The sequence below is a fragment of the Corynebacterium sp. CCUG 69979 genome (assembly GCF_024454095.1).
In the GTDB taxonomy this organism is placed as follows: domain Bacteria; phylum Actinomycetota; class Actinomycetes; order Mycobacteriales; family Mycobacteriaceae; genus Corynebacterium; species Corynebacterium genitalium.
The window spans coordinates 113,637-171,307 of the sequence record NZ_JAGPZA010000002.1; the positions used below are offsets into that span (position 1 = coordinate 113,637).

At 63.1% G+C, this 57,671-nt stretch carries 46 protein-coding genes, 1 tRNA gene and 5 pseudogenes (2 of these 52 cut by a window edge); 21 read left to right on the forward strand and 31 right to left on the reverse strand.

Annotated features, from left to right (window positions below; all coding sequences use genetic code 11):
- Positions 1-1,367, forward strand: partial view of a beta-galactosidase gene (locus KBX18_RS02225; protein ID WP_255994654.1) — the 3' portion only. 166 nt of this gene lie to the left of the window's left edge; the window shows 1,367 of its 1,533 coding nt (coding positions 167-1,533); its start codon lies beyond the left edge, outside the window; the stop codon is at positions 1,365-1,367.
- A gap of 465 nt (positions 1,368-1,832) precedes the next feature.
- A complete protein-coding gene (locus KBX18_RS02230; protein WP_255994655.1) occupies positions 1,833-3,191 on the forward strand; it encodes a S9 family peptidase in 1,359 nt (452 codons plus the stop codon).
- 67 nt (positions 3,192-3,258) lie between these two features.
- On the opposite strand, the gene KBX18_RS02235 is transcribed toward KBX18_RS02230, so the two are convergent.
- Positions 3,259-5,403 carry a YhgE/Pip domain-containing protein gene (locus tag KBX18_RS02235; protein ID WP_255994656.1) on the reverse strand — a complete coding sequence of 715 codons (2,145 nt, stop codon included), beginning with the start codon at positions 5,401-5,403 and terminating at the stop codon, positions 3,259-3,261.
- Positions 5,400-6,116, reverse strand: coding sequence for a hypothetical protein (locus KBX18_RS02240; RefSeq protein ID WP_255994657.1), 717 nt, complete (start codon positions 6,114-6,116; stop codon positions 5,400-5,402). Before KBX18_RS02240 ends, KBX18_RS02235 begins: the two co-directional genes overlap by 4 nt.
- A 90-nt stretch (positions 6,117-6,206) precedes the next feature.
- On the opposite strand from KBX18_RS02240, the gene KBX18_RS02245 reads away from it, so the two are divergent.
- A complete protein-coding gene (locus KBX18_RS02245; RefSeq protein ID WP_255994658.1) occupies positions 6,207-6,767 on the forward strand; it encodes a TetR/AcrR family transcriptional regulator in 561 nt (186 codons plus the stop codon).
- 9 nt (positions 6,768-6,776) lie between these two features.
- On the opposite strand, the gene KBX18_RS02250 is transcribed toward KBX18_RS02245, so the two are convergent.
- Complete coding sequence (locus KBX18_RS02250; protein ID WP_255994659.1) at positions 6,777-7,529, reverse strand: hypothetical protein; 753 nt, start codon at positions 7,527-7,529, stop codon at positions 6,777-6,779.
- A gap of 420 nt (positions 7,530-7,949) precedes the next feature.
- On the opposite strand from KBX18_RS02250, the gene KBX18_RS02255 reads away from it, so the two are divergent.
- From KBX18_RS02255 to KBX18_RS02265, 3 genes are all read left to right on the forward strand, one after another.
- Entirely contained in the window at positions 7,950-8,912 is a 963-nt protein-coding gene (locus tag KBX18_RS02255; protein ID WP_255994660.1) for a methylenetetrahydrofolate reductase, read from the forward strand.
- A 9-nt stretch (positions 8,913-8,921) separates the two neighbouring features.
- Complete coding sequence (metE, locus tag KBX18_RS02260) at positions 8,922-11,174, forward strand: 5-methyltetrahydropteroyltriglutamate--homocysteine S-methyltransferase (RefSeq protein ID WP_255994661.1); 2,253 nt, start codon at positions 8,922-8,924, stop codon at positions 11,172-11,174.
- Positions 11,175-11,654: 480 nt separating this feature from the next.
- Positions 11,655-12,560, forward strand: coding sequence for an Abi family protein (locus KBX18_RS02265; RefSeq protein ID WP_005287603.1), 906 nt, complete (start codon positions 11,655-11,657; stop codon positions 12,558-12,560).
- A 170-nt stretch (positions 12,561-12,730) separates the two neighbouring features.
- Here the strand turns inward: KBX18_RS02265 and KBX18_RS02270 are convergent, their stop codons facing one another.
- Genes KBX18_RS02270 through gabT form a run of 5 tightly spaced genes read right to left on the reverse strand, consistent with a single transcriptional unit; the run spans position 12,731 to position 19,286 of the window.
- Complete coding sequence (locus KBX18_RS02270) at positions 12,731-13,957, reverse strand: acyl-CoA dehydrogenase family protein (protein WP_005287600.1); 1,227 nt, start codon at positions 13,955-13,957, stop codon at positions 12,731-12,733.
- A 44-nt stretch (positions 13,958-14,001) separates the two neighbouring features.
- On the reverse strand, positions 14,002-15,177 hold the full coding sequence (locus KBX18_RS02275; RefSeq protein ID WP_005287596.1) for a CaiB/BaiF CoA-transferase family protein: 1,176 nt from the start codon (positions 15,175-15,177) through the stop codon (positions 14,002-14,004).
- Between the two features lie 18 nt (positions 15,178-15,195).
- On the reverse strand, positions 15,196-16,434 hold the full coding sequence (locus KBX18_RS02280; RefSeq protein WP_005287593.1) for a hypothetical protein: 1,239 nt from the start codon (positions 16,432-16,434) through the stop codon (positions 15,196-15,198).
- Positions 16,435-16,480: 46 nt separating this feature from the next.
- The gene (locus KBX18_RS02285; RefSeq protein WP_255994662.1) at positions 16,481-17,938 is read right to left on the reverse strand and encodes an NAD-dependent succinate-semialdehyde dehydrogenase; all 1,458 of its coding nucleotides are present in this window, start codon (positions 17,936-17,938) and stop codon (positions 16,481-16,483) included.
- A 37-nt stretch (positions 17,939-17,975) separates the two neighbouring features.
- Positions 17,976-19,286 carry a 4-aminobutyrate--2-oxoglutarate transaminase gene (gabT, locus tag KBX18_RS02290; RefSeq protein WP_255994663.1) on the reverse strand — a complete coding sequence of 437 codons (1,311 nt, stop codon included), beginning with the start codon at positions 19,284-19,286 and terminating at the stop codon, positions 17,976-17,978.
- 123 nt (positions 19,287-19,409) lie between these two features.
- On the opposite strand from gabT, the gene KBX18_RS02295 reads away from it, so the two are divergent.
- On the forward strand, positions 19,410-20,882 hold the full coding sequence (locus KBX18_RS02295; RefSeq protein ID WP_005287585.1) for a PucR family transcriptional regulator: 1,473 nt from the start codon (positions 19,410-19,412) through the stop codon (positions 20,880-20,882).
- A gap of 137 nt (positions 20,883-21,019) precedes the next feature.
- On the opposite strand, the gene KBX18_RS02300 is transcribed toward KBX18_RS02295, so the two are convergent.
- From KBX18_RS02300 to KBX18_RS02310, 3 genes and pseudogenes are all read right to left on the reverse strand, one after another.
- Positions 21,020-21,706 carry a methionine ABC transporter permease gene (locus KBX18_RS02300; protein WP_005287582.1) on the reverse strand — a complete coding sequence of 229 codons (687 nt, stop codon included), beginning with the start codon at positions 21,704-21,706 and terminating at the stop codon, positions 21,020-21,022.
- Positions 21,707-21,776: 70 nt separating this feature from the next.
- Positions 21,777-22,523 (reverse strand): annotated as a pseudogene (locus tag KBX18_RS02305) (methionine ABC transporter ATP-binding protein); the annotation flags it as partial.
- Between the two features lie 14 nt (positions 22,524-22,537).
- Positions 22,538-23,365 carry a MetQ/NlpA family ABC transporter substrate-binding protein gene (locus tag KBX18_RS02310; RefSeq protein ID WP_005287575.1) on the reverse strand — a complete coding sequence of 276 codons (828 nt, stop codon included), beginning with the start codon at positions 23,363-23,365 and terminating at the stop codon, positions 22,538-22,540.
- A 123-nt stretch (positions 23,366-23,488) separates the two neighbouring features.
- On the opposite strand from KBX18_RS02310, the gene KBX18_RS02315 reads away from it, so the two are divergent.
- From KBX18_RS02315 to KBX18_RS02325, 3 genes are all read left to right on the forward strand, one after another.
- Positions 23,489-24,022: a peptidylprolyl isomerase gene (locus KBX18_RS02315; RefSeq protein WP_370687215.1), complete on the forward strand. Its 534-nt coding sequence runs from the start codon at positions 23,489-23,491 to the stop codon at positions 24,020-24,022.
- Positions 24,023-24,670, forward strand: coding sequence for a rhomboid family intramembrane serine protease (locus KBX18_RS02320; protein ID WP_255994665.1), 648 nt, complete (start codon positions 24,023-24,025; stop codon positions 24,668-24,670).
- 69 nt (positions 24,671-24,739) lie between these two features.
- Positions 24,740-26,134, forward strand: a complete 1,395-nt coding sequence (locus KBX18_RS02325; RefSeq protein WP_255994666.1) for an NAD-dependent succinate-semialdehyde dehydrogenase — start codon at positions 24,740-24,742, stop codon at positions 26,132-26,134.
- Positions 26,135-26,531: 397 nt separating this feature from the next.
- Here KBX18_RS02325 and crgA read toward each other — a convergent pair whose 3' ends face one another.
- The 8 genes from crgA to KBX18_RS02365 are packed head-to-tail and all read right to left on the reverse strand — an operon-like array spanning position 26,532 to position 35,713.
- The gene (gene crgA / locus KBX18_RS02330; protein ID WP_255994667.1) at positions 26,532-26,810 is read right to left on the reverse strand and encodes a cell division protein CrgA; all 279 of its coding nucleotides are present in this window, start codon (positions 26,808-26,810) and stop codon (positions 26,532-26,534) included.
- Positions 26,811-26,850: 40 nt separating this feature from the next.
- Complete coding sequence (gene pknB / locus KBX18_RS02335) at positions 26,851-28,758, reverse strand: Stk1 family PASTA domain-containing Ser/Thr kinase (RefSeq protein ID WP_255994668.1); 1,908 nt, start codon at positions 28,756-28,758, stop codon at positions 26,851-26,853.
- Positions 28,759-28,773: 15 nt separating this feature from the next.
- On the reverse strand, positions 28,774-30,225 hold the full coding sequence (locus KBX18_RS02340) for a serine/threonine-protein kinase (protein ID WP_005287557.1): 1,452 nt from the start codon (positions 30,223-30,225) through the stop codon (positions 28,774-28,776).
- Positions 30,225-31,679: a penicillin-binding transpeptidase domain-containing protein gene (locus KBX18_RS02345; RefSeq protein WP_255994669.1), complete on the reverse strand. Its 1,455-nt coding sequence runs from the start codon at positions 31,677-31,679 to the stop codon at positions 30,225-30,227. Before KBX18_RS02345 ends, KBX18_RS02340 begins: the two co-directional genes overlap by 1 nt.
- Entirely contained in the window at positions 31,676-33,013 is a 1,338-nt protein-coding gene (locus tag KBX18_RS02350) for an FtsW/RodA/SpoVE family cell cycle protein (protein WP_255994670.1), read from the reverse strand. Before KBX18_RS02350 ends, KBX18_RS02345 begins: the two co-directional genes overlap by 4 nt.
- Positions 33,014-34,417 carry a PP2C family serine/threonine-protein phosphatase gene (locus tag KBX18_RS02355; RefSeq protein WP_255994671.1) on the reverse strand — a complete coding sequence of 468 codons (1,404 nt, stop codon included), beginning with the start codon at positions 34,415-34,417 and terminating at the stop codon, positions 33,014-33,016.
- Positions 34,414-34,860 carry an FHA domain-containing protein gene (locus KBX18_RS02360; protein WP_005287548.1) on the reverse strand — a complete coding sequence of 149 codons (447 nt, stop codon included), beginning with the start codon at positions 34,858-34,860 and terminating at the stop codon, positions 34,414-34,416. Before KBX18_RS02360 ends, KBX18_RS02355 begins: the two co-directional genes overlap by 4 nt.
- Before the next feature lie 31 nt (positions 34,861-34,891).
- Positions 34,892-35,713 (reverse strand): DUF3662 and FHA domain-containing protein, encoded by an 822-nt coding sequence (locus KBX18_RS02365; protein WP_005287545.1) that lies wholly within the window; start codon positions 35,711-35,713, stop codon positions 34,892-34,894.
- Positions 35,714-35,901: 188 nt separating this feature from the next.
- On the opposite strand from KBX18_RS02365, the gene KBX18_RS02370 reads away from it, so the two are divergent.
- Positions 35,902-35,985, forward strand: a tRNA-Leu gene (locus KBX18_RS02370).
- Positions 35,986-36,536: 551 nt separating this feature from the next.
- Here the strand turns inward: KBX18_RS02370 and KBX18_RS02375 are convergent.
- Positions 36,537-36,947 carry a four-helix bundle copper-binding protein gene (locus KBX18_RS02375; RefSeq protein WP_255994672.1) on the reverse strand — a complete coding sequence of 137 codons (411 nt, stop codon included), beginning with the start codon at positions 36,945-36,947 and terminating at the stop codon, positions 36,537-36,539.
- Positions 36,948-37,317: 370 nt separating this feature from the next.
- Between KBX18_RS02375 and KBX18_RS02380 the strand changes: the two genes are divergently transcribed.
- Together KBX18_RS02380 and KBX18_RS02385 are read left to right on the forward strand one after the other, a co-directional pair.
- A complete protein-coding gene (locus tag KBX18_RS02380; protein WP_255994673.1) occupies positions 37,318-37,926 on the forward strand; it encodes a YdhK family protein in 609 nt (202 codons plus the stop codon).
- A gap of 397 nt (positions 37,927-38,323) precedes the next feature.
- Positions 38,324-38,788 (forward strand): annotated as a pseudogene (locus KBX18_RS02385) (IS6 family transposase); the annotation flags it as partial.
- Positions 38,789-39,061: 273 nt separating this feature from the next.
- Here the strand turns inward: KBX18_RS02385 and KBX18_RS02390 are convergent.
- The 3 genes from KBX18_RS02390 to KBX18_RS02400 all read right to left on the reverse strand — a co-directional run bounded on the left by KBX18_RS02390 (position 39,062) and on the right by KBX18_RS02400 (position 42,411).
- On the reverse strand, positions 39,062-39,328 hold the full coding sequence (locus tag KBX18_RS02390; protein ID WP_076599716.1) for a metal-sensitive transcriptional regulator: 267 nt from the start codon (positions 39,326-39,328) through the stop codon (positions 39,062-39,064).
- A gap of 366 nt (positions 39,329-39,694) precedes the next feature.
- A complete protein-coding gene (locus tag KBX18_RS02395) occupies positions 39,695-42,031 on the reverse strand; it encodes a cation-translocating P-type ATPase (RefSeq protein ID WP_255994674.1) in 2,337 nt (778 codons plus the stop codon).
- A 170-nt stretch (positions 42,032-42,201) separates the two neighbouring features.
- Positions 42,202-42,411, reverse strand: coding sequence for a heavy-metal-associated domain-containing protein (locus KBX18_RS02400; protein ID WP_255994675.1), 210 nt, complete (start codon positions 42,409-42,411; stop codon positions 42,202-42,204).
- A 186-nt stretch (positions 42,412-42,597) separates the two neighbouring features.
- On the opposite strand from KBX18_RS02400, the gene KBX18_RS02405 reads away from it, so the two are divergent.
- Positions 42,598-42,849 carry a type II toxin-antitoxin system prevent-host-death family antitoxin gene (locus KBX18_RS02405; protein WP_006840758.1) on the forward strand — a complete coding sequence of 84 codons (252 nt, stop codon included), beginning with the start codon at positions 42,598-42,600 and terminating at the stop codon, positions 42,847-42,849.
- Positions 42,850-43,395: 546 nt separating this feature from the next.
- On the opposite strand, the gene KBX18_RS02410 is transcribed toward KBX18_RS02405, so the two are convergent.
- Positions 43,396-43,710: a hypothetical protein gene (locus KBX18_RS02410; protein WP_255994676.1), complete on the reverse strand. Its 315-nt coding sequence runs from the start codon at positions 43,708-43,710 to the stop codon at positions 43,396-43,398.
- A 119-nt stretch (positions 43,711-43,829) separates the two neighbouring features.
- Between KBX18_RS02410 and KBX18_RS02415 the strand changes: the two genes are divergently transcribed.
- Positions 43,830-44,582: a M23 family metallopeptidase gene (locus KBX18_RS02415; protein WP_255994742.1), complete on the forward strand. Its 753-nt coding sequence runs from the start codon at positions 43,830-43,832 to the stop codon at positions 44,580-44,582.
- Positions 44,583-44,812: 230 nt separating this feature from the next.
- Here KBX18_RS02415 and lnt read toward each other — a convergent pair whose 3' ends face one another.
- The 5 genes and pseudogenes from lnt to KBX18_RS02440 all read right to left on the reverse strand — a co-directional run bounded on the left by lnt (position 44,813) and on the right by KBX18_RS02440 (position 49,565).
- A complete protein-coding gene (gene lnt, locus KBX18_RS02420) occupies positions 44,813-46,354 on the reverse strand; it encodes an apolipoprotein N-acyltransferase (protein ID WP_255994677.1) in 1,542 nt (513 codons plus the stop codon).
- A gap of 156 nt (positions 46,355-46,510) precedes the next feature.
- Positions 46,511-46,891, reverse strand: a pseudogene (gene ccsA, locus KBX18_RS02425) (cytochrome c biogenesis protein CcsA); the annotation flags it as partial.
- A 33-nt stretch (positions 46,892-46,924) separates the two neighbouring features.
- Positions 46,925-47,257 (reverse strand): annotated as a pseudogene (locus KBX18_RS02430) (TlpA family protein disulfide reductase); the annotation flags it as partial.
- A 149-nt stretch (positions 47,258-47,406) separates the two neighbouring features.
- Positions 47,407-48,918, reverse strand: coding sequence for a multicopper oxidase family protein (locus KBX18_RS02435; RefSeq protein ID WP_255994678.1), 1,512 nt, complete (start codon positions 48,916-48,918; stop codon positions 47,407-47,409).
- A gap of 71 nt (positions 48,919-48,989) precedes the next feature.
- On the reverse strand, positions 48,990-49,565 hold the full coding sequence (locus KBX18_RS02440; protein WP_255994679.1) for a CueP family metal-binding protein: 576 nt from the start codon (positions 49,563-49,565) through the stop codon (positions 48,990-48,992).
- Between the two features lie 404 nt (positions 49,566-49,969).
- On the opposite strand from KBX18_RS02440, the gene KBX18_RS02445 reads away from it, so the two are divergent.
- From KBX18_RS02445 to KBX18_RS02465, 5 genes are all read left to right on the forward strand, one after another.
- A complete protein-coding gene (locus KBX18_RS02445) occupies positions 49,970-50,692 on the forward strand; it encodes a response regulator transcription factor (protein ID WP_255994680.1) in 723 nt (240 codons plus the stop codon).
- Positions 50,689-51,816, forward strand: coding sequence for a cell wall metabolism sensor histidine kinase WalK (locus KBX18_RS02450; RefSeq protein WP_255994681.1), 1,128 nt, complete (start codon positions 50,689-50,691; stop codon positions 51,814-51,816). The genes KBX18_RS02445 and KBX18_RS02450 overlap by 4 nt, the downstream gene beginning before the upstream one ends.
- A gap of 109 nt (positions 51,817-51,925) precedes the next feature.
- Entirely contained in the window at positions 51,926-52,252 is a 327-nt protein-coding gene (locus KBX18_RS02455; protein ID WP_255994682.1) for a heavy-metal-associated domain-containing protein, read from the forward strand.
- 51 nt (positions 52,253-52,303) lie between these two features.
- Entirely contained in the window at positions 52,304-54,538 is a 2,235-nt protein-coding gene (locus KBX18_RS02460; protein WP_255994683.1) for a copper-translocating P-type ATPase, read from the forward strand.
- Positions 54,539-54,661: 123 nt separating this feature from the next.
- On the forward strand, positions 54,662-55,309 hold the full coding sequence (locus tag KBX18_RS02465; protein WP_005287521.1) for an MIP/aquaporin family protein: 648 nt from the start codon (positions 54,662-54,664) through the stop codon (positions 55,307-55,309).
- 14 nt (positions 55,310-55,323) lie between these two features.
- Here the strand turns inward: KBX18_RS02465 and KBX18_RS02470 are convergent, their stop codons facing one another.
- The gene (locus KBX18_RS02470) at positions 55,324-55,467 is read right to left on the reverse strand and encodes an SDR family NAD(P)-dependent oxidoreductase (RefSeq protein ID WP_005287518.1); all 144 of its coding nucleotides are present in this window, start codon (positions 55,465-55,467) and stop codon (positions 55,324-55,326) included.
- 62 nt (positions 55,468-55,529) lie between these two features.
- On the opposite strand from KBX18_RS02470, the pseudogene KBX18_RS02475 reads away from it, so the two are divergent.
- Positions 55,530-56,747 (forward strand): annotated as a pseudogene (locus tag KBX18_RS02475) (glutaminase); the annotation flags it as partial.
- Positions 56,748-57,211: 464 nt separating this feature from the next.
- Here KBX18_RS02475 and KBX18_RS02480 read toward each other — a convergent pair.
- Positions 57,212-57,671: the 3' portion of a hypothetical protein gene (locus tag KBX18_RS02480; RefSeq protein WP_005287512.1), read on the reverse strand. It continues 17 nt past the right edge of the window; 460 of the gene's 477 nt are visible here — the last part of the coding sequence; its start codon lies off the right edge, out of view — the gene reads right to left on this strand; its stop codon occupies positions 57,212-57,214.

The following is a 57,671-nucleotide window of genomic DNA, read 5'->3' on the forward strand; positions in this document are numbered from 1 at the left end:
GCGGTACGAACGGTATTGGCATTGTCACCAAGCATGTCGACGACGCGACATCAGTAAGCGAGGTCGAAGAGTCCTTCCGGACCGCCAAGGAGATGGGTGTTGAGTGGACCCGTGTTGGCGCTCCGTGGTACCACATCGAGCGCGAACGAGGTCACTACAACTGGAAGTTCCTCGACCAGACCGTTGAGATCGCTAAAAAGTACGACATCAAGGTCATGATGCAGGTCTCCACCGCACCTCAGTGGGCGACCAGCGTTGGAGACATGTCCGAGGCAGAAAAGAACTCGCTCGACCACTACAAGGACACCTACGCGCCGAAGCCCGAGTACTACAACGATTACGGGCGGTACTTCGCTGACGTGGTCAATCGCTACTCTGCCCACGGAATCGTGGACTACGAAGTGTGGAACGAGCCGTCGATGCAGGGCTTCTGGAGGGAATCCTCCGAGGACCCGAACCCGAGCCCGGAAAGCTACACCAAGCTTCTTCAGGCGACCTACCCGAAGGCGCACGCTGCTAACCCGAACGTGAACGTCATCGCTGGTGGCCAGGTTGTGCTTCCCACCTACGATGATGGCACCGTCGTCAACGGTGTGGAGTATCTCGAGCGGATGTATGACGCTGGTGCCAAGGGTAACTTCGACTCCTTGGCCCACCACCCCTACGGCATCGGTGCAGAGTACTGGGAATACAACGGCTGGGCCTACATGTTCGATGAGCCGAAGACGAAACGCTCCCCAGGCAAGTCCCTCCACTCCGTGATGTCCGCTCACGGTGACGGCCACAAGGAAATCTGGTTGACCGAGACCGGCCAGGACACCCTCAACGCCAACGAGCAGGTGCAGGCGGAGACCTACCAGGACTACATGGAGGCCTGGAACGAAACCCCCAACCTCGGGCCGATCATCTTCTACCAGCTCCACGACCGCAAGCCCTACGGATCCAATGATAAGGAAGACTACTTCGGTGTTCTCCGCGCCGATGGTTCGTGGAAGCCGGCTGCTCACACCATTAAGAACTTCACCGGCGGCGGTGACGCCACGCCGGTCGAATCCGGAGCCGTGCCGCCGGCTAACGACGACGTTGAGGTGGACTCCGGCGCACCCCTGCCGCAGACTGAAGATGACATCGAGGTGGACTCCGGCGCATCCCTCCCTGCAGAAGAATCCGAGCCCACCGAGTCCTCTGAATCGTCCGAAGCCTCCCAGCCTTCGAAGCCCGATTCCGAAGAAAAGGCCGAGGCGAACAAGGAGAAGTCCGCACAAAAGTCGGACTCCGGAGATAGCCCCTTGGCTCGCCTGTGGACATCCATCTCTGGCTTCCTGCGCAATAACGTGTGGAAGAAGTTCCTGGACTTGTTCTCCTAGTACTCCCGGTAGGACTAACCCGAAGCTCCCGGTGGGTGTGCTCTAGCGGCACGGCCTCCCGGGAGCTTTCGCTATGTTGTCCCGCTGTTGGCAGGCCGTGCGGAAAAGTTGACAAACGTTTCCCCGGTTTGGGGCACCGAAAACCTTTTGACCTGCACAAATGGCGCTAGGCAGAAATCCAGTTTGTCAACTTTTCCGCAGGAGGCGGATGCCCTTGAGTCCTCAACGCTGAGCAAACAGAAATCTCCGCGTCAAGGCCCCCCTTTGAGGCCCCGGGGGTCTCGTTTGATCACGACGAACCTGCAGTTAGCGGGGAAAACTAGTCCGCCACTCCGTCACGTTGTGCACCGCCACGCCGTGCCTATGTAACGAACACGTATCGGCTAAGTAAATAACACATGTAGAAAAGCCGAAGAACTTTGTGTACAAATTAAGAAACCTCAAGTTTCTATCAGGAGGCATGGCATGAAGAAGAACACGCGAGTCGTCGGCAGCGCGATGGCCGCTCTGGCAATGAGCATTGGGTTAGCAGTCCCGCCGGCGGCGCTGGCGCAGGAAGACCCGAGCTCTCTCTCAGAGCTGAGTTCGTTGAGCTCGGGCAGCTTTGCGGTCGACGGCTTGAGCTCGACCAGCTCTGAACTGGACGGCTCGAGCGCCGCCGACACCGGGGCGGTGATGGATGACGTCGAAGAGCCAGATCCCGTCTACCGCAGTGGTCTCCCTAACGTGACTCCGCAGGGTGAACCGGGAACCGTGCTCGCTGAGGTGCCGCTCGACCAACGCGTGGGATTAGACAGCGCATCGGAGCAGTACCGCATTGCGTACACCACCGTGAACCAGCACGACCAACCTGCAGTGAGTACTGGCGCTGTCTTCTTGCCGGAGGGTGAGAAGCCGGAGGGCGGCTGGCCCGTGCTGGCCTGGGCGCACGGGACGGTCGGCTTGGCTGATGAGTGTGCGCCGTCGATCAACCCTCTCTCCCAGGTTGAAGCAGATTACCTTAACACCTTCCTGGACGAGGGCTACGCGATTGTCGCTTCTGATTACGTGGGGCTGGATTCTCCCGGCTTCCACAGCTACCTCAACGGAAAGGTCGCATCAGAGAACGTTGTTGACTCCGTTGCTGCCGCGCACAACATGGAGATTCCGCAAGACAGTGAGCCCGTGTTCGCCGACAAATGGTCGGTGATCGGGCAGTCCCAAGGAGGCGGTGTTGCTCTCCACGTTGCCCGCCAAGCGTCGACGCTGAGTAAGGACACGGGGCTTGACTACCGAGGTGCGGTGGCAACCGGTGCGCCGGCGTACATTGAAAACCTCATGGTCACTGCTGGTCCTACCTTCCCGCGCACACCGCAGCCGGGAATCTCGGCAACCTACTCGCTGTACATTCTCGCAGCTGTCCAGGAGGCTAACCCGGACGTCGACTTCGACTCCGCGCTGACCGACGAAGGCCGTCGCATGATTGAGCAGTCCAAGAAGAGCTGCCTCTTCGAGGTTGCTGAAGCCATGGATGGGGTGAGCCTGGCGCAGGCGTTCAACAAACCGCTGCGCGAGGTACCGGGCGCGGACGCCGCGATCCGTGAATTCCTGACCACCCCGGTGAGCGGCTACGACAAGCCGGTCTTCCTGGGCCACGGTCTGTGGGACTGGGACGTGCCCACCCCGATCGGGATGGTGCTCAACTCGGAGATCTGGGCCCGCCAATTCATCGGCAACCCGCGCAACAACCGCGTTGTGGTCCGCTGGTACCCATCCGACCACGTGAACACCATGCTCATTTCTACTAGGGATTCCGTGCCCTTCCTGAACGGGGTCATGAGCTAAACCACAGGGCTTAACCCCCCCGGTTAAAACCCCCGAAACCCTAGCCCGGGCTGCTTGTCAGCCCGGGCTATACCTGTAGCTCGGGGTGGATGTCTTTGTCCATGAGGACACGCTCGCGCCAGAACCCGGCCATCGCCAGGAGGAAGGCCGCCACTCCCACGAAGGCGAGGACACCGAGGGCTTGTTCCAAACGCGGGTCGCCGGTAGAGGAACCGAAGAGGGTGTGGCGCATCAGGTCCACCGAGAAGCGCATCGGGTCCCAGGAGTGGACCCACTGGATGAAGTCCGGCTGGACTTCCGGCGGGTAGACACCGTTGGAGGCCACGAGCTGCAAAGTCATCAGCACCATGGTCAGCAGACGGCCCACGTTAGGGCCGAAAAGGGCGTTGATGGCGATGATCGAGGTGACAAACACCATCGAAATGAAGCACAGCGCGCCGAGCATCTGGCCGGGGTGCACCGGGTCGATATCCAGCAGGAAGACCTGGACGAGCCACAGGATCAGCGCCTGAATCAAGCCGATCCCCACGGCCGGGATCCAGGTGCCCATGACCACGCGCGCCGGGTTTGTACCGGAATCGATCGCACGGCGGGAGATCGGGTTGAAGATCATGAACATGATCAGGCCGCCGAACCACAGCGACAGCGACAGGAAGAACGGCGACAGTCCCTGGCCGAAGGTAGTCAGGGTGTCACCCGTCTCGTTGAGGCGGACAGGGGAGGAGGCCACGGATGAGGCGTCCTCCAGCTTGGAGCCTTCAAAGCGGGGGACTTGCTCGGCGCCTTCGGTGATTTTCAGGGCGAGTTCGCCGGAGCCGTCGTCAAGCTGAATCAGGCCTTCGTTGAGGGCTTCGACGCCGACGACGAGTTGGCGTGTGCCGTCGACAAGCATGGGCGTTTTCTCGGCTGCCGAGTCGACACCGACGACCAGCGTCTCGGTGCCATCGGTCAGTTCCCCGGTGCCCGTGACGAGCTTGCCGGAGCCGTCGTGCAACAGCTTCAACGCGGCGGAGAGGGTTTCCGCGCCATCAGCGGCCGTGTTGATGCCCTGCACGTACTCTGCAGCGGGGTCGTTGAGCTGGGAGGACAGCTCGCGGGCGCCGTCGCGAAGCTGCCGCAGCTTGCTGATCGTCTCCGGATCCAGCGCGGTATCGACCATCTGCTGCGTCTCCGGATCAACGGAAATTCCGGCCGCAGCCTGCGTCTCACGGGCCTTGTCGACCAGGTCGCGCGCTGCCGGACCGCCGACGTTTTCTAGGTCGTCGATCGCTTGGTCCAGCGCCTCATTGATCTTCCTGTTGGCCTCCTGCAGCTGTGCGAGCTGGTCGCTGACACCGGTGACTTCATCCACTCCAGCGGACACAGCGGCAGCACCGGCACCCAGCGCGTTGGTCGCCGTGCGCAGTTTGTCCATGCCGTCCGCGAGCTCGTCGGCGCCGTCCGAAGCTTCCCCGAGGCCTTCGTTGAGCTTCTTGGCGCCGTCGTCCAGCTTGTTGGCACCGTCGTCAAGCTTGTGCGCGCCATCGACGAGTTCCGGAAGCTTTTCGACGGCAGTATCAACCCCATCCTCAAGCTTGTGCACCCCGTCCTCAAGCTTCTGGGAGCCATCCTTCGCTTCACCGGCACCCTCGTGCAGTTGACCGGCACCCTCAGAGGCTTGGTCCATGCCGTCCCCGATGGTGTTGAAGCCCATGAACAATGTGTTGGTGATTTGCTCGCCGACGGTGCTACTGATCACCGCCGTCATCACACGCGCCACCTGGTTACCCAGCATGGTGGGGATGAAGCCGTTGGTGTTGTTCAGCGTGACGTTCATCTTCGCCGGGTGCGGCTCGTCAGAGTTCACGGACACTGCGGCCTCAGAGAAGTCCTCCGGGATCTCCACACCCAGGTAATAGGTGCCGTCCGCGATGCCCTGCTGTGCTTCCTCCGCGCTGACCTCGACGAAGTTCATCGGCTCGACCTTGAGCAACTCTTCTGTCACCTGGTCGCCGGCGCGCATTTCCTCCCCGTCCGGGCCCTCTGCGCCCTGATCTGAATTGACCAGCGCCACCGGGATCTTGTCCAGGTTGCCCAACGGGTCGAAGTACGACCACACGAAAATACCACCGAACAGCAGCGGTAGAACCGTAATGGCCAGCAACGCCAGCGGCGGCAAGACGCCATTGAGCAGCTTGCGGAAGTGGGTGCCCACATGAAGTCCGGAAATCATGCGCTGGCCTCCTCGGTCTGATTGGTGTGTTCGGTGTGTTCGGTCTGTTCGGTTTCAAGTTCGGGCTCGGACGGGTTGCCTGAGCGCAGATCTATGACGTGGTCCGCGTGATTGCCCGGGTCCTCGTTCACGGTGCTCACGACAACCGGTAGGTGGCGGGAGAGCGTGAGAAGGTCGTCGAGAAGCTCCCGGCGCAGCTCTGCACTGCGGATCTGATCGATGTCGTCCACGACGATCGCCACGGCGTTCTTGCGCGCGACCAGCGCGAGAAGGACGCGCAAACGGAAACGGTCCTGGACGGTCAGATCACCGACGTCGAGAGACGGGTCAAGGTCAGTCAGGCGCAACGGCTCCAGCCACGGCTTGACCAAGTCGTGGCTGAGAATGTCCTTCGGCACGAACTTGAAGAACGGTTGCGCCCAGGCGACCTGCTCGCGAATCACCTCGCGGGTGTCCACCTGGCGCTCCAAGCTGTCCAGCAGCGTGGTTCCGGCGAGCGCGACCTTCTTGAAGCGCTGGCGGGGTTTCGATGCGTCGCCAACATGCACGTCACCGCTCTTCTGGCTGAAGCGGCCGGCGAGCGTCATGCACAGCGTGGTCGCGCCGACTTCGCGCTCAGTGATCAGGAGGGTCAGGCCGTCGTAGATGTCGAACGTCAGCGGATCATCGCCTTTACGCAAAACAAGATCCCGCACGTTGAAGATGGGTTCCATTGGGTGCCCCCTCGGCTAAGTGGAGGATAGACTATCGGAAATTCATGCTGTATCATTCCGCACTGCAAGACTGTAGTCAAGGCGGGGACGATGAGATCTGACGCAAAAGCACGGCGCGAAAAAATCATTGACGCGGCATGCGACCTGCTGCGCACCCGCCCTGAATCCACCGTCACCCTCGAGGCCATCGCCGCCCGCGCCGGGGTCGGCATTGCCACTCTCTACCGCAACTTTCCCACCCGGGCGGACCTCGACGCCGCGTGCGGGCTGCGGTTGTTGACGAACGTGGGGGAGTTCATCGACGAAGCACTCACACGCTTTGCCGACGACCCCCAGGCCCACTGGGACACCTTTGTGTGGCAGCTTCTCGATTACGGTGCCGGCCCCCTCGTCGCCGCTATCGCCCATGACCGGTGGCAGCACCATCCGGAACTGTCCGCCGAACGGGCGGCCACCATGGAGGCCTTCCAAGGTGTGCTGGACAAGGCGGCGCCAGCCGGCCTGGTGCCTGCCGGGCTCACGCCGCTCGAGTTCGCCGCCGAGATGTTCGTGGTCACACGGCCTCTCGACGGCGAGATGGTGGCAGTTGACGCAGACGTGCAGCGCCGCCTTGTTGGCCGGTTGCTCACGGCCTGGAGGAACGCGGGGTAACTACCGCCGTTACTGGTTGCCGCGGGGGTTGGTGGCGTTGCGCTGATCGTCGTCAAGCGTGTCCAGCGTGGACAGCTGCTCATCGATGGAGGACAGAAGCTCCTCATCGCGCTCCGCCGGCTCCTCCGACAGCGGGCCGTGAGCCGAGTGAGCGCCAGCGGCCTCGTTCTCGACGCGGTTGCCGCTGCCGATCTTGTCGGCTGTCTCACCCTGCGCTTGGGTGCGCTGGCTCGTGGTGGTCGAGTACACGTGGGTCACAGAGCCGTCCGAATTGGTGTGCTCGTCCGTCTTCTTCACCGGACGGTGGTCCTTGCGTGGCGCCTGCTTCGGCTCCTCGCGCAGGAAGAAGTACCAGACAGCGCCACCGATCGCGGCCAGGAGAGCAAGCACGCCGGTCGCTGCGCCGATGCCCTTCGCCTGCTTCTTGCGCTTGTTCTTCTTGGCGGTCTTCTCCGCGTTCTTCAACACTCGCTTGCCCAGCTGGTCCGAGTCGAACTGGGCGCGGCGGCGGTCCAGGCGGGCGTGCGCGGCGCGGGTGATGTCACCGGCTTCGCGGCGGGCCTCGCTGAAGCGGGACTCGTCAATGATGTCGTCGATGTTGTCAATGTCCTTGAGGTCGTCTGCGTCAACACCGCGGCTCGGGTTGGCCAGAACGCGCACTGCTTCGTAGACGTTGCGCTTCTCAGCCTGGTTCAGGTCGCGGTACTGGCCGTAAAAGTGGTTGGCCACCTTCATGGCCAGACGGATATTGCGAAGGTTCATGGTGTAGGTCACCTTTCGGAGAGTTAACTTTGCCCTCCACAGTAGGTATGTCTGCGGGTTCTCGCCGTCTATAGAGTTTTAGTATCGCCTTTTGCGCGTTCTCCGGCCCTATTTCGGCCCGTTTTCGGCCTAGAAGGCGATAGTAAAATTCTATTCCGCCCGGCCCCGGGCGATCTGGACCGCTCGGTCCATTTCCGCACCGCTCAACCGCCCGGGAAGCCGAATTAAATTCACGCAGGGAACCCCCTCAACCAGCACGAACACCCCGCCCCGCCCGCTGACCTTTTGATCGCCCCGCAGCCCGGGGGTTACATTCACACACAGTTTTCCAAGTGCTGAGCCCAGCCAGTTCAACGCCCCGCTAAAGCGGAAACGTTGAACAGATAAACCTAAACCGACTAGGACGAAAGGACTCCTTCGTTGTCTGAAGGACATTTTTCGTCGAGGCTGTCGGCGTCTGCGCCCTTGGATCCCCTCGATGAAGCACCGGAACAGCCGGTTCGCACGCCTGCGCGCACGGCTTTGAGTTTCGAGCTCATCCCTCCGCGCCATGATGCTGATGAGGCCAAACTGAAGGACCTCGTTTCCGGCCTGGCGGCCTACAAACCCGACTACATTGCTGTGACGAGTTCACGGCGTTCGGGTTGGCTAGAGGGCACGGCCGACTTCATTGCGCGCCTGACCGAGTCGACGAACTTACCGACCATCGCTCACCTGGCCTGCACAGCGGGCACAGAGGAGGAACTGGCGGACTGGATCCGCCGCCTGATCGACTCTGGTGTGCGCGGCTTCCTCGCCCTGCGCGGCGACCTCCCGGAGGGGGAGACCAGCCTGCCGGAGGGCTACCTGCAGTACGCGACGCAGCTGCTCACCCTCATCCAGGAGATCGAGGAGGAGAACGCCTACCGCCTCGCCGCGGGCAAGCTCGCCCTGTCGGTGGCGTGCTATCCCTCCGGCCACGCGGAGTCGCCGACGCCGGACCTCGACTTGGACGTTCTGCTGTCGAAGCAGCGCTTGGGCGCGGACTTCGCCATCACGCAGTTGTTCTTCGCGGCCGAGGACTACCTCCAGTTCGCGGAGCAGTCGCGCATGGCTGGCGTGCGCATCCCCCTCATCCCCGGCATCATGCCTATGACCAGCCTGAAGCGGGTCGAGCGCATGGGCGTGCTGTCGGGGATTGAGGTACCGCAGACCGTGGTTGACGCGTTGTCGTCGGCCAGTACGCCGGAGGAGGAGTATGAGGCGGGTATGCAGCTCACTGTTGAGCTCACGCAGAAGCTTCTCGACGCCGGCGTTGGCGGTCTGCACATCTACACCCACAACAACCTGGCGGTGACCGAGGACCTGTTGTCTAGGCTCGGCATTGAGAAACCAACCAACTAAGGAGATACTGTGACGAATTTCCCTAAGGCAACGATCGAGGGTTACCCCCGCATCGGTGCGAACCGCGAGCTCAAGCGCGCGCTGGAGTCCTACTGGGCCGGCCGCATTGACGCTGACACGTTCCGCACCACGACGCGCGCGCTGCGCATCGACACCTACAACCACCTGCGCGACCTCGGTCTGACCGAGGACTACGCCATCCCGGCGGATGTCGCGTACTACGACCAGGTGCTCGAGACCGGCCTGACCGTCGGCCTGATCGCTGGCGGCACCGACCTGGACGAGGAGTTCGCTCTCGCCCGCGGCAACGACACCCGTGTGCCGCTGGAGATGACCAAGTGGTTCGACACCAACTACCACTACCTCGTGCCTGAGGTTGAGGCTGGCCAGGACATCACCCCGGCTCCGGAGCGCATTGTCCGCCTGGTTGAGGAAGCCCGCGAGGCTGGCCACGCTGTCCGCCCGGCACTCGTCGGCCCGATCACCCTGCTCGCGCTGGCCAAGCCGGTCGAGTGGTCGCTGCTGGACAAGCTTGTCGACGCTTACGCACAGGTCTTCGCCGCCCTCAAGGAAGCCGGCGCTGAGTGGGTCCAGGTTGCAGAGCCCGCACTGGTCGCCGACCTGTCCACCCCGGATGCTGAGCTGGCGAAGTACGCGCAGTCCGCTTGGTCCCGTCTTTTGGACGCTGAACAGCGTCCAAATGTGTACATCACCACCCCGTACGGCTCGCTGCGCGAGGGCCTGAACGCCCTGGCATCGGTGAAGCCGGAGGCTCTCCACGTCGACCTGTCCCCGTGGACCCTTGACGCTGACCCGGACTACCCGCAGCGTGTCGCTGCAGCCGTCCAGGATGGCACCACCCTCGTTGCCGGCCTCATCGACGGCCGCAACGTCTGGGCCGCCAACCTACGCGAAAAGGTCGAGGTCCTGGGCAAGCTCGGCACCGCCGACGCACCGCACGTGTCCACCTCCACCTCCCTGCAGCACGTGCCGCACACCCTGAACGCCGAGAAGAACATCCCAGTCGAGGTCGCACCGTGGCTCTCGTTTGCCGACGAGAAGATCGAAGAGATCACAGCTCTCGTTGCCGGCGAGGGCAACGCACCGGAGGCGTTCGGCCGTTCTGACCGGGCTGTCCGCACGCGTGCAGAGTCCACTCGTATTCACAACGCGGACGTCGTCAAGCGTGTTGAGGACCTGCCGACCGGCGAGGTCCAGCGCCAGCCGCTGTTCGCCGAGCGCAAGGAAGCACAGAAGGAGCTCGGCCTGCCGGCGCTGCCGACCACCACGATCGGTTCCTTCCCGCAGACCAAGGAGATCCGTGAGGCACGTGCGGCGCACCGAAACGGTGAGCTGAACGATGAGCAGTACACCGAGGCTCTGAAGCAGGAAGTCAAGCAGGTCATCGAGCTCCAAGAGCGCCTGGGCCTGGACGTCCTGGTCCACGGCGAGCCGGAGCGCAACGACATGGTGCAGTACTTCGCTGAGCTTCTCGACGGCTTCGTGGTCACCGAGAACGGCTGGGTCCAGTCCTACGGCTCCCGCTGCACCCGTCCGCCGATCGTTGTCGGCGACGTCTCCCGCCCGGAGGCCATGACCACCGAGTGGTCCGCCTTCGCGCAGTCCCTGTCCGACCACCCGGTCAAGGGCATGCTCACCGGCCCGGTGACCATCCTGGCCTGGTCCTTCAAGCGTGACGACGTGCCGCTGTCCGTCTCCGCCGACCAGATCGGCGTCGCTCTCGCCGACGAGGTCGCCGACCTGGAGAAGGCCGGCATCAACGTCATCCAGATCGACGAGCCCGCCCTGCGCGAGCTGCTGCCGCTGCGTGCCGACGACCGCCCGGCCTACCTCGACTGGGCCGTCCGCGCCTTCCGCCTCGTCGCCCTGGAGGCGCAGCCGACCACGCAGATCCACACCCACCTCTGCTACTCCGAGTTCGGCCAGATCATCGATGCCGTCGCCGGCCTGGATGCCGACGTCACCTCCATCGAGGCCGCACGCTCCAAGATGGAGCTGCTCGAGGACATCGACGAGACCTTCCATGCCGAGATCGGCCCGGGTGTCTACGACATCCACTCCCCGCGCATCCCGTCCAAGGAAGAGATGGTCGAGCTCATCAAGGCCGCCCTGGAGAACGTTCCGACCGACCGCCTCTGGGTCAACCCGGACTGCGGCCTGAAGACGCGCGGCTACGCCGAGGTCGAACCGGCCCTGGCCAACATGGTCGCCGCCCGCGACGAGGTCGTCGGAGGCCTCTAAGACTCGAAGGTCCCAGGCCCCTAAGGTCCGAGCCCCTGAGCCTCCGAGGCTTACAACCACTTTCAAACGGCTAACCCCGGGAACCGTGTACATGGTTTCCCGGGGTTTCCGTCGTTTTGGAGAAGGGGCTCCAGGCCCCGGCCGTGCGCTCCAGTGGACCCGCGTGGATCTCGATTACATCCACACCACTGACCGCCGGTAAAACCCCAGGTCAGATTTAGTGGCTGCGGTAACTAGGTAATCGAGATCCACGAGTCCACGGGCCACCACCACGGGCCCCTACGCGAACGCGCCGATGCCGGTCATCTTCTGGCCGAGGATCAGGGTGTGCATCTCGTCGGTGCTGAATATGTAACGAAACCTACGCAGTGCATTGCTCTATTTGTGCAGATTGGGTAGTATTTTAATCAATCGAGACCCCCTCCAAGCTTCTCATCGGAACAGCGCAATATGAGAGGGGGGCTTGTTATTCTTAGCACTGTGAACAGGCGGAAAGACTACCTGTCGGTCCAAGAGCAGGTCGAGAAAATCAAGGATCGAGGACTTAGCATCCCATCCGAGAAAGCCGTCGCTCGTTTCCTGGAACGGAATAACTACTACCGTTTCTCTGGCTATATGCGCTATTTCCAAAAGGACTTGGCGCATGGTGAAGATGAATTCATTGCTGGTGCTACGTGGGATGAAATCGTCGATCTGTACGAATTGGATGCACGCTTGAGGTCTCTCCTGCTCGACGGGATCCAACTCGCTGAGATTTCTACTCGAACCGCGTTCGCTCTGAGTGAGGGCGCGAAACATGGTCCGTACGAAAGCTTCCTTAGGTCCACGTCTTACAAGCTGCCTAAAGATCCTTCAGTGAAGCCGACGCACAAACTGATTGCTAGTGAGCTTCAACGATCGAAGGAGCCGTATATAAGTAAATACCGCAAAGATGCAGCTGGGAGGGGTCCTGCCTGGTTGAGAGACGTACCGGTGTGGGTGGCCGTTGAAACGTTCTCGTTGGGAACGCTTTCTAAGGCGATCACTTACAGGAATGACGCTGGTGCTGTGTATGGAGAAACTTGTTCTACCCTCGGGGTTGGTAAACCTTTTCTTGCCAGCCAGCTGCGTTCCTTCACCTTTGTGAGGAATAAGTGTGCTCACTCATCACGCTTGTGGAATTGTTTCGTTCTTGACCAGCCGAAAGTGCCAACGAGTGCGAAGAACCGGGCCGAACGAACCTTAGGTGAACCCTATGAACCAAACTCCGTGATGGCGACAATCGTTGCCCTGGATAACTTCCTTTTCCGCACTGGCATGCGTGTGGGCTTCCTCGATGAGTATCTAGAACTTGCAGCTGGAAAGCCGGCTTTTCGTCGAGGGATATCCGATCCGCAGAATTCTTAAGGGCTCTTTTGATTCCTGAAGGATGGCCCCGGCCGTGCGCTCCAGTGGACCCGCGTGGATCTCGATTACATCCACACCACTGACCGCCGGTAAAACCCCAGGTCAGATTTAGTGGCTGCGGTAACTAGGTAATCGAGATCCACGAGTCCACGGGCCACCACCACGGGCCCCTACGCGAACGCGCCGATGCCGGTCATCTTCTGGCCGAGGATGAGGGTGTGCATCTCGTCGGTGCCCTCGTAAGTGCGCACGGATTCGAGGTTGGCGGCGTGGCGGATGGGGGAGTAGTCGTGGGTCACGCCGTTGCCGCCGAGAATGGTGCGGGCCTCGCGGGCGATCTCGATGGCGGTGCGGGTGTTCTGGAGCTTGGCCACGGAGATCTGGGAGATGTCCAGGGTGCCGGCGTCTTTCTGGCGGCCGATGTGCAGAGCCAGCAGGTAGCCCTGGTTCAGCCCAACGGCCATGTCGACGAGCTTTTTCTGGGTGAGCTGGAAACCGGCGAGCGGTTTGCCGAACTGGGTGCGCTCCTTGGCGTAAGCGAGGGCGCATTCGATGGAGTCGCGGGCGGCGCCGAGCACACCCCAGCCGATGCCGTAGCGGGCCTCGTTAAGACACATGAACGGGGCTTTGAGGCCGAAGCGGCCCGAGAGGATCTTGTCTTCGCCGACAAGAGCGTCCTTCATATAGATGTGTGCCTGGGTGGAAACACGCATGGACAGTTTCTTGTCGATCTGCTGGGGGTCGAAGCCCGGGGTGTCCTTCTCCACGATGAAGCCGGCGATGGTCTCGTCGCGGCCCTCCGGAAACCCGTCGAGACCAGCGGCTTCGAGGTCGGCGGTGGACACCTTGGCCCAGATGATGGTCAGGTCGGCGTAGTGGGACAGGCCGATCCAGCGTTTCTCGCCGTTGAGCACCCAGCCTTCACCGGGCTTGTAGGTGGCGCGGGTGGTCATGGAGGCGGGGTCGGAACCGGCGGTGGGCTCTGTCAGGCCGAAGGCGCCGAGAAGCTCGCCGGCAGCCATTTTGGGCAGGTATTTCTCCTTCTGCTCCTCGGTGCCGTTGAGGTGGATCGAGGTCATAGCCAGCGAACCGAGCACGGAGAAGATGGTGCGCAGGCCGGAGTCAGCTGCTTCGACCTCGAGCATGGCCAGGCCGTAGTCCACGGCGGAGCGGCCGGGGCAGCCGTAGCCGGACAGGTGTGCGCCGATCATGCCTTTTTCAGCGAAGCGGGGGATGAGTTCGAAGGGCACGTGGGCGTCTTCGTACCACTGGCCGACGTGGGGTTTGATCTCGCTTTCGACGAAGGAACGGATATCGTCGCGCCATTCGATTTCATCGCGGGAGAGCAGGCTGTCGAAGTTGATGAGGTCGGTGGCGAGGGGAGATGCGGAGGTCATGAGGTTCCTTTCGGAAGTTGAAGAGGCTGAAGAGATGGAAGCGGTTATTTGGCAGGAGTTTGGGCGATCCACTCGAGGACGTCGCCGCGATCTTCGTCGAGGCCGGGGGCGGCCTTGGTGTAGGTGATGCCGCCGGAGCTCATGTCGAGGGGATTGGAGACGAAGGGGACGCGGTCGGTGCCGTCCTTAGTGGTGATTTCGACGACGGGCTCGAGCTCGAGGTCGTCGGCGAAGCCGATGGCTTCACGCACCGACAGGATGGGTGCGATGGGAAGGCCCTTGGCGCGGAACAGGTCGATCCATTCGTCGGCGTTCTTCGACGCGAGCAGTTCGGTGAGGATCGGGCGCAGTTCCTCGCGGTTGGCATTGCGCTGCTCGTTGGTGGCAAAGCGGGGATCGTCGGCAAGCTCGGGGGAGCCGAGGCCGTTGACAAGCGTTGCGAATTGCTTGTTGTTGCCGACGCAGATGACGAGCTCGCGGTCCTTGGCGGGGAAGGGGCCGTACGGGAAGATCGACGGGTGGTCGTTGCCCGTGCGGGTCATCTCGGCGTCGGAGGCGACGGCGGCGGATGTCATGTTGACCATGGACGACAGGGCCGCAGACAGGAGGTTGGTGCGGATCGTCTCCCCGCCGCCGCCGAATCGTTCGCGGCGCAAGAGCGATGCGAGGATGCCGACGGTGGTGTGCAGCCCGGTGAGGACGTCGATGAATGCGTAGCCTGCTTTTTGCGGCGGGCCGTCGGGCGAGCCCGTCATGGACATGAACCCGCTGGACGCTTGAATGAGCATGTCGTAGCCGGGAAGCTGCGCCCCAGCGCGCGAGCCGAAGCCCGTGATTTTCGCGTGAATGAGCTCCGGCCACCGTTTTCTCACGGTCTCTGGGTCGAGCCCGAATTTATCAAGGCTGCCGACACGGAAATTGTCGATCAGCACGTCCGCCCGGTCAATGATCGCGTACGCCGTGTCCAGGTCGTCCGGGTCCTTCAAATTGAGCTTGATGGAATTCTTGTTGCGGTTGATCGACAGGTAGTACGTGCCCACATCGCCGCGCTTCGGCGGCACCCACCCGCGGGTGTCGTCGCCATTCGGCCCCTCGACCTTGATCACGGTCGCGCCGAGGTCCGCGAGCAGCATCGTCGCATACGGCCCAGCGAGCACGCGCGAAAAATCCGCGACGACAATGCCTTTTAAGGGGCCGGCTTGTGGTTGCTGTAGCGCCATTTTCTTACGGTCTCCTTTTTAGTTTCGCTGTTCGCTTATCGACGACTCCAGGTCCTGCTCCAGCTCCCCAATGAACTCGTGGTCTTCGATATTGGATTTGCGGGCGGATTCCTCGAGCTTCTTCCTGTCCGCCGCGGGGAGAGCATCCGCGCTGCCGTGGCGGCGGAACAGGCGCCGTGCCTCGCGGCGCAGGGAAATCTCCTTGCGCAGGTCGTGGCGGTGCGTCCACCAGGCCCAGCCGATGATGACCATGATGAGGATCCCCATGTAGCCGAGGATGGGGTAGACCCAGCCGATGAGGTTGCTGAAGCCGATGAAACTGAGAACGAAGCCGACAAGCGCGGTGACGACGTAGACGGGGTAGAAGCGCTTCGGGTTATTGCGTGAAATGCGCTTGCCGAAGGCGTAGAACATGCCGATCGCGGTGTTGTAGACCATGCCGTAGATGGCCACTGTCATGACCAGGCCGAGGATGGGGTGGATGTCAGTGACCATCGCCAGGGTGGGCATTTCCTGGTCCTTTACAGTGTCCACGCTCAAGTACAGCGCGGTGACCAGCATGGCCAGCAGGAAAAGGAAGCACGCGCCGCCGGCGAGGCCGCCGAGGCCCGCTTCGCGGGGGTCGAAGAGACTGCCGCCGATCACGATCGCCATGGACACACCGACGATAACTTGCAGGCCGATGCTGTTGATCGCGGACACCCACCAATTCGGCAGTGTCGTCGGAACCTGGGTAGCCTGCTCGTGCAGGTTGGAGAAGTCCGGGTTGGCGTTGATGATCGCCCACACCGTGGCGATGCCGATCATGATGATGATCAGCGGGGTCAGCGCACCGATCGCCACCGTCACCTTCTCCACGTCCAACAGGCCGGTGAGCAGCACTAAGACCAGCATGATGGTTGCGCCGACCCATTCCGGCCACCCGAATTGCTGGTTCAGGTTGGCGCCCGCACCGGCGAACATGGAAAAACCGATGCAGAACAGGCAGACCAGGGTGGCGGCGTCGAGGATCTTGGACACGATCGGACCGGAGATCTCGTCGAACACGCTCGTGTGCTCGGTGGCGCGGTGGTAGCTGCCTAGCTGCAGCATGGCGAAGCCAGTTAGCGCCAGTGCCAGCGCCGTAATGATCGCGCCGAGCACACCCCAGTTGCCGAAGGCCACAAAATACTGCAATGTCTCACGGCCGGAAGCGAAGCTGGCGCCGACGAGCACGCCGACAAATGCCATCGCGATATTGAACACTCTCAGTCCCATGAAAGAACCTTTCTCTATGCGGGAGTTGCTGGGGGGATCCGGCCGTTTAGAAGCCGATATAGCGGATGTCCAGGTATTCCTCGATTCCCTCGGTCCCGCCTTCGCGGCCGAAACCGGATTGCTTGATGCCGCCGAACGGGGCGGCGATGTCGGTGATCATGCCGCGGTTGATTCCCACCATCCCGGCGGCGAGTTCTTTGGCGAAGCGCTTGCAGGTGTGCGTGTTCTCGGAAAACGCGTAGGCCGCGAGACCGAATTCGGTGTCGTTGGCCTTCTCGATCGCCTCGTCGAGCGTGCTGAACGTGGTCACTGTCGCGACCGGCCCGAAGATTTCCTCGCGCAAAATCCGCGCCCCGTCGGGGATGCCGCTGAGCACGGTGGGCGGGTAGAAGAAGCCCTTCCGGTCCGGGACCTCACCGCCGCGGTGGACGGTGGCACCGGCTTCGACGGTCTCGGTGACCAGGTCGTGGATGCCGTCGCGTTGGGCGGCGGTGATCATGGGGCCGAGGGTGGTGCCGTCGTCAAGCCCGTTGCCCATGACGACCTTGTCCATCTTCTTGCTGAGTCGTTCTGCGAAGTCCGCGGCGATCGATTCGTGCACGATAAAGCGGTTGGCAGCGACGCACACCTCGCCGCCGTTGCGCAGTTTCGCCTGCATGGCGCAGTTCAGCGCGAGGTCCATATCGGCATCCTCCGCGACGACGAACGGGGCGTTGCCGCCGAGCTCCATCGACGCGCGCTGCAGGTGCTGCGACGACTGTTTCACGAGGATCTTGCCCACCTTCGTCGAGCCGGTGAATGTGATCTTCCGCAGGCGTTCATCCGCCATCAGGGTGTCCGACAGCTCGCTCGACGTCGTGCTGGGGAGGACGTGGATGAGGTCGCGCGGGGCGTCGAAACGCTCCAGCACGTCCCACATGACCTGGCCGAGCAGCAGCATCGATAGCGGAGTCTCCCTGGCGGGCTTGACCAGCACTGGGCAGCCGGCCGCAAGCGCGGGCGCGATCTTGCGGGCACCCATCGCGAGCGGGAAATTCCACGGCGTGATCGCTAGGACCGGACCCACCGGCGCGCGCGAGACGACGATGTCCCCGGCACCGGACGGCGACTGGGCGTAACGGCCGGGAATTCGCACCGCTTCCTCGCCGAACCAGCGGAAATAGTCCGCCGTATTCGCCGTTTCCCCGCGCGCCTCCGCGAGAGGCTTGCCCATCTCGATCGTCATCGTGCGCGCGAAATCATCCTCGCGCGCAAGGATTTCCTCGTAGATTGCGTGCAGGATATCGGCGCGCTGGCGCGGGGTGAATGCGCTGAACTTCTCTTGCGCATCTACGGCGCGGGTCAACGCGTCGAGCCAATCATCCGCACGCGTATCCGCGACCTCTGCCACCCCTTCCTCCGTCGCCGGGTTCACCACCGTGAACGATTCGCGCTGAGCAGACGTGTCGGCGCGCGGATCCAGCGGCAGGTTATCCGGCAGCTGCTGATCGGTGGTCAGTGTCATGTCGGTCAACTCCTTGGGTGTGTGCGTGGTGCGGTGCTTAGAAGGTGTTCCTGACGGCGGCAACGAGGATTTCTAGGCCCTCGACGAGCAGAGTCTCCGGGATGACCAGCGGCGGGAGAAGGCGGATCACGTTGCCGTCTGTGCCGCAGGTGAGCGTCACAACGCCCTGCTCCTTGCATGTGTTGGCGACGGCGGTTGCGCGTTCGCCGGTGTCCAACTCGAGGGCGATCATGGCGCCGCGGCCACGGACTTCGCGCACTTTCTCTTTATCCACGAGTGGTTCGAGGTGCGCCCGGATCAGCGACTCGATCTCTTTCGCCCGGCTCCGCAGGTCGTTGTCCTCGATTTCTTCGAAGACTGCCAGCGCTGCGGCGCAGGCCAGTGGATTTCCGGCGTAGGTGCCGCCGAGCGCGCCGGGTCCGGGCGCGTCCATGATCTCCGCGCGGCCGGTCACAGCAGACAAAGGCAGGCCACCTGCGATCGCCTTGGCTGTGGTGATCAGGTCGGGTTCGATTCCTTCGTTGTCACAGGCGAACATGTCGCCTGTGCGCGCCAGGCCAGCTTGGACTTCGTCGGCGACGAAGACGACGTTGTTCTCACGGCACCAGGATACGATCGCTGGTAGGAACCCTTTCGCTGGTTCGACGAATCCGCCCTCGCCTTGGATCGGTTCAAGCACCACGCAGGAGAGGTTGTCCGCGCCGATCTGCGTTTCGAGCACGCGGATCGTTCGCTCCGCCGCCTGTTCGCCCGTCAGCCCGTCGTGCAGTGGGTACGACGCGGGCACGCGGTGGACATCCGAGGCGAACGGCCCGAAACCATCCTTGTACGGCTTATTCTTCGCTGTCATGGCCAGCGTGAAGTTCGTGCGCCCGTGGTAGGCGTTATCGAAGGCGGCCACCGCGTATTTCCCGGTGTGGGCGCGGGCGATCTTCACCGCGTTCTCCACTGCTTCCGCACCGGTGTTGAACAGCGCGGTCTTCTTCGGGAAATCGCCCGGCGTGAGCTCATTAAGCTTCTCGCAGACAGCCACGAATCCTTCGTAACCGGTGACGAGGAAGCAGGTGTGGCTGAATTTCTGCGCGGCGTCTGCGACCGCCGCAGACACCCGGGGATTGGAGACACCGACCGAGGTCACCGCGATGCCGGAGGCGAAGTCGATGAGGGAGTTACCGTCGGCGTCGATAAGCACGCCCCCGTCCCCGTCGATGATGTAGCGCGGCAGGCCCGGCGCCATTGCACGAGCGACGGCTTCTTCCCGGCGTTCATTCAAGCGCGCGTTCTCCCCGTCAGTTGGAGCGCTGGTGACGCGGCGTTCCTGGGGTAGGCGGTAGGTGAGGTCCTGCATGATCACTCCTTCAAAACCGGTAACTATTTGTTGACAAAACAGTATGGAGCGAAGAAGGTGACCCGCGTCATGTACAGTGTGGCGAAATAGAGACGTGAGTTTATACAGAACGGAGACTATGAGTTGTTTCCCTTCACATTTCTCGTCGATAGCCAACACCTCGGCTTGACCGAGATTGTCGCGCCGCCGAAGCCCTCTTTCACCGTCGTGCAAATCAACGAGCTGGAAACCCCGGGGTCTTTCATCCAGCAGGAAGCATTCGTGCTCACCGTTGGCGCTGCATTCCGTGACAACTCCGATGGCCTGCGCGGACATGTCGAGCATCTCGCGGAGCAGGGCACCGTGGCGGTCGGCTTCGGCATCAGCACCGTCTTCGGACGCATCCCAGATGCCGTCGTGGACGCCGCGCGGGAGAACAACGTGGGCCTGTTCGAAGTGTCGCGGCCCGTGCCGTTCGCCCGGATTTTGAGCGCCGTCCATGAAGAGCAGCACCGCCGCTCCACCGCCGAACAGGAAAAGCGCGCTTACCTGCACCAGCAACTGCTCCACTCCCAGGAGAAGCTCACGCAGACCGCCACCGCGGGCGACGTCAAAGCCCTCACGCGCGATGCCGCCACCACCCTCGAGGCCCGTGTGACCATCAAAGACCCCAACGGCCTTCTGATCGCCGAGCAAGTCTCGCGGGCCTTCAACGCGATGAAAAAGACCTACTCGAGCTCCTACCGCATCAGCTCGTCCGCCACCGACGGTCGGCCGTACACGGTCGATGTGACCTCCACACGCACGCTCACAGACCAAGACCGGTCTCTCATCCGCCACTACGCCGGCCTAGCAGCCACCCTTTTATCGCGCCCGGCTCACCTGCGGCGGATCCATAACCAGCTCAATTCCTTCGCGCTGCGCATCCGCCTCGGCATCACGGATGAGGGGGAGCTCTATTCCGGTGCCGTTGACACTCCAGTCGACCGGGAAGGCTTCACCCGGCCGATCGTCATCGCGGCGCAATCGCCCCGCGGGATGCAGGCGGTGGTGGAGCGGCTGGACAGGGAGACGTCGAAAAGCGATCGGCTACTACATGTCCTCGAGGTCGATGAAACGACCTTCCTGATGGTGGTGCGCCCCGATGTGACCGTGCGCGATGTGCTCGGCACCCTCGGTGAGCACCGCGGCCGCGTGCGCATCGCTGCAGGTGGACCGGTGCTGCTTGCCCGGCTGACGCTGGACCACGTGAATCAGCTCGTCTCCAGAGCGCGGACTCTGCGGCCTGGCGATGTGGCTCGCGCCAATGATTCGGGGCTTCCGTGGCTGCGCGACCCCACCGTCGCCTACGCGCTCGCGGCCAGACGCGAAGAGATTTTCGGCCGGCTGATCAGCTTTGATGCCGCCTACGGGACAGATTACGAGACCACCCTCGCCGTTTTTCTTCGTCACGGTGCGCGGCTGGGCGAGGCCGCCGAGGCTCTGGGTGTGCACCGCCATACCGTGCGGACCCGGATGGCCAAGATCGAGAAACTGTGCGAGATCGACCTACATAACCCCGCCCACTTCAGCGAGGCCTACCTGGCCATGACTGCGTTCGAGGGCGGGGCGGGGTGAGGGGGTGCTGGGATGGTGGATCTAGATTGATCAGTTGCCAGAGCAAGCGAAACTGACCTGGGGTTTTGTGGCCTGGGCTGGGGCTGTCTGGAATCTAGATCCACTAGACCCTCGACTCTTTAGCTATGACTACCTCTCTACGCCCGCGCGCGACGGGCGAGCGTGTTGCCCACAGACTGGATGGCCTGGACGATGATGATCAGGAGCACCACCGTCGTGAGCATCGCGATCGAGTCGAACTGCTGGTAGCCGTACGAGATAGCAAGGTCGCCGACGCCGCCGCCGCCGATCGTGCCGGCCATCGCCGTGGCGGAGATCAGGCCGATCGTTGCCGTGGTGACGGCGAGAATGATGGACGACTTCGCCTCTGGCAGGAGGAAGTATCTGATGGTCTGGAAGAGGCTGGCGCCCATGGAATCGGCAGCCTCGGTGATGCCGGGGTTGACCTCCAGCAGGGACTGCTCGATGAGGCGGGCGATGAACGGGGCGATGTACAAGGTCAGCGGGACGAGCGCCGCGGTGGTGCCGATGGCGGTTCCCGCGATCACGCGGGTGAACGGAGAAATAGCCACCAGCAGGATAATGAACGGCAGCGAACGGATGATGTTCACGACCACATTGAGAACGCCGTAGACAACCTTGTTGGGCTTCAAACCGCCCGGCCGGGTGATCACGAAGGCGAGCGCCAGCGGGATGCCCAACAATGCGCCGAGGAACAGAGAAATGCCGACCATGTAGAGGGTCTCGCCGAAGGAGTCGAGGTACATCTCCGGAGTGACGCGGGAGCCAGTGGTGTCGCGCCACCACGTATTGAGCTGATTCATGCTGTTACATCTCGCTATTCTTCACCAGTGCGCGGGAGAGAGCCTCACGCGCGGTGGCATCGAGTTCGGGCGGGATTACGGTGTCCACGAATTTCTGGGTCAGTTCGTGCTGCGGGTCCGCGAAGACCTGTGCCACTGGGCCGGATTCCACAAGACGGCCCTCGGAGAGCACCGCCACGTTGTCGGCCAAGCGGGCAATCACGTCGATCTGGTGGGTGATGATCAAAATCGTCACTCCGAGTTCCTCGTTGATATTGCGGAGCAGGTCGAGGATCTGGGAGGTGGTGATGGGGTCGAGGGCGGATGTGGGCTCGTCGCAAAGCAGCATTGTGGGCTCCGTGACAAGCGCGCGGGCGATGCCCACGCGCTGACGCTGACCGCCGGAGAGCTGCCGCGGCTTGTGCTGGGCGCGGTCGGTGAGGCCGACCAGCTCAAGCACCTCAGCAGTGCGGCTTTCGATCTCACTCTTCGGTGTCTTGGTCAGCTTCAACGGGGTGGCCACATTCTCCGCGACCGTTTTCGTTTCCAGGAGGTTGACGCTTTGGAAGACCATGGCGACTTTCCGGCGGAGCTCACGCAGCTCGGACGTGCTCAAGGAAGCCGGCTGCTGTCCGTTCACGGTGACGGCGCCGGAACTCGGGGTTTCCAGTCCGTTCACCATCCGGATCAGCGTGGATTTGCCGGCACCCGAGGTGCCCACGACACCGGTGACACTGCCTTCGGGGACAGTGAAACTGATGTCGTCGAGGGCGGCGAAGGAGCTATCCCGCGTCGGGAACACCCTTCCGACATGGTCGAATACAACAGCGTCAGTCATGGAAGTCAGTTCGCTTACTTCAGAGAGTCGGGCAGGAACCAGTAATCGTTCTCGTTCTGGGAGTCGAAGAACTCCTTGAACTCGTCGGAACGGTACGCCTCAGCGACAGCATTCGCCCACGGAGCGTCCTTCTTGTCCTCGGTAGTGACCGCGACGAGGATCAGCTCAGGGCGCAGTTCCTCCTGGAAGACCTGCAGGTTTGGGTCGAGCTTGGCGGAGTAGCTCATCGAGCCCGGGATGACGGCCCAGTCGAGATCCGGGAGGGAGCGCGACAGGTTCGCGGAGTCCATCGGCTTGATTTCGAGGTTGTGCGGGTTCTCATCGATGTCCGACTCTGCGAGCAACGTCTCGTCGGCGTCGTCGCGGAGGGTGATCCAGCCTGCGTCGACAAGCACGTGGAGTGCGCGGGACTTATTCGAGCCATCGAGCGGGATGCCGACCGTCTGGCCGTCAGCGACCTCGTCCAGGGACTTGTGCTTCTCCGAGTATAGGCCCGCCGGCACCGTCGGAACTTCGGTGATGGAGGTGAGGTTTGCGCCCTTTTCCTCGTTGAACACGTTCATCCACGCGGTGTGCTGCTCGACGTTGAGGTCGGCGGAGCCCTCCGCGAGAGCGGTGTCGGCCTGGGTGAGGTCGGTGAAGTTCTGGACGTCGACCGTGTAGCCCTCTTCCTCCAGGATGGGTGCGACACCGTCCTGGAAGAGCTCAGAGTACGGGCCCGGGGAGGTTGCGACGCGAATGGTCTTGTCGTCGCCCGCATCGGTGCTCTCGCTGGAGCCGCATGCGGTGAGGCCAAGAACGAGGGAGCCAGCTGCCACGGCGGCAGCGATCTTCTTGAACATTCTGGGGTCCTTTCACGTTTCTAAAAGTGCTGTAGCTGAATGCTAATACTAAACCGTACGGTATGCCTAAACAAGACAGATCTGTCTAGCTTGGTGCTGGCACGGATGTCCGCCCCGACGCGTATCCTGGTTCGCATGACACAAAAGACCCAGACCATCACCTTCCACACGAACCACGGCGACATCGTTGCTGACCTGTTTGGCAACCACGCGCCGAAGACCGTTCAGACCATCACCGGCCTGGCTGACGGTTCCCAGGATTACTCCACCAAGAACGCCTCCGGCACCACGGACGGCCCGTTCTACGACGGTGCAATCTTCCACCGCATCATCCCGGGGTTCATGATCCAGGGCGGCGACCCGACCGGCACCGGCACCGGCGGCCCGGGCTTCCAGTTCGCCGACGAGTTCCACTCGGAGCTCTCCTTCGACCGCCCGTACCTGCTGGCCATGGCTAACGCTGGCCCGGGCACTAACGGCTCCCAGTTCTTCATCACCGTTGCCCCGACCCCGCACCTGACCAACCGCCACACCATCTTCGGCGAGGTCACGGATCCGGCGTCCCAGAAGGTCGTCGACGAGATCTCCAACGTGCAGACCGGCCGCATGGACCGCCCTGTGTCCGACGTGGTCATTGAGTCCGTCACCGTCGCCTAGGTGCGTAAACTCCTTCACGGCGCCCCCGCCACAGCAGTCATTGCGTTGCTGTGCGCGGGGGTTTTCGCGGTTTCTGCGTTTGACGCGCGGTCGCTTAGCGACGTCATCTGGGCCTCCCGCCTCGGCCAGACCTTCGTCCTCTACGGACCCCTGGTCGTTGACACCCCCTTCGGATATCTTCGCGCCCTGACGTCGGGGTTCCTGCACGTCGACATCTCCCACCTGGTGGTCAACCTGCTCGTGCTCGTGTTCATCGGGCCGGTGGTCGAGCGGTTCGTCGGCACTGGCCCGTATGTAGCGGCGTACCTGGCCTGCATCCTCGGCGGGTCAGCCGCCGTGTTGTTCTTCGGCTTCGCCCAGCCGACCGCTGGCGCGTCCGGCGCGCTCTACGGCTTGATGGCGATCCTCGTGGCTATCGCCGCCCGCAACCGAGCTGACCTGCGCGCCCCACTCGTCCTCGTGGCCGGAAACCTCGTGTTCACCCTGGTCATGCCCGGTGTGAGCCTATGGGGTCACCTGGGCGGAATGGTCACTGGGGCGCTCATCGCTGCGCCTCTGACCGCGCGCGAAACACGCACCCAGTGGTGGGGTGTTGTTGCCGCCCTAGCAATCACCGCCATGGCCATCGCAGCACCTGTCTTGGCGTGAAAGGCCTGATCAAGCCGGGCGTGAAGAAAATCATGGCGAACATTCGCTAACGCTCATACAGTGGCTGACATGCCAACAAAGTTTCGCGTACAAAATCCGAAAACCAATGAAATTGTCGAGAGCTTCGACTTCATCACCGACGACGAACTAGAGCAGGCACTGGCCACTGCGAACGACACGTTCAAGGAGTGGCGCGAGAAGAGCTTCGAAGAGCGCGCCGACGTGCTGCGCAAGGTCGCATCGCTTTTCGACGAGAAGCGCGCCGAGCTGTGCAACATCATCGCAGAAGAAATGGGCAAGTCCGTCTTTGAGGGCGACGGCGAGGTCGACGATGTCGTCGACATCTTCAACTACTACGCCGACAACGGTGCACAGTTCGGTGCTGACGAGGAGATTCCGAACAACCAGGGCGGCACCTCCATCATCCGTAAGGTCCCGCTCGGGATCATCGTGGGCATCATGCCCTGGAACTTCCCCTACTACCAGGTCGCACGCTTCGCAGCGCCGGCGCTCATGGCCGGCAACGTTGTGATGGTCAAGCACGCCGAAATCTGCCCGCGCTCCGCAGCGGCCATTGAGAAGATCTTCGACGAGGCTGGTGCCCCGAAGGGCCTGTACACGAACGTGTACGCACAGCACTCCCAGATCTCCACCATGATCGAGGATGACCGCGTGCAGGGCGTGTCCCTGACGGGTTCCGAGACCGCTGGCCGTGCCATCGCATCGCAGGCAGGCCAGGCACTGAAGAAGTGCGTGCTCGAGCTCGGCGGCACCGACGCATACCTGGTGCTGGACTCCTCCGACGTGAAGGCCGCAGCTGAAACGGCGTGGCAGAAGCGCGTCGGCAACGTCGGCCAGGCATGCACGGCGAACAAGCGCATGATCGTCATGGAGGACATCTACGACGAGTTCGTGCAGGCCCTGGTGGACCTGGCATCGTCCTACACCGAAGGTGACCCGCTGAACCCGGGCGAGGGCAACGAGTACTACCCGCTGTCCTCCCGCGACGCTGCAGAGATGCTCTCCCAGCAGCTGCGTGTTGCCGTTGACGAAGGTGCGAACCTGCGTCTCGGCGGTGAGGTCACCGGCGAGGGTGCCTACATCACCCCGGCCGTGATCACCGACATTCCCGTCGGCAGCGACTCCTACTACGAGGAGTTCTTCGGCCCGGTCGCCGAGGTGTACAAGGTCTCGTCCGAAGAGGAAGCGATCGAGCTGGCCAACGACTCCCGCTACGGCCTCGGCGGCGCAGTGATGTCCGAGGATGAGGAGCGTGCGAAGAAGGTGGCGGCGAAGATCGACACCGGCATGATCCACGTGAACATCCCGCAGGCCCGTGGTGCTGAGCTGCCGTTCGGCGGTGTGAAGGCATCCGGTCTGGGCCGTGAGCTCGGGCCGCTGGGCATGGATGAGTTCGTGAACAAGCAGCGCTACTACATCGCCGGCTCCGACTCCGCAGTCTAAGGCGGGTTTCAGCACTCCGTTTAGCTCGCTAGCCCCGGTCGTCATCGCGACGGCCGGGGCTAGTTTTTTGTGCCCTGTGATGTGCTGCCGCCGAGTTATCCACAGGGTGTGGAAGATCCTGTGCATAAGCCACTTCCGTACCACTTTGCACAGCCTGTGGAAAAGGCGTTTTCGCAACCCTGACCTGCTCCTTCGATGCTTTGTCAACAGTGTTTGTGCACAGGCCTGTGTAACACGTCCTGGGGATTTCCCGGTGGGGATAGTTGGGGATAAACCCGTGCACAACACACCGGGATTTCCACACGTTTCACAACCTCAAGGTGGACCGTGTGCGGGCATGAAAAAACCAGCGCTGAGTGCAGCGCTGGGCGACAGGCCGGGGAGCGTGGCGCGGTTGTTAACGCCAACCCATGGTCATCAGCAGACCGATGATCAGGCCGGCGAAGCCGATGAGGTAGTTCCACGCACCGAGTTCGTTCATGACAGGGATCTGCGGGCCGGCGAGGTAGTTGACCACGAGCCAGAGCAGGCCGATGGCCATGAACCCGAACATCAGGATCTTGTACCACATGGGCGTGCCGCCGGTGTTGATCTTGACGGGGGTGCGGTTGGCGCCGGTGGACGTCGTCGTCACCGGGGTGGCGGCGGTGTCCTTCGTGACCTTTGCCTTGGGCATAACGTGCGTCCTTTCGTTAGTTCAGCAGTGACTTTACCAGTTACCCGACCAGGTCCTCGATTCCGCCGAGGACGGGGTTCTTCCAGTAGTCGACAGTGATGTCGGCGTCCTTGCGGATCTCCTCGCCGGAGGCGGGTCGGTGCCCGGCGATGCGGCCGTGGTCGGCAGGGTCGGGCGTGTCCACGAAGTTGCCCTGCTTCAGGGTGCCCGTCCATCCGGAGGAGCGCAGGGCGGTCTCGGCTTCATCCTTGGTCTTGCGCACCAGGCTAGGCAGCTCGAAGAGCATGCCGTTGGACACCCGCAGCTCGACAGTCGTGCCGCGGTCGACATCGGTGCCTTCCCCAGCGACGGCGATGACTTCGCCTACCGGTTTCGAAGAATCAGCATCCACCTTGGTGGACTTCAAACCCAGCGAGTTCAGCACGGACTCCGCCTGATTGATATCCATGCCCGTCAGCGAGGGCACCTGGACCTTTTCCCGGCCGCTGGAGACGGTCACGGAAACCTTGGATCCTTTAGACAGCTGGGATCCGGCCGCCGGTTGCTGGTCCATGATGCGTCCGTCGGGGACGTCGTCGGAATTTTCACGCTTCAGGTTGTCGTCAAGTTTCAGGCCGGCTTCTTCCAGCGTTTTCGCAGCTTCTTGCGGGGTGAGGCCATCCAAATCTGGAACATCGGTGATCTCACGGCCGGACGACACGGTGATCGTGACGTTCGTGCCCTTCTGCAACTGCGAGCCTTCGGTCGGGTTGGTGCTCAGCACATCGCCGCGGGGCACGTCAGGATCCGGTGCTTCGTTCACGGTGACTTGCAGGCCAAGCTCCTCGAGAATCTTGACTGCCTCTTCGCGCTTTTTGCCCACGACGTTGGGCACGGTCACCATCTCGGCGGCGGCTTGCTCTTCGCGGTCGCCCCGGACCTTGTTGAACGCGTACGCGCCACCACCCAGCAGCATCACGGTGGTGAGCAGCAGCGCGGCCACCTTCATGCCCGAGTTGTTCTTTTTCGTTTCCTTGCGGTGCTGCGCATACCTGCTTTCCGACGGCACCACCGCCTCCGTCTCATCCTGCCGCTCCGACAGGTGATTCCGGGCAGCGTTGGTCACCGCGCCGCGCTGGAGACGCTGCAGGTCTTCAGCCATCTCCATGGCGGTCTGGTAGCGGTCCGCCGGGTGCTTGGCCATGGCCGTGAGGATGACGGAGTCGACGTTGATCGCCTCAGTCTCGCTCAAGCCTGAGATGCGTGCGCTCGGCGGCTGCGGATCTTCCTGCACGTGCTGGTAAGCAACGGCGAAGGGAGTTTCACCTTCAAACGGCGGGGCACCGGTGACGGTCTCGTACATCACACACCCGAGGGCGTAGACGTCGCTGCGGCCGTCGGCGGTCTTGCCGCGCGCCTGCTCGGGGGAGAGGTACTGGGCGGTGCCGATGACGGCAGAGGTCTGGGTCATCGCCGCGGTGGAATCATCCAGGGCGCGTGCGATGCCGAAGTCCATGACCTTCACTTCGCCGGTGCTAGTCACCATGATGTTAGCGGGCTTGACGTCGCGGTGGATGATGCCGGCCTCATGGCTGGCGGCCAACGCGTGAGTGACGGGCAGTAACAACGAGGCGGCTTGCTCGGGCGCGAGTGGGCCGTCGCCGTGGACAATGTCCCGCAGGTTTCGTCCCTGGACGCGTTCCATGACGATGTACGGGATGGAGGTGTCGCCGATAAGCGTCTCGCCCGTGTCGTACACCGAGACGATATTGGGGTGGTTGAGCCGCGCGGAGTTCTGGGCCTCCCGGCGGAAACGCTCCCGGAAGTTCTCGTCGCGCGCCATGTCGAGCTTGAGCATCTTGACCGCGACCTCGCGGCCGAGCAGCGTATCCGTGGCCACGTAGACGTCGGACATACCGCCGGTGCCGATGGTGTAACCCAGTTGATAGCGGTCCCCAATGAGAGTCATGTTGATCAAGGCTCCTTATTCGAATGGGTTCGGCAGTTCCGGCAATTCCGGGGCTGGCGGGACGGGACTTTCCGGTTGCGGTGCAGGCGGCTCTTCGCGGGTGGGCTGCGGTGCGGGTTGTTCTGCGCGGCTGGTCTGCGGCGTCGACGGTTCTGGGGAATTGTAAATGGTCGACGGTTCTTCCTGGGTGCTCTGCTGTGTCTCCTCCGGTTCGGAGCTGGGGGTGGTCTGCTCCGTGGTTTCTTCGACAGTCGTCTCGATGGTCTCTGTAGTCACCGTGGTGCTCGACGTGCTCGAGGAAGTCTCTTCGCCACCGCCGCTAATGCCGTCAAAAAGCCCCGATGCGTAGGCCCAGAATGCACCGAGCCCGAGAAGCAGCACCACCAGCGCGATGAGCACACCGGTGCCGAAGCCACCGGAACGCTTCTTCGGCTCCGCATCGACAGCAGGCGTCTGGTGCTCCGACAACTCCGGGTAATCCTGCGGGTAGTCCGGCTGGTAGCTCGGAGCCGGGCCCGTTTCGGGTTGGATCGTGGTCGCCTCGGTGACGGCGGCGAGCTGCGCGGTGGACTCTTGCGGGGAGGGAGAAGAGACCGCGCGGGTGTTTTTGGTCACCGGGCGCTGGCCGTTGCGGGCGTCGGCAATGGCGTTCTGGAACTCGGAACCGTCGGCAAAGCGCGTCGCGGGGTCTTTGCGCATGGCGATGCCGATCAGTTCGCGCGCCGGCGCCGAAATCGACGTCGACAGCGGAGGTGCCTCGTTGGAGACGTGCGCCAGCGCCACGGAAACGGAGGAGTCACCGGTGAAGGGGCGGCGGCCCGAGAGGAGTTCGTACCCGACGACGCCGAGGGAGTAAATATCCGATGCGGCGGTGACCGGCAGGCCCTGCGCCTGCTCTGGGGAGACGTACTGGGCAGTGCCCACGACCATGCCGGTGCGCGTCAGCGGCACGGCGGAAGCGGCCTTGGCAATGCCGAAGTCGGTGATCTTCACCTTGCCGTTCTGAGTGATCATCAGGTTGCCCGGCTTGATGTCGCGGTGGACCAAGCCCATCCGGTGGATCACGGAGAGACCGTGGGCGGCCTGCTCGAGCACGTCGAGGGCCATTGCCTCGGTGAGTTGACCCTCGCGGACAATGAGGTCCGCCAAGGACTCGCCCCGGATGTACTCCATGACGATGAAGCACATCGGGTAGCCCTCGCGCGTGGGCACCTCACGGTAGTCGTAGGTAGCCACGACATTCTCGGAGTTGATGCCCTCAGCGGCATTCGCCTCGTTCCGGAAACGGCTCAAGAACTCTTCGTTAGCGGAGAACTCGGGTCGCAGGACCTTCACGGCGACTTCGCGGTCGCGGGTGGTGTCGTCGGCAAGCCAGACGGTGGACATGCCGCCGTGCCCGATAATCCATTGGAGCTGGTAATCGGGGCCGATGAGCTCTTGCAGCTCGGCGCGGTTATCAGTGTGCATTACTGTGCACCTCCAGTGTCATCGGTGTTCGGTGCCGCCGCCACCCCCAGGATGGCGCGGCCGATCGGGGCGGAGACCAGTCCACCAGTAGCGCTCTGGCCCATGCCGCCGCCGTCCTTGACCACGACAGCCACGGCGACATCCTTGTCCGGGTCGAAGGCGACGTACCAGGTGTGCGGTGCAAGTCCCTCGCCGTGCTCGGCGGTACCCGTCTTGGATGCGTAGCCGTTGCCGTTGTACCCGGCGGTGTTGCGCTCGGAGGAGTACATCAGACCTGTCAGTGTCTCAGCTTCGTCCGCGCTGATGGCTTCCGCCGCCTGGTGGGGGCGGGTTTCGCTCACGGTCTTCATGTTGGGCGCGACGACGCGGGAAACCACATAGGGGTCCATGCGTTTGCCGTCGTTAGCCACCGTGCCTGCCATGACTGCGGCCTGCAGCGCGGTCATGGTGACGTCGCGCTGACCGATCGCAGACATGCCCACCGCAGCCAGATCCTCCAGCTCACCGAGGGAACCAGCCGCGTTGGGCAGGCCCAGATCGTAGTTCTGGCCCACGCCGAACGCGGTGGCCATCTCGCGCATCGGTTCGTCGCCGATCTCAGTGGCCAACTCCACGAATGCCGTGTTGCATGACAGGGTGAACGCCTGGGTGAGCGACGTCTCTCCACCGCCGCCGCCACACGCCTTGCCCCCGTAGTTGGTCAGCTGCACTTCTGTGCCCGGCAGGGTGATCGCGGCTTCCGCAGTCAGCTGAGAATCAGGGGTGTAACCGGCGCGCAGACCTGCGGCCGTGGTGATGATCTTGAAGATGGATCCCGGCGGCAGCTGCTCCTGCGCAGCCTGGTTGAGAAGCGGCTGGCCCGGATCCTCGTTGACAGCCTGCCACGCGGATTCTGCGGTGTCGGGGTTCACAATCGAGTTCGGGTCGTAGGACGGGTTCGACGCCATCGCGAGCACTTCGCCTGTCGACGGCCGCAGCGCCACCACCGCACCGTTGTACCCGCGAGACTCCAGCTGGTCGTACGCCGCGGCCTGCATCTGCGGATCAATCGTGAGCTCGATCGAGTCGCCGACCCGGTTATCCCTGCTCGTGCGCAGGAAACGGCTGCCGGAGGCGCGGGATTCGCCGTTGAGTTCTTCGTTGAACCCGGCCTCGAGTCCAGCCACGCCGTAGCGGTCCGACACGTAGCCGATCACCGGGGCGAATGAGTACGGCATGTTGGGATAGCTGCGGTCGTAGAAACCCTCGCTGTTCTGGTGGGACTCGGCGAGAATCTCGCCGCCTGCGCTGATCTGGCCGCGCTCCACCATTTTGGCTTCCACGAAGTTGCGTGAATTCAAGGGGTTGCGTGCGTACCTGTCCTCAGTGAATGCTTGCACCCAGGTGAGGTTGACCAGCAGCATCACGATGAGCAGCAGCGAGCCAATCGCGCCGATTCGAATCGTTTTATTCATCGCGCCCCCTCCAGTTGACGCTCCTCAGAAGCAGCATCAGACGACTCACCAGCCGGGCGGTTCGCGTTGTTGGAGATACGCAGCAGCAGTCCCAGCAGAATGTAGTTCGCCATGATGGCGGAACCACCAGCCGACATGAACGGTGTGGTCAGACCCGTCATGGGCAGCATGTTGGACACACCGCCGGTGACCACGAAGATCTGCACGGCGAGGGTCAGTGCGAGCCCGGAGGCGACCAGCTTGCCGTAGGTGTCGCGCACGGCCAAGGCGGTGCGGAAACCACGGGTGATCAAGATGGCGAAGATGATCAACACGGCGCTCAAGCCCACCAGGCCGAGCTCCTCGCCGATAGCGGCGAGGATGTAGTCCGAGTGCGCGACCGGAACCATGTCGGGGTGACCGAAGCCCAGGCCCGTACCGGTGATGCCACCCCAGCTCAGACCGAACAGGGCCTGGGAGGGCTGGAAACCGAAGGTGTCGTAGTTAGCCAGCGGGTCAATCAAGTTGGCCACGCGGTCCTGAATCTTTTCAGACATCTGATAAACAGTGAACCCGCCGACGGCCACCAAGCCAGAACCAATGAAAAGCCAGCTTGTCCGGCCGGTGGCGAAGTACACCATGCCGAGCACGGTGGCAAAAAGCAGCAGTGCCGGACCGAAGTCGTCCGCCACAGCCATGATGAGGATGGCAATCGCCCACACCATGAGGATTGGAGCTAGGTCGCGCAGACGTGGGAAACTCACGCCCAGAAAGCGGTAGCCGGCCACGGTGAACAGGGACCGCTTTTGCGCCAAAAGCTGGCCGAAGAAGAGGATGAGCAAGATCTTGGAGAACTCGCCCGGTTGAATCGAAAACGGGCCCAATCGGAGCCAGATGCGGGCATCGGTGCCCGGGGCCGGTGGGAACGGCAGCGGCAGCGCCAGCAAGATCAGGCCGAGCAGGCCCAGCAGGTAGGAAAAGCGGGTCAGCTGACGGTGGTCGCGCACGATCAGCAGCGTGCCCACGAGCAGCACCACGCCCACAAGTGACCACATGACCTGCCGTTCCGTCAGGTGCGCATCCTTCGCGATATCGATGCGGTAGATGAACACCAGACCGATCGCGTTCAACGTCGCCGCCAGCGGCAGCATCATCTGGTCGGCGTGCGGCGCGGCATAACACATGGCCACGTGCGCAATCGCGTAGACGCCGATGAAACCGCCGACGAGCCAGAGCATGTCGACGGTGAGCGCTTTACCCTGGGAAAGCTCCAAGCCCACGAGCATGAGCAGCAGCAACGCCGCCGACATGATCAGCAGGGTCATCTCCCTGCCGCGGGAAAACAGCTGGCGCATCTACTTCACCTCCCTACAGGCCTCAGCGGGGGTTTCCGGCTCAGCATCGGCCCCCTCGTTGTCTGCGTCTTCAGCAGCTTGAGCATCTTCGGCCGCTGCCTCATCGACGCAGACAGGCAACGCGTCCTCGGCCAAGCGGTTGACTTGCTCGGTGACCTCGGCATACGAGCCGCTGCCCAGGTTGTCCACGCGTTCACGGGTGGAATCGGGCAAGTCGCTGACCGTGAACAGCTGGCAATCGTTCGGGACAGAGCCCGTGTCGACGAGCCGGATCTGGTTCTCGTCGTTAATGCACACCTTCTGCACAGGTTCATGCAGGTCGCGGCCGAAAACGCTGGTTTGGAAGCCCTGCTCGATGATGAATTCATCTGCGTCGTTCGCAGTGACGAAGTACGACGACTGCTTGGCGTTGTCGTACCACCACATGCCGCCCAGCCCCAGCAGGGCGACGAGCAACACGCCAATGACTATCGGCCACGCCGAGCGCCGCTGGTGATCCTCCTCGTCGTCTTCGGGTTCCGGGGTGTCGTGGGTGGCGCGCGTTTCGCTTGTCGACGGCTTATTCTGCGGCCGCACCAACTTCGCCGCCCTACTCGCGGACGTATCCGGATGGGTGGGATCTTCTGCCTGCACTAACGCACCGGCCATCGCAGATGCGGTGGGCACGTCGGGGGACTCTGGATCATCCGAGTCAATAACATCGGCCACCACAACAGTGATGTTGTCCGGCCCGCCCGAGCGCAGCGCCAATTCGATGAGGCGTTGCGCGGCCTCGGCGGGGGAGCCTTCTCCCAAGGTGGTCTCAATGGTGGAGTGCGTCACCGGGTCGGACAGCCCGTCGGAGCACAGCAGGTAGCGGTCGCCGGCGTGGGCGTCGATAAGCTCCAAATGCGGCTCGACCGGACGGCCGGTGTACGCCTTGAGAATGAGCGACTTCTGCGGGTGCGACGAAACGTCCTCGGCGTTGAGTTTGCCCTGTTCGACGAGCGACTGGACGAACGTGTCGTCGACGGTGATCTGTGTCAGCTCGCCGCCGCGCAGGCGGTACCCGCGCGAGTCACCGACGTGGATCAACCCCAGCTGGACGCCGTTGAACATCAGCGCGGTCAGGGTCGTGCCCATGCCTTCTTGCTCAGGGTGCTTACTGATGGACGCCTTGATCGACGCGTTCGCGTCATCAGCCGCCGCACCGAGCAGCGCCAGAATGTCGGCGTCGCCCGGGTCGCGGTCGAGGTGCTCCATGTGCTGGACCATGAGCTGGGAGGCGACTTCACCGGCGGCGTGGCCGCCCATGCCGTCGGCAAGCAACAGCAAGTGCGGGCCGGCGTAAGCGGAATCTTCGTTGTTTCCGCGCACAAGCCCGCGGTCAGACACAGCGACGAAGTTGAGTTTCAGCGTGCTCATGGCATCAACCTCACAATCGTGCGCCCCATCTTGATGTCCGTGCCCACCTGGACGCGTTCAGGCTGGTCAATCCGGATACCGTCGACAAATGTGCCGTTACGGGAATCCAAGTCCTCGACGAACCATTCAGACCCGCGGCGGAACAACCGCGCGTGGCGCGAGGATGCAAAGTCGTCCCCGAGCACGAAATCGTTGTTGTCCGCACGGCCCAGTGAGAGTTCTTCCAGCGTGGAAATTTCCATGTGGGAGCCCTGCAGCGGGCCCTCAACCACGACAACCTCGCGGGCCTTTTCCCTGCGCATGGGCGCCGGTGCCGGGGCAGCTGCCGAACGTGGGCGGCGCTGCGCCGAAGCCGCGGCCTTGATGTCGCGGCGCTGCGCGGCGAGCACCGCCATGATGAAAGCCCACAACAAGATCAGGAGCCCGAAGCGGGCACCAAGCATCAATGCAGTATCTAGCACGTCACACCGCCCCTTACTGGTACTGCTGGTAGTGCTCGTTCGGCTGGGCCGGCTGGGAATAGCGCGGACCCACGATACGAACCTCGATGGAGGAATGCCCGACAGTGATCACATCGCCATCGGCCAGCTCCCAGTTCTCCACAAGCTGGTCGTTGACCGTCGTGCCGTTGGTGGACTGGAGGTCCACCAGAAACGCGGTCTGACCGTCCCAAATGACTTCGGCGTGCTGGCGCGAGACACCCGTGTCCGGCAGGCGGAAGTCAGCGTCGTTCGACCGGCCGAGGATGTTGGACCCTTCGTGGACTTGGTAGGTGCGCGACGAGCCGTCGAGAAGCAAAAGGGTCACGGCGGGACCGTTCGGTGCTGGCTGGGGCTGGAACATCGGTGCCTCCTGATCATCGGCCTTGCGCGGTGCGCGGTCCGCAAGAATCGCGTCGAATCCGCTATCGACATCCGGGGCTTCGTCGATATACGACGACACACGCAACTGACCCGTGCGCAACCCGGACTCCTCCGCAACCCGGACCACCACGGGCCCGTACAGGCCCCAGTTCAGGTTACGGACAAAACGCGTGAGCTGCCCCGCGAGGTGGGCGGGCAAATCCGGATCCTGCGACAAGTTCTCCAGATCCTTACTGGACACGCCGATCGCGAACACATTCGGGGCGACAATCTCATCCACCTCATTGGCGACGAGTTCATCCTGCGCCTCCTGCTTCAGCAGCTCTTCCAGCTCAGCCGGAACAACACGGCCCCCGAACACTGCAGCAAAGCCGTTATCCAACCCGCGCTGCAGTGAACTGTCGATCTTGGCCAACCTATCCATCAACGCCATTTACCCACACCTCCTCCCAGGAATGTTTCGATGACAGTATAGAGTTTCGCGTCCGTTCGACATAGCTGCCCAGGCGTTTCTTACAGTCCTTATTGAGTTTTAAGGTCTCGTTGAGACTATCTGGACGGCAACTGAACACGCGATTTGGTGGTTTATAGCGCGCCCGTGCTATGTTTACCTAGTCGCCCGCCCGGGTGGCGGAATTGGCAGACGCGCTGGCTTCAGGTGCCAGTGTTCGCAAGAACGTGGGGGTTCAAGTCCCCCCCCGGGCACAATGTGAAGTCCCGAGACATCGTTCCTATGATGTCCCGGGATTTCTTGTTTTTGGAGTGCCCCGGTTGGGGTTGAGTTCGTTGTCTTGCAGTAGATCTTGCCGTCGGTCAGCAGCAGGGGTCGAGCCGCTGTTGCCCTATCCGCAGGCAGCCAGGGCGCCGGTGGCGGTGAGTACGAGTCCGCCGAGTGGAAACTGTCGCCGGGAAAAGCTGTTTGACGTGGTTTAACCGTCCGTGGTCCAGGTCTGAGTGAAACAAGAAGAGGATGAGGGAACCCTACCGCTAAAGCATCAGGTCAGGGGTAGGTCCGTGACACACGTGGCACCATCAGCGGTGGTGGAGAACTCAGTGACACCGGTTATTTATCATGTCCTCTGTGCTTTCCCTCGGATTGTCGATGATCTGAGCTACTGCCCTGCACTTCATGGCCAAAACCGCAGGAGCGGAAGACTAGTGCTGGAGCAACGTCTCGTTCACAATGGTCCGGGAGGTCGAAAACCGCTGCATAGGAAAGATATGGCGGAAACAGTGAGCGTGGTCGTGGGTCGGGGTTAGTCCAAGGTGGCGAGCAGCTCAGTACAGGCCTGCTCGCACCGGCGGCAGGCCTCGGCGCAGACCGTGCAGTGCTCGTGCATCTCAGCGTGGCGGGCGCATTCTTCTCCACAGGCCTGGCAGGCAGTACGACAAGCCTCCAGGACGGAGCGGATAAGGGTGACATTCCAGTCGGTGGGCCGGGAGAGCATCCGGCCGGTGGCCGTACAGATGTCAGCACAGTCGAGGTTGAGGCGGATGCAGGTGGTCAGCTCCGCGACCATGTCCTCACCCAGGCAGGCATCCGCGCAGGCGGTGCAGGTCTGGGCGCACTCGAAGCAGGCGGTGATGCATTCGGCCAGTTTGTCCTTGTCGATCTGGCCTAGGTCCTTCGGGTGGGCCTCCAGCATGGCGTGTACGTGATGGGTCATGTCGTGCTCCATATCTCAATTCGGTCCGGAAAGGTGGGCCGGTCGAGCCGACCGGCCCACACCCTCGACCCTAGAGGCCCGACTGGCCGGAATCCAGGGTTGGACCATGAAGATTTCATGAAGAACCCCAACCTCCACCTAGCGGCTACCAGCCGCTAGAAACTCCCTAAGTAACGTGGCGAATGCTCGGCCGTAGCTACGCCGAGTGGGTCGGCCACAGGCTCCCAAGAGCCGGACGCTGCCCTACCCACAGCCTCCACCCAGTGGCACCTATCGAGCAGGAGGAGTGATAAACCACGACGCACTTGAAGCACCATCCCTCGCTGAGTCTCAGCTCCTGCACCAACCAAGAAACCTAGAAAGCATTATCATGAAGCGCACCATTGCCCTCGCTGCCCTCGCCCTGACCTCCTCCCTGGCCCTGGCCGCCTGCACGGACGACACTGCATCTGATGCCCCCGAGACCACGACCACCACCACCTCGGTGACGGCCACACAGTCCTCCGAGGAGACTGGCATGAACGATCAGATGGGTGCAGAGGGCCATTACCATCCGGCTGATGGTGGGCAACCCCCGGCAGGGATCGCAGCAGAGGAAAATCCCACCTACCCGGTGGACACCGAGGTCGTCCTCACCGCGGACCACATGCCGGGCATGGAGGGTGCTGAGGCGACGATCGCCGGTGCGTTTGACACCACGACCTACTCGGTCAGCTACACCCCCACCGACGGTGGGGACCCGGTCACCGACCACCGGTGGGTGGTCCACGAGGAGTTTGTCGATCCGGGCCAGGCCCCCCTGCCGGAGGGGTCCGAGGTCGTCTTGGATGCCGAGCACATGTCGGGAATGAAGGGTGTGGAGGCCACCATCGACTATTCCACGGATGAGACGGTCTACATGGTTGATCTCACCGTCGACGGGATGACCATGACCAATCACAAGTGGGTTACCGAAAGCGAGATCGCCCCGGCAGAGTAAGACCCACCAACCGCAACCTCAGCACCCCGGGCTCCTCCACCATCTGGTTGAGGTCCCTGGGTGCTTACCTCTTTGGTTTCTGCCCTAGGACGAGTTAGTCCTCGTCCTGGGTGAGCACCTGTCGGGCCAGTCGGTAGGCGTGGTCGTTCCATCCCTGGCGGACGACGTCGCGGACGAGTCAGGAGCATCCCACCGGTGGTGGCTGCCCGTGACGGGGATGTTCCCTTGGTGGCGGCCGCTCTAGACGGCGTGGCGGATGTCCTTTGAGTGGGCAAAGACGGTACATCGTGGCCCGCTTGTCTGCCGGGTGAACCGGCCATAGCCATCAGGATGCGAAATGAGCCCCACACCAAATCCCGCACCGGTCATCGTCACCGGGGATGACCTGGTCTCATTGGTTGGAGCCGGGGGAAAGTGGTGTTATCTCTATCGGGCGATCACCGCCGGTGGCCAGACCCTGGACTTTTACCTCTCTCCGAAGCGGAACGTGGCCGCAGCGAAGCGTTTCCTGGCCAAGGCTCTCAGATCCAATGCGTCAGCCGGGTATCCCAGAGTGATCAACACCGATAAAGCACCCTCACTAGCCAGGGCAATCGCCGAGTTGAAGTCAGAGGGAATCTGCCCGCCAACAGTGGAACACCGGCAGGTGAAATACCTCAACAACATCCTGGAAGGCGACCATGGTCGGCTGAAGCGGATCCTCGGGCCGAAAGGCGCGTTTAAGAACCGGTCATCTGCATATCGGACGTTGAAAGGGATGGAGGCGATGTACTCATTGCGGAAAGGGCAAGGCACGATGTTTGCCTACGGGCAACCGAACCCGGACGCGGTGATCGTCAACCGGGTCTTCGAGACGGCCTGAGAACGCCCACACGCAGCGGCCATCAGGGAATGAGAAACTGAGTTTTTGCGGCTCTCCCCCCAACTTTGCAACAGCACCGGTTGATGTTGCAGGTGGGGATGTGGTCGAGGTTGTTCAGCGGCGCGATCTTTTCGACCAGCAGCACCACAGTGGCCATCAACCCGATCATGCGGCCGCCAGCAGCAGGACTCCCAGCCTCCAGCCGGCAACAGGGGCGGTCAGAGTGGCCTGGCCGTCGTTCTCGACGGGGTGTGGTGGTCGGGTCCCGGCCTGTCACCGGGCGAAACGGGCGATAGCGTCGGTGACTTCCTGGAACTTCGCGTCGGCCTCCTCTCCTCCTAACTGGGCGGCGTCACGGACGCAGTGTTTCATGTGGTCATCGAGTAGTCCCAGGGCAACGCTGCGTAGGGCAGCATTGACCGCGGAGATCTGGGTAAGGATGTCGATGCAGTACTGTTCCTCGTCGACCATGCTGTGCAGGCCCCGGGCCTGGCCCTCGATGCGCTTGAGGCGGGCGAGATAGCGATCCTTGTCGTTGATGTAGCCATGGGTGGTGTGACAGGTGTCGGCCCCACCCGAGGAGGAAACGGCCTGATCAGGGGTGCGAGTATCCACAATGGTCTCCTTGCTGAAAAAAGGGGGCAGGTATGTCCTGAGTCAGTTGCGGGTCGATCAGGATGGAAAGCCCGAGGGTATGGAATGAGGCGTGAGGACCTCATGGTCCCCACGCCCTGTGGCGTTATTCGGATAAGTAGTCGGCAGTTTGTCGGCCCGGAGGGGCCTGCCGGGTGGGGCCGGGGGAGAGGTCAGGAGCAGGTACTTGGGGACGGAGGTCTGAGTGTTATTGGAGGGACTCAGCCGCAGGAGGAGGACACGGGGTTCCTTATCGCTAGAAAAGGATGCGGATTAGGCGGTGACCGGCTGCCGCACGGAGGGGCGAGCGGGCTGCGGTGAGGAACTGGTGTTGTCGTGGGAGGGCTTGAATCTACGCAGCGTGAGGGAGTTGGAGACCACGAACACCGAGGAGAAGCCCATCGCAATGCCCGCCAACCCCGGGTTGAGGAAACCGATCGCGGCGACCGGGATCAGCACGACGTTGTAGGCGAACGCCCAGAACAGGTTGCCCTTGATGGTGCCCAGCGTGCGACGTGACAGACGGATGGCATCGCCCGCGGAGCGCAGGTCGTTGTTCATTAAGGTGATATCGGAGGCCTCTATGGCCACATCCGTGCCCGCCCCCATGGCCAGACCCAGATCGGCCTGGGCCAGGGCGGCCGCGTCATTGACGCCGTCGCCGACCATGGCGACCTTCTTGCCCTCATGTTGCAGCTTCTCGATGACCGCGACCTTGTCCTGCGGCATGACCTCGGCACTCACGTTGGCCGCATCGATGCCCACCTCTTGGGCGACGGCGGCCGCGGCCTTCGCGTTATCGCCGGTGAGCAGGTACGGACTCAACCCCAGCCTGCGGAACTGGGCGACCGCTTCCGCTGAGGAGTCTTTGATGGCATCGCGCACCACGACCACACCGGCGGGCTGGTCATCGACGTAGACGGCCACCGGGGTCGCGCCCTGCGACTGTGCGTGGTCGAAGGCGGTGGTGAGGTCACGGGGCAGCTGGCCGGCGGGACGGCCGACGGTGACGACGTGACCCTTGACGGTGGCCGTGACGCCCCGGCCGGCGGTGCTGTCGAAGTCGGTGGCCTCCTGGATGTTCCCGGAGCGCTCGGCCTCGGTGACAATCGCCTTGGCGATGGGGTGCTCGGAGCCTGCTTCGACGGCCGCCGACAAGGCGAGGACCTCGTTGTTGGTGTAGCCGTCGGCGGCGTGGACGCCGGTGACCGACATGACCCCGGAGGTGACGGTGCCGGTCTTGTCCATGACGATGGTGTCGACCTGGCGGGTGGATTCGAGGACCTCCGGGCCCTTGATCAACAAGCCCAGCTGCGCGCCCCGGGAGGTGCCCACCAGCAGGGCGGTCGGGGTGGCCAGTCCCAGGGCGCATGGGCAAGCGATGATCAGCACCGCGACTGCGGCGGAAAAGGCCCAGTTCGCCCCGCTGCCGAGGGCGAGGTGGACGATCAGGGTGATGATGGAGACGACAATGACCGTCGGGACGAAGACCGAGGAAATCTTATCCACCAGGCGCTGGACCGGGGCTTTTTTCGCCTGGGCGTCAGTGACCAGCTTGGCCATCTGGGACAGCGTGGTCTCCGAACCTGTGCGGGTGACTTCGACCAGCAGTCGACCGGAGGTGTTGATCGTCGCGCCCGTGACCGGGGTGCCAGGGGCGGCCTCGACGGGAACGGACTCGCCGGTCAGCATCGACTCGTCGATGGCCGAGGTGCCCTCGATGACACGACCGTCGGTGGCGATCTTCTCACCCGGGCGGACGACGAAGACGTCACCGACTGTCAGCTGGGAGACCGGGACGCGGACTTCCTCACCGTCGCGGATCACCGCGGCGTCTTTCGCACCCATGTCCAGCAGGGACTTCAGCGCCGCGGAGGACTGGCCCTTGGCGCGGACCTCAAACCACCGGCCGAGCAACAGGAAGGTGATGACTACGGCGATGGTCTCGAGGTAGATGTGGTCCATGCCGTCATGGCGGGGCAGCAGGCTCATCTCGATGACCATGCCGGGGTGCCCGGCGTTGCCGAAAAACAAGGCCCACAGCGACCACAGATACGCAGCGGTAGTGCCCAGAGACACGAGCGTGTCCATCGTGGTCGAGCGGTGACGCAGGTTGGTTAAGGTCGCCCGGTGGAACGGGGCGCCACCGTAGAAGTAGATCAGGGTGGACAGGACGAGCAGGGCCCACTGCCAATTCATGAACTGCAGGGACGGGATCATCGAGATCGCGACCACCGGAACGGAGAGGATCGTCGACCCGATCAGACGCGACTTCAGGTCTGTGGCCTCGGCCTCGCGGGCCTGTTCGTGGCGGTCACCGACCACCTCGGTGTCCTCCTCCGGGCCGCTGTCCACGGCGGAGGCGTGTTGATCCCCCATGGTGAACGCGTCGTACCCGGCACCCCGCACGGTTTCGATCAGCCGATCGGCGTCGACTTTGGTGGGGTCGTAACTGACGGAGGCGGATTCGGTGGCGAAGTTGACGGTGGCCTCCACGCCATCGAGCTTGTTGAGCTTGCGCTCCACCCGCCCTGAGCACGACGTACAGGTCATGCCGGTGACGCCCAGATCGACCTGGAGTAGGTCAACCGACGGTTGAGTCTGAATCATCAGTGATCAGTCCTTCAGCAAACAGTGGTGAGGTGCATCTCCGAGGTCCCAAAAGGCCCGCCCACAGATGCACCGTCGGGGATATCGAACCGGCATGGCTGGGCCTGATGGGCATATCCAACAGGGTTGGCCCGGCCGTGTCTACCTGAGGCGGGGACCGGGCCCCGGGATTAGGGCTTGACGGTGTAACCGGCTGTCGTGACAGCGGCGACAACATCGTCGTCGGTGAAGTTTTCACCCGTGACGGTCACCTGCCCGGTATCCACGGTGGCCTCCACCATGGTCACACCGGCGACCTCGCCGATCTCCTCCTCCACGGAGGACTTGCAGTGTCCGCAGGTAATGCCTTCGATGATGTACTTCTTTGTTACGGCGCTCATCAGATGATCCTTTCCTTGATGTCCTGAAGGGCAGGAGTGGAGATGTCCCAACAACCTTCAACCTATACCCATGGGGGGTATCAGTCAAGGAGGTGTCTGCCCCTAAGCGTCCCGTTCGGCGGGCAGGACTTCCGGAACGGCCGCGATCGTTGCTGCACTTCTTGTACAAAATGTACGTTAAAGGGTATGGGCATCACGGTCACCCTCAGTCAGTTCCGCAGCGAACAAAGCCACTATCTTGATGCCGCCCAACGTGAACCGGTCACCATCCTCAGTCGCGGGCCCCGCCGCCGGGCGGTGGTGGTCTCCCCGGACTTCTACGACCGGGCGGTTCAGGCGCTGGAGGATGGCGAGGATATCCGTGCCGCAGCGGCTGCCCGCCAGGAGGCGGGCGGTGTCTCCCACGAGGAGTTCACGTCCGACCTCGAACTGGACTGACGTGCCTGTCCATACCTGTGCCGCGGTATTTGATCATCGATAAGCTTTCAACTGCGACAGCCCTCCGCACGCTGGCCCGGCAATGGCAGCAGTGATTGCCACCGCCATCGACGCCCTGGCCCACGTTCCGCCGTCTCGGCGGAGTGGAAAAGTTGCGGGGCGGCGACGGGGAGTGCTGTAGCTGGGTAGTCCACGGCCGTCAATGACGGTGAGCTGATCAGCGTCTCGGTTCCAAGGAAGACAGGCACTCATACTCGCATCGTTGAGTGGGATGAGGCCGGTCCCTGGCGTTCCTGCGCATGACGCATGACTACCGAACCTGAACAAATAAGGAATGGACAGCTGAGGCACGCAGCATCAGGCTGCTAGCGGGGCCTCTTTTTGTTGCCCGTATCGGGTCAGACCCCGCGGCTTGTACACCGCCAGCACCGTAGCCACCAGCAATACCAAGGCTGCTGCCACGGAGTGGAGGACCGGGGAGAAATTCCGCACGGCCTCCAGCCCCACGCCCGGGTCTGCCGCCACCCGGGCAAGATACTCGAAAGTCTACATGTACAGCACCAACACACCTGTCGCCACCACAGTGAGCCCCAGCTTGAACACCACCCAGTAGTGTCGGAACAATCCCCACGTCGTCCCCAGGGATTGAAGGACTCCGGTCACCAGCGAGGCCACCGCCAGGGGAACGAGCGCCCACCACGCCACCTGCTCCATCACCCGATACGTCCCCCGGACCGCCATCTCATCCGCGCTCACTATCCCCATGACCGCCATCGCGATAAAGGCGAGCACCATCCCGAGCCAGCCGACCGAGCAGACCACATGTGCCACCAGCGCGGCCTTGCGTATTCGTGGGGTCATCACTCTCGCCATTAGAGGTGCTCCTGGACCAGGAACGCCCCCTCGGCCGGCATCCCCAACCCATGGCGACTGGGCCCATGGTTGCCGTCTCCAAACACCAGTACCAGCACGACCGAGTCATGCGCCTGAAGGCTTCGCGGTCATCCGGAGGAAAACACCGCACGATCACCACCTCGCAGACCAAGGGGCGTCTCGCCCTCGTGGCTGTAGCCGCCGGCACGGTCTCATCCGCCGGCGTCGGTGGCGCCACGGCCGCCGCCTTGCAAGCCCCGGCCGAGGTCGAGGCTCCGGTCTCCCCGGAGGCTGCCACCGTCGAGGTGGATTTGGCCACCAACGACACGGCCCTGTCCTCGAGTGGGACGCAGGCCGCACCGCAGATTCTCGCGATCTCCGAATTCAAGCCGGTCGCCAACATCGACGAGCAGCTGGACAAGGCCATCCAGTACAACGCCGAGCGGGCCGAGAACGAGCGCGCTGCCCGCGCGCCCTCGGTGGTCAAGCCCGCTGAAGGCACCTTCACCTCCGGTTCCGGCGTGCACTGGGGAACCCTCCACGCGGGTATCGACATCGCCAACGTCGTGGGTACCCCGATCCTCGCGGCGATGGGCGGCACTGTCATCGACTCCGGCCCGGCCTCCGGTTTCGGGCAGTGGATCCGCATCCAGCACGATGATGGCTCGATTGCCGTCTACGGTCATATGGAGACTCTCGACGTGACCGTTGGGGAACGCGTCACCGCTGGTCAGAGGATCGCTGGCATGGGCAACCGAGGGTTTGCCACCGGCTCTCACCTGCACTTCGAGCTTTACCCGACTGGCAGCGGGGCGGTCGACCCGTTGCCCTGGTTCGCCGAGCACGGCGTCACCTTCTAACCTTCCCGCACTCACCAGGACCGGCCCCGACACCGGAACCGGCGGCAGTGACTGGGCGTGAGGCACCCGCCTCAGACCGCAGAGACGCTTCTCACTCATCGCCGACACAGCCCGGACTTGATAGCTTCTCCAGGCAGGGCAGACCGGGGCACAGGGGAGGCAGTCCGTGCTCGTCATATATGGGGGCGGCGAGCGTCCCGCCAACGAGGAGCAGGTGCCGTAATCCACGTTTAGTGGGATACTACCGTAACCTGCCTTCTCCTGCGCCAGCTGACGAAGCCGGTAACCGCAGGCCATGCAAGAGCCAGCATCGCGAGAACCAACAGGGGCGTATCCCCCATGCGCGCATACGGCGTCAAACCAGTATGAAGGGGAACGGTTGCCGTCAGCAGTTCGTTCGTGCCCAGGCCACTGAGTTGTGAGACTGTGCCGTCGGGCTGGATAACTGCGGAGTATCCGGTGGGGGCAGCCTGGAGAACGGTGCGGCCAAACTCGCGGGCACGCATCCGGGATGCGGCCACTTCAATTGCAGGTACTTCCTCGGTCACAAAAGACGCGGCGTTGGTCGGTGCGAGGAGTAGCTGCCCACCATTGCGAACGGCATCGGCGACCCGGTCGGCGAAGAAGACCTCATAAGAAATGACGATCCCCAATCGTGGTGTCCCGCTGGGATCGAGCACCGCCGGTCCCTCTCCGACAATGGCGTCGCGGGGGATGAACCGTGCGTCCTCGCTGAGTCGTTCAATCAGATTGCGCATAGGGATGTACTCGCCGAACGGCACACGATGATGCTTCTCATAGCGTCCTAACCGGGTCCCGTCCGGTCCCCACACTATGGATGCGTTCCGGAAATGTTGATCCTCGGATTCGGTAATTCCGACGACGATGTTCGTGTCGAGTTGCCTGGCCAGTTCAGCGAAAGCTGCATCAACGCGCGTCCCGTCGATTGAGCCGTCGATATTGACGACGTTTTCGGGCAGCAGAACCAGATCAGGGTCCCCGGTGATATCTTCGGCAGCCTGTAGGTGCCGGCGGGTCGTATCAAACGGATCGGTATTGACCGCGCGAAGCCCGCGGGGGCCTCCACCCTGCACGAGCACGACGTCAAGGCTGCCTTCTGCCGTATCATTTACGATCGTTGGCGCGAACGCCGGTACCGCGAGTACCACGACCGCTGCGACCACGGATGCTGCACGGGCTCGTCTCGGCCCGAAGATGACAGCGGTAACAACGGCCCCCGCAACTGCGGCCAACGCGGTCACCAGGAGAGTCCCACCCAGGGGCGCTGCCGCCATGAAAGGACCATCGGTCTGGCTGTATCCGAAAGCGGACAGCGGGAAACCGCCGAACGGGAACCGGTGCTGCACAGCCTCCAATAACACCAGGGCAGCAGGGGTGAGCAGCCACCAGCCCGACCAGCGGCTGCGAAAAGCCGCCTCGTTAGGCGATACCGCGGCAACCAGCATTAACAGTAGCGCCTGAACGGCAACAACAGCAGCGTATCCGGCAGTGTTGAAGTCGGTGAGCCAGCGCAGAGCAAGAGCGTAGTGCGCCACCCCGCCCAACCCACCGAGCCACAAACGGTTACGTAGTGGTTGACCTGCCAAAGCCAGCATGAACATAGTCACGCCCACCGGGAACAGCACCCACCAACCGCGTGGCGGCAGCGCCAGCCACCAGACCACCGCAGCTCCCATCATGAGCGCGGTGGGACCGGCCAATCTGCGCCAGTTATCGCCGGCTATCCCCCGGGAAAGACGTGAGACTGTCACGTCTGCTGCAGTACTAGCCTTCATCGGAGATCACGGCCTTTTTCGGGTTGTTGCTCAGTTGTGAATATATGCCCAATCCTTCGAGTCATGTGACAGCAACTTTCAGTACTTTCCCAGTGGATCTGGGGGTCCGGCAAAGCGTTGACGAATCCGGATTTAGTTCAGGCCGGCGTAGGAGTGCAGGCCGGAGACGACCAGGTTGATGAACAACAGGTTGAAGATTATCGTGGCCGGGGCCAGGATATTGATCCACGCGGCCTTGTGATCGAGCCACCCGGCCGTGGCACGGGCATGCAGGTAGGCGGCATAGAGCACCCAGGAGATAAAGGATGCGGTCTCCTTCGGATCCCATCCTCAAAACCGGCCCCACGAGGCCTCCGCCCAGATCGCACCCAGAACAATGCCCAACCCCAGTACGGGCAACGTAATGATGGCGGACTTGTAGGCCAGGGCGTCAAGCTTTTTCGCACTCGGCAGCGGCTTGGCCACAGCACCGAAGAAGCCACGCTCCGCACCCTTCGGCTGCCAGATGCGCAGCCGCTGGGAAATATGTACGAGTACATCTCCATGATCTGCGTGGACAAGCTGCAGGTCATCGACTTCCGCCCGACACGGTGCACACCACTGGTCCCAAGCGTTGAGGACGACGACCTCGCCGTCAAAATCAGACAGGCTGATCTCCTCACCCTCCTCCATCAGCGACGGGCCGGAGAAGTCCGGCAGCGGGGCACGTTCCTCCTTTGCGTAGATAATCTCGGTTTGGCCTCCTGGTGAGTGGAACTGGAAGGTGCCCCCGACGGCGACGGCGTTTCGGGCGCCGTCGCCTGAGGAACAGGCCGTCAGGGTCACGGCGGTGAGCACCGCGGCAACCGCGATGGCGGCTCTGCGGGGTGTGCTCGGCATGGATTAGATCTCCTTATTCCGGGGCGGTGGGGAAGAAGACGGTGTTCTGGTTGTCCCGGAAGACCACAACACCGAGGAAGGTCATCGTGCTGCCCGGTGGGTGGTCTGCAGCGACCCAGCTCACCCCAGCGACCGACCATGCTGTGGGGTTAGGCGTACCGCAGGGAACTCATCATCCCGGTTTCCAAGTGATAGGCGTTATGGCAGTGAAATGCCCACTCACCGGGGTTGTCAGCGATCAGGTCGGCGATCATGGTTTCACCGTGGCGGAGAAGGACGGTGTCCTTGCGTAGCCCGCCGCTGCCGGGCAGCGCCCACGTGTGTCCGTGGATGTGCATGGGGTGGGGCATCATGGTCCTGTTGCGCATGACCATCCGCAGGCGCTGGCCCTCCTGCACGGTCGCGGAGGAGGATTGGCCGTCGGTGAGAATGCTCCATTCATACGGCATCATCTGCCCGCCCAGGTCGATGCTGACTTCTCGGTCTGGTGTGCCCTCGGGCAGGAGTGCACGGTCTGCTGGCTTCAGGGAGGACAGAAGCAGTCCGGTGGACGACAACTCGGGGAAGTCGACATCGGGGCGGGGGGCCTGGCCGCCGGCGGTGCGGATGACGGCGAAGGCGCGGTCGTCCTTACCCACCGCCAAAGCCGTGAGCGGGAAGATGCCGTCGCCGAGGATGACCTCGACGTCGACACGCTCGCCCATCGACAGGTAGATCGATTCGGTCTCCCAGGGCTGGACAGGGAAGCCGTCGGTGTGGGTGACGGTCATACGGTGGCCACCGAGAGCCACCTTGAAGATGGTGTCAGCGCCCGCGTTGATGAACCTCAGGCGGGCTTTATCCCCCGGTCGGGCATTAAACGTTCGGTGCGCCCGGGGAATGCGTCCGTTGATGAGGTAGTGCGGATACATGACATCACCGGCATCTCCACCCAGAGCCAGATCGGGCGTGCCGTGGGCCATCATGCCCCCCTCACCACCCATATCCATCCCGCCGTGGCCACCCATGTCCATGTTTCCGTGTCCGCCCATGTCCATCCCCGTCAACATGGTCAGCTGATCTTCGGGACTGCTGCCGTCGATGCCGTCCAGCCAGTCGTCGAGCACGATGGTCCATTCGACGTCCTGATCCTCTGCGTCGTCCGGGTCGCGGACGATCAGAGGGGCGTGCAGACCCCGGTCGAGTTGTAGGCCGCTGTGGGAGTGGTAGAAGTAGGTTCCTCCATGGGGGGTTTCGAACACATAGGAAAACGACTGACCAGGCTCAATGGGAGGCTGGGTCATGCCGGGCACACCGTCGGCTGCGTTGTGGAGTGCGATGCCATGCCAGTGGATGGAGGTGCTCTCAGGCAGTTCATTGGTGATATCGACCTGGAGGACGTCGCCGGCGGTGGCCTCAATGGCCGCATCCCCGGTGTCAGAGACATATCCCCACGTCTTGGCTTCGATGCCGCCGATATCGATCGACATGGGCCGCGCGGTCAGCGTCTTGCGGACGGAAGGCGCGGGAAGATTCGGGGGAGTCGGGTAGGAGGATGACGACGAGGAGGACGCGGCAGGGGCCGAGGTGCTGTTGCCCTGTCCGCAGGCGACCAGGGCCCCGGTGCCGGCGAGGACGAGCCCGCCGAGCAGAAACTGTCGTCGGGAAAACGCGTTCGTCATGATTTAACCTTCCATGGTGTAAGATTTCAGTGATACGGGAGACAGGCGCAGGTGAGGACCCTGCTGAGCCATCACGTCAGGCGCAGGTCTGTGACACACGTTGCGCCGTCAGCGGTGGTGGAAAACTCCGTGGTGCCGGTACGCCCCTGGTAGCTGACCTCAATCAGGCCGGTGGCATCATCGGGAAGCCAGAAGCCAATAAACCCGTTGTCGAACGTGGTGGTTTGCTCGTCGATCAGGACCTCCCCGGTGGTCTCATCGGTGACCGTGACCTGGACGGGCGCATTGCGCAGTTCACCCAGGCAGGTGGTCAGACTGTGGTAAAAGCAGTCATGGGTCTGGGTCACATATGGGGCAATCGAGACGTAGGTCAGGTCCTGGGGCAGGTCGAGAGCCACCTCCTGGTTCTCATCCGAGAGCAGCAGTTCATTGGCACGCACTGAGGCGATCAGATCCGTAGGACGCTCAGTGACCTTCTGCCGGTCGAGGTGATCAATGATCTCCACCGCGTCCATGGCGGCCAGACCGTGGGCGGTCAAGAACTTATCCTGGCTCACTTCCGCGGTGACAGCGGGCTCCGAGTCGGGGGCTGAGCATCCGGTGAGGGTCAGGGCGAGGGCGGCGGCTGCGATCGCTGCTCGTTTCACGTCAATCTCCTTGGGTCGTGGTTAGACCGTGATAGGGCACCGCTTATGCGTCGGTGCTTCATCTTTCTCTAGCACGTCCGCCGGCCGGCCGGAAAACCAAAAACCCTGCTCGCAGCCTTGAAATACGGTGAAAAGGGGGCGCGATCGGTGGGCTGGGTCACACCTGAACTGGCCCGCCCCACCACGGGTTGCTGTCCTGCTACCCCGCCCCCGGTATCTGGCGCGGGGCGCCCAACCCCTGGTAGCACCTGCTTCCCCCACCGGTGAAGGCAACATTCTTGGTCTGTGAGGGGACACAGAAACGAGAGCGATCCAGGGGTTGTTTTTGAAGATTTAATGAAGATGTCCTCGGCGAGCACCGAGCGAGGATGGCATCACCCCTGGCCGGGACCATACTGGATCCTATGGATGACCGCGCACTGACCATCGCCACGCCCCCGGGGCGGGTGCTGGTGGTCGACGATGAACAACCCCTGGCCCAGATGGTGGCCACCTACCTCATCCGGGCAGGCTTCGAGGCTCGTCAGGCCTACACGGGAACTCAGGCCGTGGACGAGGCCCGTCGCTTTTCCCCCGATGTTGTTGTGTTGGATCTGGGTCTGCCCGAACTCGACGGTCTAGAGGTGTGCGGACGGATCCGCACCTTCTCGGACTGCTACATTCTCATGCTCACCGCCCGCGGCACCGAGGACGACAAGATCACCGGTTTGACCCTGGGGGCCGATGACTACATCACCAAACCCTTCGGCATCCGGGAACTGGTGACCCGGGTGCATGCGGTGCTACGCCGCCCCCGCACCAGCACCATCCCGCCGCAGGTTACCGCCCCGTTTGTCGTCGGTGAGCTCACCATTGACCCCGCCGCCCACAAGGTGCAGGTGGGGGAGGTGGTCGTGGATCTCACCCGCACGGAGTTCGAGCTGCTGGTCACCCTGGCCCTGCGCCCAGGCCAGGTGCTCACCCGCCACGACCTGGTCACCGAGGTCTGGGACACCACCTGGGTGGGGGACGAGCGCATCGTCGATGTCCACATCGGCAACCTGCGCCGCAAGCTCGGCACCGATACCCGGGGGCGGGGCTTCATCGAAACCGTGCGTGGAGTGGGCTACCGGGTGGGGCAACCATGAAGCACGGACCCGGCCTGACCTTCCGCTTCCTGGCCGCCCAGGTGGCGGTCGTGGTGATCAGCCTGTTGGTGGCCGCGACCGTAGCCACAATCGTAGGCCCGGCCCTGTTCCACGACCATATGCTGATGATCGGCCGGGAAGATCCCTCGCTGGAGTTGTTTCACGCCGAGCAGGCCTACCGGGACGCCAACCTGATCACCCTGGCCGTGGCCCTGCCCACCGCATTGATCAGCACCCTACTGGCCAGCCTGTGGTTGTCTCGTCGGCTGCGCACTCCCCTGCAGGGCCTGACGCGCGCGGCCGCCTCCGTCGCCGGTGGCAACTACCGGGTACGCGTCCCCGCGGGGAACGCCGGCCCGGAGGTGAGCACGCTGGCACAAGCCTTCAACACCATGGCTAATCGGATGGAACACACCGAACAGGTCCGCCGCCAAATGCTCTCGGACCTGGCCCACGAAATGGGCACCCCCTTGTCGGTCCTCGCGGTCTACTTCGATGGCCTCCAGGACGGTGTCGTGGACTGGGACCTGTCCACCCACCGGATCATGTCCGACCAACTCACCCGCTTGACCCGGCTGATCGAGGATATCGACGATGTCTCCCGGGCCCAGGAAGACCGCATTGATCTGGACCTAGCCGAGGAAGGACTCGATGAACTGCTCCACGTCGCGGCCGCCGCCGCGGGGGAAGCCTACGCCGACAAAGGCGTCGGTCTACACATCGAGGCTGGCCACGACACCGCCCGGGTAATGGTGGACCGGCAACGCTTCGGCCAGGTGATGGGCAACCTGCTGTCCAACGCCCTGCGGCACACCCCAACCGGTGGACGGGTCCAGGTCATCGTCCGCCAACAGGGGGCTTCCGCCACGCTCATTGATATCACCGACACCGGCGACGGCATCCCGCCCGACCAGCTCGAGCACATCTTCGAACGCTTCTACCGGGGGGATGCCGCCCGGAGCCGGGACAAGGGTGGGGCCGGCATCGGCCTGACCATCTCCCGTGCTCTGATCGAAGCTCACGGCGGCACCTTAACCGCCACCTCACCCGGAGCCGGTCACGGAGCGGTGTTCACCCTCCGCCTCCCGCTGTCCCCTCCCGACAGTGAGGAGGCTGCTCGGTGACCACACCCTGCCCCGTGAGGGCCGTGCCCTCCACCCCTTGAAAATGTACCCCGGGGGGGTATATGCTAGCGAGCGTTACCGCATCCCACCGACCCGTAGGAGCTTTCCCATGATCACCTCGCCGCCCCGCCTCTTGCCGATGGTCTCCCACGGCTGCAGCTGTTGCGGACCTGCCTCACGTGCCGACACCGCCTCCACCCCTGCCGCCAGCGATTCCTCAGCAGGAGGGGCCTCCCCTAGCTACTATGTCACCGGCCTGACCTGCGGGCACTGCGCGAAAAGCGTGACCCAGGCCCTTCAGGCCCTCCCCCAGGTCGACGACGTCCAGATTGATCTCGCTGCTGGTGGTGTTTCCACCGTCACGGTCACCGGTGTCGTACCTCCGGAGATGGTTCGCCGGGCCATCGAGGAGGCCGGCTACACCGTCTTATCCTGATCAGTTTTACCCATCATCTCGACCCCGACCGGGTTGAGCGGAAGGAACGCCATGAGCACTCTCCACCATTCCGGCGATCACCATGGTGATCACCCCACTCCGGAAACAGACCACACCCACCACCCGGATCATGCCAGCCACGAACACCACGCAGATGCCGACACCCACGGCCAGGCGATGCCCCACGATCACCCGCACTCCGCCCTGGACGAAGACCACCACGTTCATGGTCACGGCGAACACGCCGGCCATAGCACGGCGATGTTCAGGCAGCGTTTCTGGTGGTCGCTGATTCTGTCCATTCCCGTCGTTATTTTCAGCCCGATGGTCGCTGAACTGCTCGGCTACCACCTCCCCGAATTCCCGGGCTCATCCTGGATTCCCCCGGTTCTCGGCACCGTCATTTTTGTCTACGGCGGAACGCCTTTCCTCAAAGGCGGATGGAAAGAACTGAAATCCCGCAAACCCGGGATGATGCTCCTGATCGCCATGGCCATCACCGTGGCGTTTGTCGCCTCCTGGGTCACCACTCTGGGGCTGGGCGGTTTTGACCTGGACTTCTGGTGGGAGCTGGCCCTGCTGGTGACCATCATGCTGCTGGGCCACTGGCTGGAGATGCGCGCTCTCGGGGCCGCGTCCTCCGCGCTTGACGCGCTGGCTGCCCTGCTGCCGGATGAGGCCGAGAAAGTCATCGACGGGACCACCCGCACCGTGGCCATTTCGGAGCTCAGCGTCGATGACGTGGTGCTGGTGAGGGCCGGGGCCCGGGTACCGGCGGATGGCACGATCATCGACGGAGCGGCTGAATTCGACGAGGCGATGATCACCGGCGAATCCCGACCTGTCTTCCGCGACACCGGTGACAAGGTGGTCGCCGGTACCGTGGCCACCGACAACACCGTCCGCATCCGGGTGGAGGCTACCGGCGGGGACACCGCTCTGGCCGGGATCCAACGCATGGTTGCCGACGCCCAGGAGTCCTCCTCCCGGGCCCAGGCCCTGGCGGATCGGGCGGCGGCGTTGTTGTTCTGGTTCGCGCTGATCTCCGCTCTGATCACCGCGGTGGTGTGGACCATCATCGGCAGTCCGGACGATGCCGTGGTGCGCACGGTCACGGTGCTGGTCATCGCTTGTCCGCACGCCCTGGGATTGGCGATTCCGTTGGTGATTGCGATCTCCACCGAGCGGGCGGCCAAGTCCGGGGTGTTGATCAAGGATCGGATGGCACTGGAGCGGATGCGCACCGTCGATGTGGTCCTGTTCGACAAGACCGGCACCCTGACTGAGGGTGCCCACGGTGTCACCGGTGTCGCAGCTGTCGAGGGCATCACCGAGGGCGAGCTGCTGGCTATTGCGGCGGCGGCCGAGGCTGACAGCGAGCACCCCGTCGCACGCGCCATTGTTACCGCCGCGGGTGAGCACCCCGAGGCCTCACGAATGGTGCTGCGCGGCACCGGTTTTACCGCGGCCTCCGGCCGGGGCGTGCGCGCCACCGTTGATGGCTCCGAGATCCTCGTCGGCGGGCCGAACATGCTCCGCGAATTCAACCTGACCAACCCCGGTGTGCTCGAAGAGCAGACTGGGGAGTGGACTCAACGCGGGGCCGGAGTCCTCCACGTGGTCCAGGACGGACAGATCATCGGTGCCCTGGCCGTCGAGGATACGGTCCGCCCCGAATCCCGCGCCGCCGTGAAAGCCCTGCAGGACCGCGGGGTCAAGGTCGCGATGATCACCGGCGACGCGCAGCAGGTGGCCCAGGCGGTTGGCCAGGACCTGGGGATCGATGAGGTCTTCGCCGAGGTCCTGCCCCAGGACAAGGACACCAAGGTCACCCAGTTACAGGAGCGTGGCCTGAGCGTGGCCATGGTCGGCGACGGTGTCAACGACGCCCCCGCTCTGACCCGCGCGGAGGTCGGTATCGCCATCGGGGCCGGCACGGATGTGGCGATGGAATCCGCCGGAGTGGTTCTGGCCAGTGATGACCCGCGGGCAGTGCTGTCGATGATTGAGCTCTCGCAGGCCAGCTACCGCAAGATGATCCAGAACCTCATCTGGGCCTCTGGCTACAACATCCTCGCCGTGCCGCTGGCCGCCGGCGTGCTCGCCCCCATCGGGGTGGTGCTCTCCCCGGCGGCGGGTGCAGTGTTGATGTCCCTGTCGACGATTGTGGTGGCGCTCAACGCCCAGTTGCTCCGCCGGATCAATCTGGACCCGGCCCACCTAGCCCCCACCGATCGACAGGAGGCCCCTGCCAGGTCCGCCTCTCCCGTGACCAACGGTCGCTAACCCTTCGAGGTTGACCCGCTGTTAAATTAACAGCGGGTTTCTCCTTTTGTATATGCTTGCAACGTCATGTGTCCGGCACGTAGCCAAACGCCGGGCCTGTCTCGAGCAAGAAAGACAAACTCCATGAACGATATTGCACGCAAGGCGCTCGCGGAGGCTCTGGCCACCCTGCTGTTCGTCTTCACCATCATCACCGCTGTCGCCGCTGCCGACAACTTCGCGCCCGTAGCCATTGGTATGGCACTGATGGTGCTGGTGTACTCCACCGGCCACATCTCCGGTGGACACGTGAACCCGGCTGTGTCCCTCGGTGCCTGGATTCGGGGTGCTATGACCGCCACCGAGATGCTCATCTACTGGGCTGCTCAGATCGTCGGCGGCATCCTTGGCGCCCTGCTGACCCGTGCCGTCATCTCTGATCCGGTCGAGGCTGCGCAGATCCAGTCTCTGCCGGCCTTTGTTGTAGAGGCCGTGTTCACCTTCATCCTCGTGTGGGTCGTGCTGAATGTGGCCACCTCCAAAGAGACCGACGGTAACTCCTTCTTTGGCCTGGCCATCGGTGCCACCGTGATGACCGGTGCCTTCGCTGTCGGCCCCATCTCCGGCGGCGGGTTCAATCCGGCCGTGGCAATTGGGCTGTGCGTCAACGGCAACTTCGCGTGGGACAACGTGTGGCTCTACATTCTCGCGCCGCTGGTCGGTGCAGCCTTGGCGGCGCTCGCGTTCCGCGTTCTCAGCCCGGCTGATGTCGAGCACGACCTGCAGGCCTAAGACTGGCGGAAAGCTCACCTTTCGCGTCCATCGGCGTTGATGTCGGTGATGGCGACGTGCCATCCGTCGTCGGCAAGTTGGCGAGCGACTTCCTTGCCAATGCCGGATGCGGCACCCGTCACGATGGCGTACTTCTGCGCATTCTGCTCTGCGTTCATGGGTCGTATCCTAGAGGAAACAACCTCACGTGTTTGTGGGTTCGGGCGTTACACTGGACCGCATGCCTGCGACCCCCATCCCGACCTACTTGAACGCGATCCTCGACGAGGTGCGCGACAACAAAGAGGGCAACAACGCCGACTACATCGAGACGTTGCGCGACGCTGACCCGGACAAGCTCGCGCTCGCGCTGTGCACCCGCAGCGGCAACCTGTATTCGGTGGGGGATGACGAGTATGAATTCTCCATCCAGTCCATCTCGAAGCCGTTCGTGTACGCGCTTTCACTGGACATGGTCGGTCCGGAAGAGGTCCATAAGTACGTCGGCGTGGAACCGTCGGGCGAGGCGTTCAATGAGCTGTCGCTGGATGACACGCACCGTCCCGCCAACCCGCTGATCAACGCCGGTGCGATCGTGGTCAACGAGCTTGTCGCCGGTGACGGGGTTGTTTTGCGCGAATTCAGCAAGCTCGCGGGACGCGAATTGCTTCTCGACGACAACCTCGCCCGCGCCGAACTCTCCAGCGCCGACCGCAACCTCGCCCTGGGGCACATGCTCCGCGAGTACGGGATGATCAAGGGCGACGTGGAAGAAGTCGTGGCCAGTTACATCCGCCAGTGCTCGATCATGGTGAACGTGAAAGACCTGGCTATCATGGCGGCGACATTGGCCAACGGTGGATTGCAGCCGGTGACGGGGGAGAGGGTGCTCTCTGCGCGGGCGTGCCGGCTCACACAGGCCGTCATGGCGTCTGCCGGCATGTACGACGGTTCGGGCCGCTGGATGAGCCGCGTGGGTATCCCCGCGAAGTCCGGTGTGTCGGGCGGGTTGATCGGGACGCTGCCGGGCCAGCTTGGTGCGGCGTCGTTAAGCCCGCGGCTGAACGAGGAAGGCAACTCCGTGCGCGGTGTAGAGATTTTCCAGCGCATGTCGGAGACCCTCGGTCTGCACATGATGGGTTCTTATTACTACTCCGCGCCGGGTATCCGCACCGTGCACCGCCAGGGTGACACCAACGTGGTCGAGCTGCAGGGCATGATCAACTTCACCGCCGCCGAGACGATCCTCCACGACCTGGTGGAGCGCCACCTGGTCGGCGACAAGCTCGTCCTCGACTTCACCCATGTGACATCGTTCAACATGGCCGGCCGCCGCCTGGTCAAAGAAGGGCTGCGCCAGTTCCGCGAGGAAGGATATGAAGTCGCCGTCTACGACCCGGAAGCCGCCATGCCGGACTACGAATTCTCCGACGGCACCCGTGTCGAATCCATCAAGGACTTCACCGAATCCTTCACCGTCAACGTGTCCCCGGAGGATGCCTACACCGTGGTGTCGGACCCGAAGCAGTGGTGGGAGGACACCGAAGATTCTGTCGAAGGCAATGCCGATGAAAAGGGCGAGTCCTTCTCCATCGAGTCCGACGACGGCACCGGTTACTTCACCGTCGAGCAGGCCGATGACGGCGAGCGCCTCGTGTGGCACTCCGAAACCACCGACGAGGATGGCGAGGACGAGGACTGGCGCGACTCCGACATCATCTTCGACTTTGACCGCGAAGAGGACGGCTCCACCACCGTCCACGTCACCCACCGCGGCCTGAAACCCCACGACAGGCACTATGAGGAGCGGGTGCAGGACTGGCGCGACCGGATTGGTAAGCGCCTCCAGCCGTACATCAACCGCCGCGCCGGGAATTCACGCGCGGCAGAAGATGCGGCTGGGGCTGAGCCCAGCGAGCCCAGCTAGTCTTCGAGTTCCGCGTTGAGGCGCTCCTCGTCGCGCTCACGCTGTTTGCGCAGCATCGCTGGCACGGCGATCACGGCGAAGACGGTGCCGATGATCCCGCCGGTGTACAACCCGCGCGCCAAGGACGGGTCCGAGACGTTGTACGCGATGCCGAACAGCATGACAAAGCACAGCGTGAGGTTCACTATTGCCAGCCCCCACAGCCCGTCTTTGAGCTTCGGTGCTGGGCGGGCGGCGCGGGACTTCAACCATTGCGTGAAGATGAGGTTCGGCCCGATCAGCGGGATGACGATGAGCAACGACCACATCGCATGTGTGCCGGGCAGCACCCAAGCGAGCATAGCGCCGGCGATCAGCGCGAAGGTGGGCAGCAGGGCCAGTGCGATGGTGGAGGCTTGGTGGTAAGTGCGGGTTTCGTATTCGTCGCCAAGCATCTTCTCTGTCTTGGCCAGGATG

Excerpts from the sequence above, each read along its gene's own strand:
- KBX18_RS02455 (WP_255994682.1), top strand. The coding sequence starts at position 51,926 with ATGATCACCTCGCCGCCCCGCCTCTTGCCGATGGTCTCCCACGGCTGC.
- KBX18_RS02240 (WP_255994657.1), bottom strand. The coding sequence starts at position 6,116 with ATGGAACCCATCTTCAACGTGCGGGATCTTGTTTTGCGTAAAGGCGAT.
- KBX18_RS02380 (WP_255994673.1), top strand. The coding sequence starts at position 37,318 with ATGAAGCGCACCATTGCCCTCGCTGCCCTCGCCCTGACCTCCTCCCTG.
- KBX18_RS02445 (WP_255994680.1), top strand. The coding sequence starts at position 49,970 with ATGGATGACCGCGCACTGACCATCGCCACGCCCCCGGGGCGGGTGCTG.
- KBX18_RS02375 (WP_255994672.1), bottom strand. The coding sequence starts at position 36,947 with ATGACCCATCACGTACACGCCATGCTGGAGGCCCACCCGAAGGACCTA.
- KBX18_RS02285 (WP_255994662.1), bottom strand. The coding sequence starts at position 17,938 with ATGACACTGACCACCGATCAGCAGCTGCCGGATAACCTGCCGCTGGAT.
- KBX18_RS02280 (WP_005287593.1), bottom strand. The coding sequence starts at position 16,434 with ATGGGACTGAGAGTGTTCAATATCGCGATGGCATTTGTCGGCGTGCTC.
- KBX18_RS02350 (WP_255994670.1), bottom strand. The coding sequence starts at position 33,013 with ATGCGCCAGCTGTTTTCCCGCGGCAGGGAGATGACCCTGCTGATCATG.
- KBX18_RS02300 (WP_005287582.1), bottom strand. The coding sequence starts at position 21,706 with ATGAATCAGCTCAATACGTGGTGGCGCGACACCACTGGCTCCCGCGTC.
- pknB (WP_255994668.1), bottom strand. The coding sequence starts at position 28,758 with ATGACTCTCATTGGGGACCGCTATCAACTGGGTTACACCATCGGCACC.
- KBX18_RS02325 (WP_255994666.1), top strand. The coding sequence starts at position 24,740 with ATGCCAACAAAGTTTCGCGTACAAAATCCGAAAACCAATGAAATTGTC.
- KBX18_RS02415 (WP_255994742.1), top strand. The coding sequence starts at position 43,830 with ATGCGCCTGAAGGCTTCGCGGTCATCCGGAGGAAAACACCGCACGATC.
- KBX18_RS02410 (WP_255994676.1), bottom strand. The coding sequence starts at position 43,710 with ATGACCCCACGAATACGCAAGGCCGCGCTGGTGGCACATGTGGTCTGC.
- KBX18_RS02355 (WP_255994671.1), bottom strand. The coding sequence starts at position 34,417 with ATGAGCACGCTGAAACTCAACTTCGTCGCTGTGTCTGACCGCGGGCTT.
- KBX18_RS02400 (WP_255994675.1), bottom strand. The coding sequence starts at position 42,411 with ATGAGCGCCGTAACAAAGAAGTACATCATCGAAGGCATTACCTGCGGA.
- KBX18_RS02450 (WP_255994681.1), top strand. The coding sequence starts at position 50,689 with ATGAAGCACGGACCCGGCCTGACCTTCCGCTTCCTGGCCGCCCAGGTG.
- KBX18_RS02435 (WP_255994678.1), bottom strand. The coding sequence starts at position 48,918 with ATGACGAACGCGTTTTCCCGACGACAGTTTCTGCTCGGCGGGCTCGTC.
- KBX18_RS02460 (WP_255994683.1), top strand. The coding sequence starts at position 52,304 with ATGAGCACTCTCCACCATTCCGGCGATCACCATGGTGATCACCCCACT.
- KBX18_RS02465 (WP_005287521.1), top strand. The coding sequence starts at position 54,662 with ATGAACGATATTGCACGCAAGGCGCTCGCGGAGGCTCTGGCCACCCTG.
- KBX18_RS02235 (WP_255994656.1), bottom strand. The coding sequence starts at position 5,403 with ATGATTTCCGGACTTCATGTGGGCACCCACTTCCGCAAGCTGCTCAAT.
- KBX18_RS02310 (WP_005287575.1), bottom strand. The coding sequence starts at position 23,365 with ATGTTCAAGAAGATCGCTGCCGCCGTGGCAGCTGGCTCCCTCGTTCTT.
- KBX18_RS02245 (WP_255994658.1), top strand. The coding sequence starts at position 6,207 with ATGAGATCTGACGCAAAAGCACGGCGCGAAAAAATCATTGACGCGGCA.
- KBX18_RS02395 (WP_255994674.1), bottom strand. The coding sequence starts at position 42,031 with ATGATTCAGACTCAACCGTCGGTTGACCTACTCCAGGTCGATCTGGGC.
- gabT (WP_255994663.1), bottom strand. The coding sequence starts at position 19,286 with ATGCAGGACCTCACCTACCGCCTACCCCAGGAACGCCGCGTCACCAGC.
- KBX18_RS02360 (WP_005287548.1), bottom strand. The coding sequence starts at position 34,860 with ATGCTTGGTGCCCGCTTCGGGCTCCTGATCTTGTTGTGGGCTTTCATC.
- KBX18_RS02365 (WP_005287545.1), bottom strand. The coding sequence starts at position 35,713 with ATGGCGTTGATGGATAGGTTGGCCAAGATCGACAGTTCACTGCAGCGC.
- KBX18_RS02230 (WP_255994655.1), top strand. The coding sequence starts at position 1,833 with ATGAAGAAGAACACGCGAGTCGTCGGCAGCGCGATGGCCGCTCTGGCA.
- KBX18_RS02250 (WP_255994659.1), bottom strand. The coding sequence starts at position 7,529 with ATGAACCTTCGCAATATCCGTCTGGCCATGAAGGTGGCCAACCACTTT.
- crgA (WP_255994667.1), bottom strand. The coding sequence starts at position 26,810 with ATGCCCAAGGCAAAGGTCACGAAGGACACCGCCGCCACCCCGGTGACG.
- KBX18_RS02405 (WP_006840758.1), top strand. The coding sequence starts at position 42,598 with ATGGGCATCACGGTCACCCTCAGTCAGTTCCGCAGCGAACAAAGCCAC.
- KBX18_RS02340 (WP_005287557.1), bottom strand. The coding sequence starts at position 30,225 with ATGCACACTGATAACCGCGCCGAGCTGCAAGAGCTCATCGGCCCCGAT.
- KBX18_RS02470 (WP_005287518.1), bottom strand. The coding sequence starts at position 55,467 with ATGAACGCAGAGCAGAATGCGCAGAAGTACGCCATCGTGACGGGTGCC.
- KBX18_RS02345 (WP_255994669.1), bottom strand. The coding sequence starts at position 31,679 with ATGAATAAAACGATTCGAATCGGCGCGATTGGCTCGCTGCTGCTCATC.
- KBX18_RS02275 (WP_005287596.1), bottom strand. The coding sequence starts at position 15,177 with ATGGCGCTACAGCAACCACAAGCCGGCCCCTTAAAAGGCATTGTCGTC.
- KBX18_RS02270 (WP_005287600.1), bottom strand. The coding sequence starts at position 13,957 with ATGACCTCCGCATCTCCCCTCGCCACCGACCTCATCAACTTCGACAGC.